Here is a 57671-nt window from a genome sequence, read left to right on the forward strand (position 1 = left end):
GCAAGTACGCGATGGAAGGCGAGGACGTCTACAACAAGTTCCTCACGCCGTCCGCGATGGCGCGCCTTGGAACCTGAGATTCAATAAGCGGTATGCGGTACCTGCAGCCCGGCCGAAACGCCGGGCTGTTTTTTTGGCCGTCGATCGATTGGCGCTGATTTTCGAAAGGCTCTTCTCGAACCCCGCCGGCGGTCGCATGGGTCTGGGAATCGTCCCATTCAGGGCGTCGTTATCCGACCCGGAGCTGACGATTCCGCGTCCGGATCGGGTACTCAGGCGTAGTAACGGGGTCGATTCGAGGGATCCGCGGGATGGCCCCAACGTCCGCGCTGCGAGAACGGGAGCCAATTCCTGCGGTTTTGTGCGAGCTTTCCGACTTGACCGGCGCCAGCAGCGCGCGTGCCCGACGCGAGCCGCAGGCCTCGGTCCGTGATTGCCCGCCTACGGTGCCGAGAGAGCCTGCAAGCCGCTTGCCCGGAGCGATCTGCCATGAAGGCGATCAGGCGAGCGAGGGGGGCTGTTCTACGTCGCCAGCATGTCTGTGTAAGCTGATAACCCTGCCGCGTTATATCCGGAGATCTGAGTCGGCATGCTGATCCTCATCGCCCTGGTCGCGCTCGTCTCGAGCGTGTGGCTGACACATGCAACGATCGCCGTCGCCCGACATCACGGGCTCGGGGTCGACGAGGGCGTCGGGGTCCAGAAAGTCCACTCGCATTGGGTGCCCCGCCTGGGCGGCGTGCCGATTTTCGTCGCGCTGACCACCAGCCTGCTCATCCTCGCGTGGCTGACCCAGACCGAGGTGAATACCAGCCTGGCGCTCGTCGTCTGTGTGCTGCCGGCGTTCGGCATCGGACTGATGGAAGACATCACACGGCGGGCGGGTGTCCTGACGCGCCTGGTCCTCACGATGGTCTCCGCGGCGCTCGGCTGGTGGTTGCTGGACGCCAAGCTCCTGCGGCTCGACATTCCGTACGTGGACAGCTTCCTGGTGACGTACTCCGCAGCCGCTTTCGTGCTCACCCTCATAGCGGCCGCCGGCATTGCCCACGCCGTGAACATCATCGACGGCTACAACGGGCTCAGCGGGTTCTTTGTCACCGTGGTGTTCCTTTCGCTGGCGCTGGTCGCCTGGCAGGTGGACGACGTTTTCGTTTGCAGGCTGGCGCTCCTGTCGGCCGCCTCGACCATCGGTTTTCTGGTGTGGAATTTCCCAAGCGGTCGCATATTTCTCGGAGACGCTGGCGCCTATCTTCTCGGGTACCTGATCGCGCTGTTGTCGATCCTGCTGGTGGCCCGGCATCCGGAGGTCTCGCCGTGGTTTCCGCTGCTTCTGGTGATGCATCCGGTATGGGAGACGCTGTTCTCGATGTACAGGCGGGCGCGGCATGGACTTTCGGAAATGGGCAGACCCGACGCGCTGCATCTGCACTCCCTGATTTTCAGGAGAGTGGTCAAGCATTACGGAGTGGCGCGCGGATGTGAGTACCGAACACGCCGCAACGCGACGACATCGCTCTATCTGTGGCTGGTCGCGCTTCTATGCGCGGTTCCAGCGCTTGTTTTCTGGGATCAGAGCCACATGCTGATCGTGTTCTGCGCTGCTTTCGCAGTCTCGTACGGTGTGATTTACCGCAAGCTGGTGCTCTTCAGAATTCCGCGTCTGATGACGAGATCGCCCCTCAAGCGAACCGAGAGGACGCTCCCTCCTTCGTAAGTTCGCGGTTACGATACTGCGATGAAAAAAGAGGCAGCAATCTTCGTGGCCGGCCATCGAGGGATGGTCGGTAGTGCGATTGTTCGTGCGTTGCAGAGCGACGGCTACAACAATTTGCTGACCAGGTCGCGGGAGCAGCTGGATCTGCTGGACCAGCAGGCCGTCGCAAAGTATTTGTCAGAGCAAAAGCCGGACTACATTTTCCTCGCGGCGGCCAAGGTCGGCGGCATTCAGGCGAACGACACTTATCGTGCAGAGTTTCTGCATCAGAACCTCGTCCTGCAAACCAACATCATTCACGGCGCGCACCTGGCCGGCGTGAATCGCCTCATGTTCCTGGGCTCGAGCTGCATATATCCGCGTGACTGCCCACAGCCGATCAAGGAAGAGTATCTGCTCACAGGTCCCTTGGAGCCCACCAACGAACCGTACGCGCTGGCCAAAATAAGCGGCTTGAAGATGTGCGAGAGCTATCAGAAGCAGTACGGTCGGCGGTACATCAGCGTAATGCCGACCAATCTTTACGGGCCCAACGACAATTACGATCTCGCGAATTCACATGTTTTGCCTGCTTTGATCCGGAAGGCGCATGAAGCGGGTCGGCGGGGCGATCGTGATCTGGTCGTGTGGGGTTCCGGGCGGCCGCGACGTGAGTTCCTGCACGTTGACGACCTGGCAGAGGCCTGCGTTTACCTGATGAAGAAAGATTATGACGGTCCTCCGTTGAACATCGGTTGCGGTCAAGACGTGACGATTCGGGAACTCGCCGAAATGGTCATGGAGGTAACGGGATTCAAGGGGAATATCGTTTTCGACAGCAGCAAGCCCGATGGCACGCCACGCAAGCTTCTGGACGTCAGCCGGCTCGCCGACTTGGGATGGACAGCGAAGACCTGTCTTCGCGACGGAATAAAGCAAGCCTATTTGGCCGCCCCTTTTTACAGCGCACCATGATCAACGATCGATCGATTCGGATGTCATCACGAGCTGGAGGCCAATGAGCTCCCGGAAAGTCGCGCTGGTTACCGGGATCACCGGGCAGGACGGCTCGTACCTGGCCGAGTTGCTGCTATCCAAAGGCTACGAGGTACACGGTGTAAAGCGGCGCAGCTCGCTGATAAACACCCAGCGTGTCGATCACCTCTATCAGGAGCCGCACGAACCGGATCGGAGATTCGTGCTGCACCACGGCGATCTCACCGACTCGTCAAGCTTGCTTCACATCATGGAGAAGGTGCAGCCCGACGAAGTCTACAATCTGGCGGCCCAGAGCCATGTAGCGGTGTCTTTCGAAGAGCCCGAGTACACGGCCAACTCCGATGCGATTGGTGTGCTGCGCCTGCTCGAGGCGATCCGCACCCTGAAACTCGTCGACAAGACGCGCTTCTACCAGGCTTCGACATCAGAGTTGTACGGACTGGTGCAAGAAACGCCGCAGAAGGAAACCACTCCCTTTTATCCCCGCTCTCCCTACGGAGTCGCGAAGCTTTACGGATATTGGATCACCGTAAATTACCGGGAGGCCTACGGCATCTATGCGTGCAACGGCATTCTGTTCAACCACGAGAGTCCTGTGCGCGGCGAAACATTCGTCACGCGCAAGATCACTCGGGCCATTGCACGTATCGCACTTGGAATGCAGAGCTGCCTGTATCTCGGCAATCTCTCGTCGCTGAGAGACTGGGGACATGCGAAGGACTACGTCGAGATGCAATGGATGATGCTCCAGCAGGACAAGCCGGAGGACTTCGTCATTGCAACCGGGGTGCAGTACAGCGTCCGTCAATTCGTCGAATTTTCTGCGAGAGAATTGGGAATCGAACTTCGCTTCGAAGGCGACGGAGATGCCGAGGTCGGTGTCGTGGTTGCTGTGCAGGGCGACAGGGCGAGCTGCAAAGTTGGAGACGTCATCGTCAAGGTCGATCCCCGTTACTACAGGCCGGCCGAGGTGGAGACCTTGCTGGGTGACGCAACCCGCGCAAGGGAAAGGCTCGGATGGACGCCAAAGATCACGCTGGCCGAGCTCGTCAAGGAGATGGTGGAAGCTGACTACCACGCCGCAAGGCGCGACGCGCTGGTCCTTTCAGCCGGATTCCGAATCTAGATTGCCAATGGATACGGATAGCGAAATGCTGCATGGCAGCTGCGTTTCCCGGTCTCGGGCCTCGTAGGCTCAAGCCGATTGCTTCTGTAGGTGGTTGGTTGGTGCCGCACCGTCGGTGCCCATCCTCCGAAGTTCCGGCGGTAGAAATAACTGAAGAACTAAAAATGGTGAATATCGGATTGCTTGGATGTGGCCGGATATCCAAACGTCACGCCGATCTGCTGGGCTCGAACATCATTCCGGGCGCTCGCCTGGTGGCAGCGTGCGATCGCCAGAAGGAGCGCGCCGAGGCGTATGCAACGCAGTTCGGCATCAGGCCCTACGAGAATCTGGAGGCATTCCTCGCGCATCCGGGAATGGATGCCGTCGCGGTACTTACACCCAGCGGCATGCATGCCGAGCACGCCATTGCGGTAGCGCGTGCGCGAAAGCATGTGATCGTCGAGAAGCCCATGGCTCTGCTGCTCGACGATGCAGACGCAATGATTCGTGCCTGCGATGCCGCCGGTGTACGTCTTTTCGTAGTCAAGCAAAACCGCTTCAACCTGCCTGTCGTGAAATTGCGCCAGGCACTCGATTCGGGTCGATTCGGGAAACTCGTGCTGGGTACCGTGCGCGTGCGCTGGGCTCGCAGCCAGAGTTATTACGACGGCGACAGCTGGCGAGGTACCTGGCGTTACGACGGCGGTGTGCTGGCGAACCAGGCGAGCCATCACGTCGACCTGCTCGAATGGTGCATGGGTGATGTCGAAAGCGTGCATGCAAGGGCAACGACGGCCTTGGCCCGGATCGAAGCGGAAGACACGGCAGTTGCGACGCTGAAATTTCGCAACGGTGCGCTCGGCATCATCGAGGCGACCACGGCGGCGAGACCCAAGGACATGGAAGGTTCGCTTTCCGTTCTCGGAGAAAAGGGCGCCGTCGAAATCGCAGGGTTTTCGGTGAACAAGATCCGGACATGGCAGTTCTCGGATCCGCTGCCTTCCGACGCTGAAGTAATGGAGCGATACTCGGTCAATCCTCCGAATGTTTACGGCTTCGGGCATCAGGCCTATTACGAGCACGTGATCGACTGCCTCTCCAAGCAACAGCCCGCGCTCGTCGACGGACTGGAAGGGAGAAAAAGCCTGGAATTGATCTCTGCCCTTTACGAATCAATAGAGACTGGCCAAGAGGTGCGCCTTCGATTCGAGCCCCAGCGGTGTCGACTCGGGCGCGCCCAGTGAATGCCCAGCGGCCACAACTATTGAGCGCCTCCGTGCGCGACGTTTCCTGCGGTGCCGGTGTGCGGATCGTCGAGCCGTCAAACGTCTACGAGTGCACTCTCGGCGAGAAAGTGTTCGTGGGTCCTTTCTGCGAGATTCAGAAAGGTGTCGTCATCGGTGCGAGAACGAAGGTGCAGTCGCACAGCTTCATCTGCGAACTGGTGGAGATCGGCGACGATTGCTTCATCGGGCACGGCGTCGTCTTCATCAACGATCTGTTCTCCGCCGGTGGCCCAGCCAACGGCGAGCGGGCCTTATGGAAGCGCACGATTGTGGGCAACCGGGTATCGATCGGCTCGAACTGTACGATTCTACCGGTGAGCATCTGCTCGGATACCGTTATTGGGGCCGGCGCCGTCGTGTCGCGAGACATCGATGTCCCCGGCGTCTACGCGGGAAATCCAGCACGCAGGCTGCGGTGTTTTGTACCAAAATCCTGAGATGGTGGGGCCCCGCCGCGGCTGCGCTTCATTACGACTGCAGCCCTTCTTTTCATGTTCAAGGCTCCATTGAAGCCCGTAAATCCCATGCGCGTACCGTTCGCTGACCTTCACGCACAGTACCTCACCATCAAGTCGGGCATCGACGCCGCGATAGCGGACGTCATCGCGACCTCGGCGTTCATTCGGGGACCGAAAGTTCAGGCTTTCGAAGATGCCTTCGCCAGGATGGTCGACGCCAAGTACTGCGTGTCGTGTGCAAATGGAACGGACTCCCTTTACATCGCGATGAGGGCATTAGGCGTGAGTCGGGGAGACGAGGTGATCGCGCCGGCGCACTCCTGGATATCGACGACCGAGACGATCACGCAAGCCGGTGGGAACGTCGTCTTCTGCGACACCGATGCCGATACGTTCACCATCGATCCTGCCCGGATCGAGGAGAAGATTACGCCGCGAACCGTCGGCATCATTCCTGTCCATCTGTACGGGCAGCCGGCGGACATGGAAAAGATCATGCAGATCGCGGCCAAGCATCGCTTGTGGGTGCTGGAAGACTGCGCGCAAGCGCATCTGGCCCGCTACAAGGGGCGCCTGGTCGGCAGTTTCGGTGCGGCCGCTTCCTACTCGTTCTATCCCGGCAAGAATCTCGGTGCGATGGGTGATGCAGGCGCGCTGACGACAAACGATGCCGGTCTGGCGGAACGAATGGCGATGCTCGCGCGGCATGGGGGCGTGACGAAGGGTGATCACCGCATAGAGGGTGTGAACAGCCGGCTCGATGGGCTTCAGGCCGCGATCCTGTCCGTGAAACTGCCGCATCTTCCGGCCTGGACGAGTGCGCGCCAACGCCTTGCGGCGCAATACGACCGGGCCCTGGCAGAACTACCCGGCATCACGAGACCGACCGTGGCTGCAGGCTGTGAGCACGTCTATCACTTGTACGTCGTGAGACACGAACGACGCGATGAATTAGCTGCACATCTTGCGGCGCGGGATGTCCAGACGGTCGTCAACTACCCCGTGGCGCTGCCCTTTGTCCCGGCGTACGCCCGTCTGGGTCATACGGGAGCAGACTTCCCCAATGCCTACGGTCACCAGAGCCGCGTCTTGTCGTTGCCGATCTTTCCCGAGATGACTGCGGAGCAGATCGACTGGGTCGTTGCCGCCATCGCCGAGTTCACCCAGGCCCGGCAGTGAGATGGAAGTTGCCCCCAAGAAATTCGAACTGGTCCTGCAATCGCGACTGAACTTCGCTGCGTTCGCGATTTCACTGGCGGTGAATTTTGTGTCGTTGCCGATCGCGATTACCGCGATCGGTCTGGAAAATTTTGGATCGGCGGGACTTGCGCTGGCCATTCTGGCGCCCCTGTCGCTTGTCGGTGTCGTCATCGGTCAAGCCATCGTTCGTGATCTTTCGTCGCCTGCTGAACAGGGTGATCACGAGGCCTGCGCGAGAATATTCACGGCAGCCACGGCCGGGGTGCTGATCGGCTGTCTCGCGGTAGGAGTGTTGACCGCGACGTTCGGCCCCCTGCTCATGCACAAGCTTGCGGCAGATCCCGGCCAGAGCCGCAGCTTCGGCGGCGTTCTCGAACTGGGCTTTGCAGCCTGGTTGTTCCAGCAAGGATGCTTCGTGCTGCAAGCGACTCTCGCAGCGTTGCGAAGCTGGGCCAAGCTTGCCGCCGCGAACGTCATCGGTGCTGTCGCCAGCGCGTGCTGCGTCGTTGCAGCGTCCCGCCATTTCGGAAATGACGCCGGCTTCCTGGGCGGGACCGCGACGGGCTTTGCTGTCCAGTTCGTGGTTCTCTGGGCGTTCGTGCGCAGCAAGGCTCCCTGGCTCATGAGAGCGAGGCGCTGGTTGCCTGCGGAGCGCGACTCGCTTTTTCATTTTGCGCGGTGGCAGGGCATCGCCGGTTTCTCCAGTGGCCTGGCGAACCAGGCGGACCGCTATGTGATCGGAGCGGTGGCGCCCCTCGGTATCGTCGGACAGTACAACGTGGCGATGCGACTGCAGGAAGTCGTGCATGCCGGTGTCCTGAAAATCGCAGAGGTCCTGTTTCCTCATTTCAGCATCACCTCCGCACATGAGCCCGCGTCTCGAGCTGCCTTCTATGTCCGGGCGAGCTGGGCGGTCAACCTCGTGAGCGTCGCGGCACTGGCGCCATTGATCCCCTGGGCGGGATCGCTCATTACCCTCTGGGTGGACGACGACGCGGCGCAAGTGGGTGCGCCGATCCTGCGGACTTTGGCCAGTGCTGGAATGATTGGTAGTGCGGCCACCGTATTCTCCTTCCTCGCCATGGCGACCGATCAGGCGCAGCGATTGGCGTATATCAATCTTTACCATTCCCTGATCTTGATCACGTTGACCATTCCGTTGATCGTATGGTTCGGCCCTCTGGCAGCAGGTGTCGCATACGTGGTGGGCAATACCTTTCGTCTCGCGGCGGCAGTTCACTCCGCCCTGGATCATTTCGAAGGACATCTGGAGCGCGGAAGCATTCTGATGGCCACGCTCGTGCCTTTGATTGCCGCGCTCACGCTCGCATGGGCGGTGCAGTCGTTCGCCCCCAGCGCTCATGGATGGGTCTCGCTGGTGCTGCTCTACTGCGCGACGGCCATTCTGGTGCTGGCAGCGAGCCTCGCGCTCGCGGCGTCTTCGTTCGAAGGCCGCTCCCTGATCAGAGAGGTCTTCTCGAAAAGGCATCAAGTCGACCGAGGGAGTAGCTGACCTTGTGTGGAATTGCAGGCATTGCGGTCCATCAAGGCCCTCCAGTGCGGCGCGAGGATCTGACAGTGCTGGCACGAGGCCTCGCTCATCGTGGCCCCGATGGCGAAGGGTTTTGGGTCAGTGCGGACGAGCGGGTTGGGCTGGTTCATCGGCGACTCGCCATCCTCGACACCAGTGAGGCGGGCCACCAGCCCATGCTCAGCGCCGACCGCACGACGACGATCGTGTACAACGGCGAAATCTTCAACTTTCTGGAATTGCGTGACGAGCTCGTCAAGCGCGGCCACACGTTCAGAGGGGACAGTGACACCGAGGTTGTTCTTGCCGCGTGGCGCGAATGGCGCGAGGACATGCTTCCGCGCTTCAACGGAATGTGGGCGCTGGCGATACATGATTCGACGACGGGCGAATTGTTTCTCGCCCGCGATCGCTTCGGGATCAAACCACTGCTCTACACCACCGGCGACAGGCGGATGGCGTTTGCCTCGGAACAGCGCGCGTTATTGCAGGTCGTGACGGAACGGCACCTCGACGCGCCCGTCGTGGAGCGCCTGCTGTTCGATCCGTTCGCTGTCGAGGGAAGCTCGCGAACGATCCATAAAGAGGTTCATCGTCTCCCTGCGGGGCACAGTGCGCTTTGGCGAAATGGGCGTCTGAGCGTGCGGCGCTGGTGGCGTACGACGGACCACTTGGTGGAGCCACCTCGGACCGCGCGTGCCCAGGCGGACCGCTTTCACGAACTCTTCACTGATTCGATCCGGCTGCGGATGCGCAGCGACGTGACCATCGGGACTTGCCTCAGCGGTGGATTCGACTCCAGCGCCATCGTGTGCGAGATGAAAGAGGTGGCACGTCAGGAAGGGCAGCGCCGCCGGGAGGCCGGGGATTGGCGTCACGCATTCATTGCCTCTTTCCCGGGGCGCGCTCATGACGAGACTCCGCAGGCGCTGGAAGCTGCACGGCATGCGGGGGTGACCCCACATGTGATCGATCTGAGCCAGACCGAAGATCCATCGATGATCGACTGCATCCTTCGCGATCTCGACGATATCTACATCAGCCTGCCCGCAGCTCCGTGGCAGATTTATCGGCGGCTTCGGGAGCGCGGCACACTGGTGTCGCTCGACGGGCATGGGGCCGACGAACTGATGGGAGGCTACCGTCAGGGAGGTGAGGGTGTGGGCTTCGCTGTACGCAATGCGCTCGCAAGAGCGGCGGGCGCATCCAAAGCTGCTTCGCACCGACTCGATGACGCCAAGCTGGCGTGGCTGTCTGCGCGTGGCCTCAGTTTCCTGAGGCGTTCTTCGATCCGCGCTCCTCGCGCACTGGAAATCCCGGCAGAGCTCGACGCGCTGCCGGCGGAATGGGGGATGTTCAATCGGCGGCTATACCGGATGTTTCACTCGACCGTCCTCCCGACGATTCTCCGTAACTTCGACCGGCTGTCCATGGCGCATGGCGTGGAGGTTCGAATGCCGTTCATGGACTGGCGACTGGTCTGCTACGTAATGTCCCTTCCCGACGCCGCGAAGATCGACCCGATCGGAAGCAAGGCGATCGCGCGTCACGCGATGCAAGGGCGCATGCCGGAAAGTATCCGCGTGTCTCAGCGAAAGGTCGGCTTCAACTCGCCGATGCCCGAATGGCTGAACGGATCGCTGGGTCAATGGATGAGCGCGCTGCTGGCCAAGCCTCATCCGCAGTTCGATGACATGGTTGATCGAGGTGCATTGCTCCGGCGAGTCAACTCCTTGAACGGGAATCGTGCGTGGAACTGGGAGCGGGCCAGTCGCCTGTGGCCGTACGCAAATTTGCGCTGGCTACTCGATCAATAATTGACCCCTTAAAAAGCGAAATCAGCGCGGCGGAGTCGAGTCGAAATCTGTTGGACAGAGCGTGACGGAATTCATAACTCGAAAGCTGAGATTCATCAAGGAGGAGCTCCGCATGAGGTTGTTTCAGAACGTGGGTCTTTATCCGTCGTACTTTCCGCGTCTAGCCATGTTGAGCAAGGGTAGCCGCGACTTTTCGAGCTACATCCAGACATTCCTGGATGATCGATTCGGAGCACCCCACTACCTGACACCTGTGCTCTCGCGAGATCCGGAGTCGTTCTTCACGATTGGCGACTATTCCGACATCCAGCGCATGTGGGCCAGAGAGCAAGGCATGCGATCAAAAGCCGACAATGAAGAAATCCTGTTAGCCCAGATCGAGCACCAAAGATCCGAGGTTTTCTACAACATGGACCCTATGCGCTTCGGAAGCCAATTCGTTCGGCGCCTTCCAGGTTGTGTAAAACGATCGATCGCCTGGCGCGCTGCGCCGTCGCCCGGCGCAGACTTCGGAGCGTACGACAGGATCGTCTGCAATTTTCCGACCATCCTTCAACACTACAAATCTTTGGGATGGAAAGCCGCTTACTTCTCCCCCGCGCACGATCCAGAACTCGACGCGTACGCTAGCAATACCGAAAGGCCGATTGATGTCTTGTTTGTTGGCGGATATAGCCGTCATCACAAGCGACGGGCTTCGATACTCGACGCGGTTTCCGAGCTTCGGGGTCAAGTACGCGTCGACTTCAGACTCGATCGTTCGCGATTGACTCGCCTAGCTGAGAGTGCGCTAGGGAAGATGCTGCCCTTAGCTGCACATCGACGACCTAAAGACATCTCTGCAGTATCTGGAGAGCCTGTGTTCGGTCGATCGCTTTACAAGCTTTTATCGCAATCCAAAATCGTATTGAACGGCGCGGTCGATATGGCTGGTGAGGATCGTGGGAATATGCGCTGCTTCGAAGCGATGGGCAGCGGAGCATTAATGATCTCCGACGACGGTCGCTATCCTGAGCACATGATTGACGGAACAAATTTCAGAGCCTACAAGAGCGCGAGTCAGGCGGTAGATCAGATACGACGGGCCATTGATTCGCCGGAAGAACGGCGCGTGATGGCAGCGCGCGGCCACGAAGCTTTAAGCCTGCACTACAGCAAGGCGATGCAATGGAAACGCTTTCAGCAATTGATTTCTGAAATATGATCAACGAAAAAATGGGGGCGCTCGGCCTTCCGATAATCGACGCAACTAAGTGAAGCCGAGCCATCCATTGTGGATGACGAGACGTGACATGAGCAGAAGCCTATCGAAATAGGGTGAGAGTTCCCGGCGATGACGGCGTACGAAGGCCGAAATTCCGTCTGCAAGGTTGAGAGGGTTATGGGGCGCGGCATGGCTTCACCTGGATCGATGATTGTCGATAGGAAAGAATCACATTTCGCGATGCCAAAAATTATCCCCAGTGATGTAAAAAGGCGCGCGCGTTTTGGTGCCTGGCTATTTGCACTTGCTCAATTTGGGTATCCCATTATCGGGAATATAGCCGCGCTAGCGCACTTGGAAAATAGGACGCTGTCGATTCTATTTCGAGTGGTGGTGGCACTTTATGCCGTGGCGGGGTTGTATCTGTTTCGTCGAATAAGGCTTGATCCTTGGAGGCTCGGGATGTTGTTCATCTGGGCTTGCTATCTCCTCAGGCTTTCCCACGATTACTTCGTGGACGGCATCGAAGGCGCCGACTATTCGATGCAATACTTCATCGCCGGATCGGTCCTTCCGGCACTCGCATTGTGGAAATCCGATACTTTCGACCAGAGCCGATATGCTTGGGCAGGATTCATGACCTGCTCTCTCGGGTGCGCAATGAGCCTGGTCGGCGACTGGCTCGGGGCTTTCGGATATTCCGAACTGACGTCGACTACGGGCCGGCTGTCAACCGAGTCACTGAACCCGATATCTCTTGGCCATCTTGCGGCGAGCGGGATTTTATGCGGAGCCGTTTTATGCGAAGCGAGCACGCGCAGGCTTCGCGCGCTACTGGTGTTCGTGATGGCCGGGCTGCTACTGGTTTTGCTTCAGACAGGGTCGAAGGGCCCTGCAGTAGCGCTAATTTTTGCCCTGGCAATTTGGGCCGTCCGCCGGGGGCATCTGATCAAGATTTTGTTGGTCTCTGTTCCGATTGCTCTCCTGCTTTCCACATTCAACGAACTCCCGCTATTAAGCCGAATCTCTGGTGCTGAAGAAGATTTATCGACGCTCGAACGGGTTGTTCTACTGAACGATAGTCTGCAGCAGATCGTCGCATCCCCGTGGGTCGGGAGTTCATCGGTTGAACTGAAGTCGGGCCACTATCCTCACAATGTATTTGTGGAAGCGGCGATGGCATTGGGGATTCCGTTGGCATCGATGTTCGTGCTGATCGTTAGTCGAGGCGCTATGGTTGGCTGGCATCTGATCGGAACACGAAGCAACTTGTTAGGAATGTTGTTCGTCCAGAGCCTTATTATTTCTGTCACTAGCGGGTCGCTGTACGGATCGACGCTGCTATGGTTGTGTTTAATACTAATGTTCGGAATGAGGACGTCCTTGAGCACGAAAAATGACCGCTCGCTCGGGGATGCGGCGTCGTAATGCCAGCAGTGCCGACGTTCCACGCTTCGCCAAAGATGCGGCTATCGTGTGCAGAGATTTCAACGGCGTCATCCGAATAGGGATGAACCCATCAGGTTGTGATATGCGATTTTTACGATATGAACGTTCATTATTGGCTTCAGAGATGCATTGGCCGTGCGACTTGCGTGATGGCGCCCTCTGCGCGGCTCGCAGCTGAAGCTCGCGTGGGAAATCTGCGCGGCGATAGCAATTTGATAACGATCGGCGGATCCACCGTTGTTCGCGGCGAATTGATGGTATTTGCGCACGGTGGAAGTATCAGCATCGGAGAATGGTGCTACGTCGGGCCGGGCACCCGAATCTGGTCGGGAGCGTCGATAAAGATCGGGAATCGAGTGTTGATCGCGCACAACGTCAATATCTTTGACAATCTCACCCATCCGATCGATCCCGAAGCGCGGCACCAGCAGTTCAGAGCAATCCTTACCCGGGGCCATCCCAAGGACATCACGTTGGACGACCGGCCGGTCGTGGTTGAGGACGACGCCTGGATAGGAGCGGGATCCATCGTCCTTCGTGGGGTCAGGATCGGTGCCAGGTCCATCGTGGGGGCAGGGTCCGTCGTGACGCGGGATGTGGCTGCCGACAGCGTCGTGGCAGGAAATCCGGCTCGCTTCGTTCGTTCCGTCTCATAGTTCGATCGTCGCAGCCGTAGGCCTAATTATTGAAGATGAGACAAATCATTCTAAGAACAAGAGATGTGCTGATGCGGCTGCTCACGCTGGATCGGCGCATCGACGAGATAAAAATCAATCAAGGCCTCGTGCTGTGCGAGTTGCAGCGCGGAAAGCCTGTAGCTTCACTCTCTGACGTGGAGTTCAAAGTCTTCTCGCAATGGGGAGAGGACGGCATCCTCCAGTTTTTGATACGTGAGCTATGCATCGAGAATCGAACATTCATTGAGTTTGGAGTCGAAGATTTCTTCGAGTCGAACTCGCGATTTCTCTTGATGAAGGACCTCTGGAAGGGGTATGTCATCGACGGGTCACAGCGCAACGTCGAACGTCTCCGCAGGAGCTATTTCTATTGGAAATACCCTTTGAAATCGCGCGCTGCGTTCATCACTCGCGAGAACGTGGCGGACTTGCTGGACGAGAGCGGGTTCGACAAGCGAGTGGGTGTCATGTCGGTGGATGTCGACGGCGTCGACTACTACCTTCTCGAGGCTCTCGCGGAATGGCGGGCTGAGGTCATCGTCGTGGAATACAACTCGATCTTTGGCGCTCGACATGCGGTATCGGTTCCCTACTCGCCGGGGTTCAGTCGCTCGTCGGCGCATCATTCAAATCTGTACTGGGGTGCCAGCTTGACTGCATTCGACTACTTGCTGAGCGGGCGTGGCTACTCGCTGGTAGGCGTCAACAGCGTGGGGAGCAATGCTTTCTTCGTTCGGCGCGAACTACTCAATGAACGAGTGAAGGCGGTTCCGGTTGCCGACTGCTTTCGCGAGTCGAGCTTTCGAGAAGCACGAGACGAACGTGGCGAGCTGAGAATGATCTCCGCGCGCGAAGGCCGGGATGTGATTGGCCATCTTCCTCTGGTCGATGTCAGCAGTGGCGCCGCTTTGCGGGTTGCCGAGACCTTCGATTCGATATCTGTCAGTTGATGAGCACTGCTCCGAATCGAGGACTTGATATGGCTGGCCCCGCGTATTTCGGGCTGGGCGGCAATTCCGTGTCAGGTCCTGGTTTCTGAAGAATGGGCCGCGTCCTCATCACCGGTGCCAGAGGTTTCATCGGCACTCACCTGGCGCGACGGCTCGCGGCCTGTGGACACGACGTGATCGGCGTCGGTCATGGGCAGTGGCCACCTGAATCGGCGCACCGCGACGGTGTCGTCAACTGGATCAACGGGGGCGTCAATGCCACCAACTTGCAGTTGGCGTGTGCGGGAGGTCCGCCCCCGGAGCGGGTATATCACTTGGCCGGCGGATCGTCGGTCGGGGTGGCCCTTGCCAACCCGCGTGAGGATTTCTTCAAGACCGTTGCATCGACGGCCGATCTGCTCGAGTGGTTGCGAACGGATGCGCCACGCGCGCGGTTGATCGCAATTTCGAGTGCGGCGGTGTACGGGGCGGGACACGATGGAGCCATCGGCGAAGACGTTCGGCTGAAGCCGTATTCCCCGTACGGGCACCACAAGGCCATGATGGAAGCGATGTGCGGCTCGTACGCGGACAGTTATGGATTGGAAGTGGTGATCGCGCGTCTTTTTTCCGTGTACGGCGACGGCCTGCGCAAGCAGTTGTTGTGGGATTTGTGCAACCGGCTTTCCACGGGTGTTCCGGTTCTTCAGATAGGAGGAACCGGTGGCGAGAGGCGTGACTGGACAGAGGTCGGCGATGTGGCCCGGGCGCTTGATCTGATCGGTGGCGCAGACGATGTCGTTGGAACCGCGATCAACGTGGGCCGAGGCGAGGGAGTCGAGGTGCGCGAGATCGCCGCGCACGTGATGGACATCTGGAAGAAGGAAAGCGATGGAGCGACGACATCGCTCGGACTTTCCGGCATTTCCCGGCCGGGCGATCCTTCCAACCTCGTAGCCGACAGCCGCCGTCTTTCGGCCCTGGGCTTTGAATGGCAGGTCGGTCTGTACGAGGGACTCACGTCGTACGTGCGGTGGTTCCGTCGAGAGCTCGGACGGAGTTCGACGTGATTCGCGTCGCGTTTTCGCTGATCGGCGGAAGGACATGGACCGGCGGCAACAACTACCTGCGGAATCTGCTCGAGGCGCTGACTCGCCACCGACGCGACGCTGTCCAGCCGGTCATTTTTTTGGGCACGGATATCGACGCGAAGGACCGCGCGCCTTTCGAACGCATTCCTGGTGTGGAGGTGGTCCATTCGGCGGTCATGAACGAGGCCCGCAAGACAGCCTCTCTGCTACGAGGATTGATCGCAGGTCGTGATACCGCCAGGCGCGATCTTTATCGCGGCGAACGGATCGGATGCGTGTTCGAATCGGCATCGTTTCTGGGGTGGCGCACTGGCATTCCCGCGATCGCGTGGGTGCCGGATCTTCAGCACCGTGAGCTCAGTCACCTGTTCACACGCTTCGGCTGGTGGAAGCGGGAATTGGGCTTTCGGGCGCAGATTGCTGCCGGATACACAGTGATGGTCAGCAGCGAGCACACGCGCATGGCATTCGAGCGCATCTATCGAACGAGCAGCGGTCGTGTGCACGCCGTCCGTTTTGCGGTACCCGCACCGGCGCCAGTCGATTTCGCGGCAGCGCGCGCCGTGGCCGATGCATACGGACTGCCGGAGCGATTCTTTTTTCTGCCCAATCAATTCTGGGCCCACAAGAACCACCGGTTGGTCATCGAGGCGCTTGCGCAGCTCAAACGGATGGGGCGTGAGGACGTGGTCGTGGCGGCAACCGGAATGCCGCTGGATCCGCGCAACCCCGGTCACTTCGGGGCGCTTCAACGATCCATCTCGGAATCGGGTGTGAGTGCGCAGATGCGCATCCTGGGTCTCGTGCCCTTTGAACATCTCTCGATGTTGATGGCCGCGGGCCAGGCGCTGCTCAACCCGTCGTTGATGGAGGGATGGAGCACCACTGTCGAAGAAGCGCGCGCCCAAGGCGCGCCGATGATCCTTTCGGACCTGCCGGTCCACCGTGAGCAGATGGGCACCGAGGCCGATTATTTCGATCCTCACGACGCGGCCTCGCTGGCTGCAGTACTCGACCGATGGCAGCCGCTGTCCACGCCGGAGCGATTGGCCCGGACGCAGGCTGCACATCGGGCTTCGGAAAGCCGCGTGATCGCCTATGCAGACGATTTTCTCCGCGTGCTGAGGGTTGCCTGCGAACCTGCCTCGGGCACGCCATGAAGATCTCCGTCGTTACCGCCAGCTATAACGCCGCTGCCACGTTGTCGGACACCCTGAAGTCGGTCGCGCGCCAGAGTCACGGAGACGTCGAGCACCTTCTCATCGACGGCGGATCGAAGGATGCGACTTCCCGGATCGTCGAGCAGCACGGCCAGCATCTCTCCCATTTCGTGAGCGAAAAGGATGGGGGAATCTACGATGCGATGAACAAGGGCATACGCCTTGCCACCGGAGACGTGTTGGGCTTCCTCAACGCAGACGATCTGCTCGCCGATGACGAGGTGCTATCCCGAATTGCACGATGCATGGAGGATCCCGAAGTCGACGCGGTCTATGGGGATCTGGTCTTCGTTTCGCAGCACGACACGAGCCGGGTCGTACGCTACTGGCGACCGGGAAAGCACCGCGCAGGATTGTGCGCGAGCGGCTGGATGGCTCCTCATCCCACCTTCTACGTGCGCCGCAAGCTGCTTCTGGAGAACGCGGGTTTCTGCCTGGATTACCGTCTGCAGGCCGATTTCGAGTTGATGCTGCGTCTGTTCGAAGTCGTGAAGATACGCTCGGCGTATCTGCCGTCGACGCTGGTGCGGATGCGAATGGGCGGAGCGACGACGGGCAGCCTGCGCAACATCATTCGCGGCAACCTGGAAGCCGCGCACGCATGTCGTCGGCACGGATACCCGGGCGGCATCGGGTTCATGTTGGCCAAGATGACGCGCAGGATCCCGCAGTTCTTTTCGCGTCCGAGCCAGGCTTCATGAGTCTCCAATCGTGGTCATGAGCAATCGTCGCCTCATCCTGGTGGAACTCAATGAGGTCAACCTCGACGTTGCGCGTTCGTACGTGCCGAAACTGGGTTTGAAGCATTTCGAACAATTGCTGTCCGCGGGTGTGCGCCGGACGAGTTCGGAATCCGAATACGAGCAGCTGGAGCCCTGGATCCAATGGGTGTCGGCGCACTCCGGACTGACGGCTGCGGAGCACGCGATCTTCCGGCTGGGAGACATCGTGGGCAGCGGCGTGCCGCAGATCTTCGAGCAGGTGGAAGCGGCCGGGCTGTCGGTGGGCGCGGTGTCGCCGATGAACACCGAAAATCGCCTGAGGTCGCCCGCCTATTTCATCCCCGACCCATGGACGCGCACGCCCACGGATGGTTCGGGCTGGAGTCGCCGGCTGTGGACGGCGATCTCGCAGGCGGTCAACGATAATTCCAGCGGCCGCATCACGGCCGGAAGTGCCTTCGCGCTTGCTTGCGGCCTGCTGCGATTCGCGCAGCCACGCCATTACGATCTCTATCTGTCGCTGTTGCGGCGCAGTCGCGGGGCGCCGTGGCGCAAGGCGCTATTCCTGGATCTGTTCCTGCACGACCTCCACGTTCGCTTGTACGGACGACACAGGCCGAACTTTTCCACGCTGTTTCTGAATGCCGGGGCCCATATCCAGCATCACTACTTCTTCAACGGGAAGCTGGATCGCCCGGTCGCACAGCGGAATCCCGCCTGGTACATCGACCCCTCGGCCGATCCGATCGCCGAGATGCTGCAGGTGTACGACGCCATTCTGGGGGACTACCTGCGCCTGCCGGACGCGAGCCTGCTGGTTGCGACGGGTCTTACGCAGGTCCCGTACGAACGCGTCACCTTCTATTACCGGCTGAAGGATCATGCGGCCTTCCTGCGGATGCTCGGCATACGGCACGTACGGGTGCTGCCGCGCATGACGCGCGACTTCGTGATCGAATTTGCAGATGCCGCGGACGCGGCAAGTGCGCAGAGATCATTGTCGGCGTTGAGATTCGCCCACGATGGCGAATTGCTTTTCGCCGAGATCGACAACCGGGGCGACAGCTTGTTCGTGACCCTCACATACCCGAACGAGATCGAGGCTTCGGCCCTCGTGGAGGGGGCGGCGGCTCCCTTCCTGCTCGCAGGGCACGTGGTCTTCGTGGCCATCAAGAACGGCATGCATGCCGCCCATGGATACGTGTGCGGAGTCGGCGAGGTGACACCGTATCTTCCCGCCGAGGGAGATCACGTGAAGGAGCTGAACCGCACGCTGCAGAGGTTCTTTGCGCTCGTACCCGGCGCCGCCGAGTGAGGGATGAATTCCTGCGAGCCATGGCTGCGGCCCCGTGGTTTCCAAGCCAGGGTCATTCCACTATCGTGGACGCTGCTGATGATCGTCGGACTGTTGGTATCGCCTCTGGCGTGGCGACGGTCGTCGGATAGCAGTCAAGACTGGATGTTTCCCGGGGGACGTTTGCTCAACAAGACTTTGCGCGGTGCATGGTTCGCGGTACTCGTCGGCATGCTCGGCGCAATTGCTCCTGAGGTGGCGTGGTCTGCCACGGTCGTCGATCCTCAGACGCTCGAGGCGCTTTCGAATCTGTCGGATGCCGAGCGCGAGGCCCTGATGCAGCGCTATCAGGGCGGGTCGGCAGCGCGCGAAGACGAGCAGGACGCCGACCGAATCCCTGGCCAGATGAGGATGTCGACGGGAATCGAATCGCTGCGGCAACAAGATCGTGGCAATCGCGCCGACCAGAAGCGCTCACACGCCGACTCGGACCCTCAGAAGGGCGCTCGACAGGGCAGCCGCTTCGACCAGCTCAACAGGGACGAGCAAGTCTCGATGAGCCGGGCATGCCTGGAGCGGAAGAAGCGGCGCGCGAATCGGGAAGGAAACGCCGGACAGCCAAAGACGACGGCAGATGCTCCAGCCTGCACGGCCGTCGAGCTCGACGACTACCTGGGCGCGGTCTATCCGTTCGGACGCTTCCTCGAACGCCCGCGGCCGTTCGGATACGAGTTGTTCGACCAGGACGCCGGTGAGCTGTCTTCGATCACGGACATTCCCGTCCCCACCGATTACATGCTCGGGCCGGGTGACAAGGTCGAAGTCCAGTTGTTCGGAAAGGAGAACCGCCGTTACGTGCTGACGGTGACGCGCGACGGAATCCTGCAATTCCCGCAGCTGGGACCGATCCCGGTGGCCGGGATGAGCTTCGACGAGGTGCAGGAACTGCTGCAGGCCCGGGTCGCCGACAGCATGATCGGCGTGGAAGCCAGCATCACGATGGGCGCCTTGCGCTCGATCCGGATCTTCGTGCTCGGTGACGTTCGCAAGCCCGGGTCCTACACGGTCAGTTCGCTGTCGACGGTGACGCACGCTTTGTTCGCCAGCGGCGGCATTCCGGAGACCGGCTCCTTGCGCGGTGTCCAGGTCAAGCGAGGTGGCGAGGTCGTCACGACGCTGGACTTGTACGACCTCCTGCTCAGGGGCGACACCGGCGACGACATGGTCCTCGAACCCGGCGACGTCGTGTTCATTCCGCCGGTGGGCAAGACGGCAAGCATCTCGGGCGAAGTCGTCAGACCTGCGACCTACGAGCTGCGTGGAAGCTCGACGGTTTCGGAGCTGATCGAACTCAGCGGCGGTTTGCTGCCGACGGCCTATCTGCAAAGCGCGAGTCTGGAGCGCGTCCGCCGCCAGACCGACCGTACGATCGCGACGCTGGACCTGACTGCGTCCAAGGGCAAGGACACCGCGCTGCAGTCCGGTGACCACCTGCAGGTCTACTCGGTCTTCGACCGTGCCGAGAACGTCGTGTTGCTGACCGGCGCGTTCGAGCGCCCCGGGCTGCTGCAATGGAAAGAAGGCATGCGGATCTCGGATGCGATTCCGGATCTGCGACGCCTTAAGGCACGTGCAGACGCCAACTATCTGCTGATCCGTCGCGAAGTGGGGCCGGAACGCCGGATCGAGACGATCTCGGCCAACCCGTCGGCCGCGCTGCGGGATCCCGGATCGCCGGAGAACCTGCTGTTGCAGAGCCGGGATCAGCTGGTGGTCTTCCCCAACCAGGGAACGCGCGAAGACCTGCTCGAGCCCATCCTCGACGATCTGCGGCAGCAGGCCGGCATGAACCAGGATGTGCAGATCGTCGACATCACCGGACGCGTGAAGGCGCCCGGCGAGTATCCGTTGACCGCTCCGATGACGGTATCCGAGCTGGTCCGTGCAGCGGGTGGCGGCGTGGACGATTCGTACCCGCGCGAGGTGGAAGTCATCCGGCGGACGATCGTCAATGGTCAGCGCCGCGAGATCACGCGCAACGTGATCGATCTTTCCGATCCCGAAGCCGCCCGGACGCTGCTGTCGCCATACGACACGGTCAACGTCAGACCGATCCAGGGTTGGTACAAGACCGAGAGGGTGCAGCTCCTGGGCGAGGTCAAGCTGCCGGGCGAGTACGTCATCCAGCCCAACGAGACCATCGAGTCGGTGATCCGGAGAGCGGGAGGATTCACGCAGGAGGCCTATCTTCCCGGGACGATCTTCTCGCGCGAAGAGATTCGTGCGAGGCAGCAGGCGGAGTTGGCCCGGCAGGGGCAGCGCCTGAAGTCGGAATTGTTGCAGGTGCAACTCGACTACCGGGGCAGCGAAAAGGCGGACGTCGATGTCGTGCGGGTTCGCCAGCTCGGCGCGCTGCTCGCCGAGGAACTGGAGAATGCCCAGGCGCTCGGCCGCATCGTCATCGACATGGAGGCGACGCTCTCGGGCAGAGCGCCCGTGGCACTTCGTGACGGTGACGCCATCACGATTCCCCGCAGGCCGGCCGAGGTCACCGTGCTGGGCGAGGTGAGCTATCCGACGACCCATCTGTACCAGGAAGGTTTCTCGTACAAGGATTACCTGCAGCAGAGCGGCGGGTTCAGCTCCCGCGCCGATCGCGGCTCGACCTTCGTCGTGCGCATCAACGGCGAGGTGTCCGCACTCGACCGTGCCGACGCGCCGATGCCGGGCGATGTCGTGATCGTTCCGTTCAAGGTCGACCGCGGTCGCGGATTGTTCATGACGGCGACGATCGCGCAGATCATCGGGCAACTCGCCATCACGGCGGCGAGCTTCAAGACCATCGGAATATTCTGATGACCGATCGGGCCGAGGGGAGCACCGCCTCGCGGGATGACGATGAACTCGATCTTCGGGAGCTCTTGCTCAAGCTGTGGGCGCGTCGAGGCCTGATTCTTCTCTGCACGGGGATCGGCGCGGTCGCTGCCATCATCTATGCCCTGCTGGCCACTCCCGTGTTCCGGGCGGAGGCGCTGCTGAGCATTCGCGAGGATGAACAGCGCAGTGTGCTCGCCAACGCGGCCGGACAGCTCGGAGGTCTGGCCGATCTGTCCGGGCTGTCGATCCCGGGCTCGAAGGACAAGGCCGTGGCGGTGGCCACGTTGAAGTCCCGTGCGCTGATCGAGCAGTTCATCACGGATCGAAAGCTGGTCGATGTGCTGCTCGACGGGGACGGCATCCTGGGGACGAAGAAGCCGCCGACGGTCTGGGAAGCCCATCGAAAGTTCGTGATGCGGATGTTCCAGGTCGGCGAGGACAGGAAAACCGGCCTGGTCACGGTGGCGATCGAGTGGAAGGATCCGCAACAGGCCACCGACTGGGTCACCGATATCGTGGCGCGCACCGATGCACACCTGCGTCGTACAGCCATCGAGGAGAGCGAGAAGAATCTTGCGTATCTCGAGGCGCAAGCCAAGGGCACGAACGTCATCGAGATCCGGCAGGCCCTGTTTCGTCTTGCCGAAACCGAGATCAAGAAGCTGATGCTGGCCAAGGGATCCGGCGAGTACGTGATCAAGACCGTGGATCCCGCACGAGTTCCCGAGCGAAAGATCCGGCCCAAGCGTGCCCTGATCGCCGCGGCCGGAACCTTGCTCGGCGGCATGCTGGGCGTGTTCCTGGTGCTGGTGCTGCCGCCGCGCCCCGCTCGCGCAGCGAGATCGATGCCGTCCTGAACGTGCCGTCCTGTCGCCGCAGAAACGGCGGCGGCGTGTCCTCATCGGACAGCTGAAGCGTCGCCCCGACATCCGGATCACCGCGCTGACGAAGACGCCGCGTAGCGGACCTGCCGATGACGGTGAACTAGAATTCGCGCCCCCGTCACCCTTCGCACGTGCCCGCCTTCGGGCCCGCTTCGTGCAGGAGCTGTCCCATGAGCGCGATCGACGTCCTGCGCGAACATTTTGGCCCTCGCTTGCTGGTGGAGGCCGAGCGGCGTGCGCCTTACGAAACCCCCGAGCGCGGCGCGCCCGGCCATGCCGAGGCCGTGCTCTTGCCGGATTCGGAAGCCGAGGTCGAGCGCGCGCTGAAGCTGGCCAACGAACATCGCCTGCACTTCGTGCTCAGCAGCGGACGCACCGGGCTGGTGGAGTCGCAGCGGCCGGAAGGCGAGGTGGTGCTGAGCCTGGAGAAGCTGCGCGGGTTTCTGGCGTTCACGCTGGCGGACGGACGCGAGTGCCGTTTCGAGCGCAGCGAGTCGCCGGATGCCGTGCGCAATCGTCTGTTCGCGTGGTGGAGCGATCTCGGCAAGCCGGAGCTCGCGGACTCGACGGTGACGATCGAGGCCGGTCTGGCCGTCGACACGCTCAACGAGATCCTCGCGCCGCTGGGCCGCATGTTCCCGATGGAGATGGGATCGACGGCATCCGCCAGCCTCGGCGCCTGCGTGGCCAACGCCTCGGCCGGCGCCAACGCGGTCTGCTACGGCACGGCGGCGCACATGGCGACGGCGGCCTGGGGCTTCTGGGGCGACGGCAGCGCGACCGGCCCGCAGGCGGCATCGAGCTGGGTTCGTCCGGCGACGGATCAGCTGGCCATCGATTCGACGCGCCTGCCGCCGGCCTGGGGCCTGGTTGGCTCGCAGGGCGTGTTCGGCGTCATCACGCGCGTGCAGCTGCGCACGCAGCCCATTCCGGCGACCCGTGAAGGTGCCTTGCTGGCGGTGGCGAGCATGCCCGAGGCGATGCGCGTGTTCTCGCTGGCGCGCGAGACCTTCGGCTCCAACATCGAGGAATTCGAGTTCCTGTCGCGCAGCGCGGTGGAGCTGGTGCTGCGCCGCAAGGGCGGCGATGTGCGCCTGCCGTTCGAACACACGCCTGATGCACCGTACCTCGTGCTGATGCAGGTCAAGTCGGATCTGCCGGACGAGGACCTCGCGCAGAAGCTTTACGCCTTCTGTTCGGAGACGGCGGGGGTGCCGGACGAGGCCATCGGCTATGCGCCGCTGCCGGCACTCAAGAAGATTCGTCATTCGGTGACGGAGGCGAGCAATCTCGAGATGCGCGCACTGGGCGGTGGCCGACTGTCGTTCGACACGGCGACGCCGGTGTCGGTGTTCGGTGATTACCTCGCGCAGCTCGCCGGCGAACTGCGCGCGGCGCGGCCCGACGTGCAACTCGTGGACTTCGGTCATGCGGGTGTCGGTGGCGCCCATCTGCACCTGATCGGCGGGCAGGGCGCGCCGGTGGCGCCGGATGCCGCGCGGCTGACGAAGATCGTGTTCGACGTCACGCAGGCTTTCGGCGGCACCTTCAGCGCAGAACATGGCGTCGGGCCGAAATGGGCGACCGAATTCCTGCAGCGAACGCCGCGCGCGCGCCTCGACGAGCTCGCCGCACGCAAGCGCCGGCACGATCCGCTCAACGTCCTGTCACCGCGCAGCTTCGGATTCGACCGCCTGCTCGCCGGGTAGCGTGCGGCCTTGAGCGCTTTCCTGCTCCTCGTCACCTGTCCCGCGCTGGGATGGCTGTTCGCGCGCCGCGGCTGGATGCCGGCGGGGACGCACGCCGTGATCAACGCCTGGCTGCTGCGCGTGGCGTTTCCGGCGCTGGTGCTCGAGCAGATTCCGCGGCTGCAATGGGATGCGACGTTGCTGTTCGCGGCGGCGACGCCGTGGATCGTGATCCTGGGCGCCGCGACGCTGATCCCGCTGGTCGGGCGGCGGCTGGGCTGGAGCCGCGCCAGCATCGGCGCGCTGGTGCTGACCTGCGGCCTGGGCAACACCGCGTTCATCGGCCTGCCGATGATCCAGGCACTGGCCGGTCCGCAGGCGCTGGGACCGGCGCTGCTGTCGGATCAGCTGGGCAGCTTCCTGGCGCTGTCGACGATGGGCGTGATCCTGGCCGGACTGTATGCCGGCGATCGCATCGAGCCGCGCGAGCTGTTGCGGCGCCTGATGCGTTTTCCTCCCTTCATCGCGCTGGCGCTGGCCCTGCTGGTGCGCCAGCTGTTCGGTGGATGGCCGGAGCCGGTTTCTTTCGTGCTGCACCGCCTCGGCGACACGCTGACACCGCTCGCGCTGTTCTCGGTGGGGCTGGTGTTCCGCTTCGGCGCGCTGCGCGGGCGCGTCCAGCTGGTCGCCGCGGGCCTGGTGTGGAAGCTCGTGCTGGCGCCGCTCGCCGCGGTGGCGCTGGCGCTCGTCGCCGGCGTCGGCGGCCTGCCGATGACGGTGGGCGTGCTGCAGGCTGCGCAGGGCCCGATGATCACGGCCGGCATCCTCGCGCAGGAGCACCGGCTCGACCCGGAACTCGTGACGCTGACGGTGGGCCTGGGCATCCTGTTCTCGTTCGTGACGGCGCCGCTCTGGTATCTCGCGATTCGCTAAGGTGGCGCCCTTGCCGCCGAGGAGACCGACGATGACCCGAGTCCTGCGCCTGTTGCCGCTGGCCGCGCTGCTGAGCGCCTGCGCGATGGCGCCTCCCGCGCCACCCGCACCGCCGCCGCCACCCCCGGCGCCGGTGCCGCAGTTCGTCGTGCCCGAGGGGACGGAGTTCGTCTCGGACCTGTTCGGCTACTCGCAGGCCGTGCGCGTCGGGCCCTGGGTGACCACATCCGCGATTCCGGGTTTCGACATCGAGAAGCGCGGCTTCCCCGAGTCCTACCCCGAGCAGGTCCAAGCCGGCTTCGCGAATCTGAAGCGCGTCCTCGAGGCCGCCGGGGCGAGCATGGACGAGGTCGTGGAGATCACCACCTACCAGCTCGACATGGAGAAATTCAACGACACCATCGACGGCAAGAACGAAGCCTTCGGTGAGCGTCGTCCCACCTGGACGTCGGTCGGTGCGAAGAGCCTGCCGTTGCCGAGCATGCAGTTCCAGGTGAGCGCGCGCGCGTGGTCGCCGAAGGGGAAAGTCGTCGTGATTCTGGGGGAGCAAGGGACGCCGGCTGCTGCTCCGGTTGCTCCGGCACCTGCGGCTGCAGCACCCGCACCCGCGGCTGCAGTGAAGCCCGAGGAGCCGAAGAAGAAGGACACCGCGCCGCCGCGATTCATGAATCGGCCGGGGTACTGATGTGACGTAGCCCGGACGAAGTCCGGGGTCGACGTTCGATCTGCGAGGGCGACCCCGGATTTCGTCCGGGCTACGGTTACGCCTTAACGCGCCTGCCAGCCACCTTCGGTGTTCTGCTCGAACGTCTTGAGCTCGTATCCGCGCTCGCGGTAGTAGCGAAACCGATCGCGGGACTTCGCTCGGCCGGCATCGCTGGCGGGCACCACTTCGAGCACGCGCTCGAACGTGGAGAACCAGGTGGGGATGTCGTCGCCCAGGTTGATCAGCACGCCGTGATGCGTCGGCGGCGGCTCGGCGCCGCCGATCAGCACCGGCGGCTGCGGATCCTCGATCGCGGCGCTGCCGATGCGCTCATGCGGGATGAAGCCGCCCTGCTTGAAGCTCCACAACGCGCCGTCCATCTCGTCGGCGAGGCCCGGATCGGGCGTCCGCACGTAGAGACGATGGCCCGCGTTGGCAGCCTTCTCGCACAGGCGGCAGACCGCCATGACCACGTTGCCGGAGGCCTCCGACAACAGGTAGAAATCGACCCGCGTCATGCCTCGCTTTTCTTTCCGGCGACGTTGAGCAGGTACTGCACCAGCAGCGGCACCGGGCGGCCACTGGATTTCTTGCCGACCCAGGCCGTGCCCGCGATGTCGAGGTGCGCCCACTTCATCTTGCGCGCGAAGCGCTGCAGGAACACCGCTCCGATCGTGGCGCCGGCCTGGCCGGCGCCCTTGGTGGCGATGTTCGCGATGTCCGCGCACTCGCTCTTGATGTGCTCGTCGTACTCCGACCACATCGGCAGCTCCCACACGCGATCGCCGATCTGCTCGCCGGCGCTGCTCAGCGCGCGCGTGAGCGCGGGCGTGTTGCAGAACAGGCCGCTCGGGTAGGCGCCCAGCGCCACGACGCAGGCGCCGGTGAGCGTGGCCATGTCGATGCAGATCGACGGATCGAACGTGCGCTCGGTGTAGGTCAGCGCGTCAGCCAGGATCAGGCGCCCTTCGGCGTCGGTGTTGAGCACCTCGATGGTGATGCCGGCCATGCTCGTCACGACGTCGCCGGGCTTGACCGCCGCACCGTCCGGAAGATTTTCCGAAGCCGCGATCACGCCGACAAGATTGATCGGCAGCTTGAGTTCCGACACGGCCTTGAACGTGCCGAGCACCGCGGCGCCACCGCACATGTCGAACTTCATCTCGTCCATGTTGGCGGACGGCTTGATGCTGATGCCGCCGGCGTCGAACGTCAGGCCCTTGCCGACCAGTGCGATCGGCTTGTCGCCCTTCTTGCCCTTCAGGTACTCGAGCACGATCAGCTTGGCCGGCTCGCGCGACCCGCGCGACACCGACAGCAGCGATCCCATGCCGAGCTTCTTCATGTCGGCTTCTTCGAGCACCTTGACCTTCACGGCGGCGCGCTCGCCGGTGCCGCCCAGCTTCTTCGCCGCTTCGGCGAGATAGGTGGGCGTGCAGAGATTGCCGGGCGAATTGCCCAGGTCCTTGGCGAGCTGCTGGCCGGAGCCGATGGCGAGCGCCTCGCGCAGGCCGGTTTCCCCGGCGCTCACGCCGCCCTTGTCGGCGACGTCGAAGAACAGGCGTTCGAGCTTGTACACCGGCAGGTCGGCCTTGGCCGCTTCGCCGCGGCATTCGTCGAAGCGGTAGTACTCGGCCTGCGTGACGAGCGCGGCCTGCTGCACGCTCCAATGGGCATCGCGGCCCTTGATCTCGAGCCGCGTCAGGTAGCTCACGGCTTCGACGGCGCCGGTGGCGCGCAGCGCGCGGGCGCTGGCGGCCACGGCCTTGCGGAACGCGGACTCGTCGAACCCGCTCGCGCGGCCCAGGCCCACGAGCATCACGCGGTCGGCGGCGGTTCCCGGCACGTCGTGCAGGATCACCGTCTGGCCGAGCTTGCCGTCCATGTCGCCGCGGCGCATGACGCCGGCGAGGCTGCCACCGGAGGCCTTCTCGATGATCCCGGCGTCGGCGCTGGGCGCACGACGATCGAAGATGCCGACGATGACGCAACCGGTGCGGCGCTTGTCGGGACTGCTGTTCTTGACGAGGTATTCCATGAGGGTCTTGGTTTTCCGTCTCGTTCGGGTCGAGGAGCCTGAGCTCCCGGGGCGGGCCCGCGGCCTCGCCGGGGCATTTTATCCAGCTTCACGGCCCGGCCTCGCTGCGTGTGTCGTGAAAGGTTCGTTCACGGGGCAGTCGGCGGGGTCCCGCATAATGAGCGACTTGCCTCTCGTCCTGGTCGCATGCTCCGCGGAACGCTCGATCGCTACCTGCTGCGTGAAACCGCTGCCGCCACGCTGGCGGTGACGCTGGTGCTGCTCGCGATCATGCTGTCCGCGCGCTTCGCCAAGTTTCTCGGGGCGGTGGCCACGGGCGATCTGCCAAGGAACCTGCTGGCGCAGGTGGTGGCGCTTTCCAGCATCCAGTACCTCGTGCTGCTGATCCCCGCGGCGCTGCTGCTGGCAGTGATGCTCACGCTCGGCCGCCTGTACAAGGACAGCGAGGTCGCCGCGATGATGGGCTGCGGAGTGAGCCTAGGCGGGTTGTATCGGCCGTTCCTGTGGTTGTCTGCCGTGATGGCCCTGATCACCGCCTGGCTCGCCTTCGACGCCGGTCCCTGGGCGGGGCGGCATGTCGACTACATCTCCAAGGATGCGCGTCGCCTGGTGCAGTACACGCCGTTCGAGCCGGGGCGCTTCAAGTCGGTGGCCGGCGGCCGCGCCATCTTCTACACCGAGCAGATCGACCCGACCGGCGAGAAGCTCACGACGGTCTTCGCGCGCGTCCAGGAGGAGAAGGGCGAAAGCATCCTGATCGCCTCCGAGGGCAGGCAGTCGATCGACCAGGCTACCGGCGAGCGGCACGTGACGCTGTACGGCGGCCTGCGGTACGCCGGCGAACCCGGCTCGGCCGATTTCGACGTCGTGCGTTTCGAGGAACTGGAAACGCGCATCACACCGCCGCAGTTCGCCTACACCAGCAGCAAGCGCAAGCTGTCGGCGACGTCCGACCTGATGATGTCCGACGACAACGAAGACAAGGCCGAGCTGGCCTGGCGCATCGCGGCGCCGGTGTCGGTGTTCGTGCTCGGCCTGCTCGCGGTGCCGCTGTCGTACCTGGCGCCGCGCCAGGGTCGCTACGGCAAGCTGGTGCTCGGGATCGTGCTGTACCTGGTGTATTCGAACCTGCTCGGCCTGGGACAGGCCTGGATCGCCAAGGGACGTGTGCCGTCGGTCGTCGGCCTATGGTGGGTGCATCTGCTGTTCGCGGGCGCGGCGCTGTGGATGATCGCGCGCCGTCAGGGCTGGACCTTGCGCAGGACGGGCGCATGAGGACGGCTCGCCGTAGCCCGGGTGGAACCCGGGTTTCACCCGGGCTACGGAGGCGGACGTGAGCGCTGTATTCGGGCGCCTCGACCGCTACATCGTCCTTGCCATCTTCGGCCTGAGCGCCGTCGTCGGCCTGGGCCTGGTGGCGCTCTACAGCTTCATCAACTTCATCACCGAAGTGGATTCGGGCAGCCGTTCGCTGGGCGTCACGCAGATCTTCACGATGACGCTGCTGCTGATGCCCTCGGGCCTGTACGTGCTGATGCCGCTGGTGGCGATGCTCGGCACCTTGCTCGGGGTGGGGCAGCTCGCCGCGCAGAGCGAGCTGACGGCGATGCGCGCTGCCGGATATTCGAATCTGCGCATCGGCCGCGCGGCGCTGATCGCGGGCCTGCTGCTGGGGGTACTGGCCGTCGTGCTGGGCGAAAGCCTGGCCCCGGCGGGGCAGCAAGCGGCGGAACGCGTGAAGTCGGTGGCGCGCGGCGGTATCGCGGCGGGGGTGAGCAGCAAGCCGGTGTGGCTGCGCGACGGCAACAACATCTTCCTGATCCGTCGTCTGCTGGCCGAAGACCATTTCGCAGATGCCGAGATCTTTCGATTCGACGACGCGCTGACGCTGCGCTCGGTGCTGAGCGTGGAAGATGCCGACTACTCGCAGGGCGTCTGGTTGCTGAACCGTGTCACCGAGACCGCGTTCGGAGGCGACCATACGCGGGTCGACAAGCACGAGACGCTCGAGTGGACCAGCGGCCTGAAGCCCGAGGTGCTGCGTTTCTACGTGCTCGAGTCGGAGAGCGTCTCGGCTTCGGGCCTGATGCGCCTGATCGAATATCTCGAGGCCAACGGGCTGGATGCGAGCGATCAGCGGCTGGAGCTATGGCGCAAGCTGATCGCACCGATCACCGTCACGGCGATGGTGCTGTTCGCCGTGCCCTTCGTGTTCGGTCCCACGCGCGGTGGCGGAGCGGGGCAGCGCCTGCTGCTGGGCGTGCTCGTCGGCGTGGGCTTCCATCTGCTCAACGAGGTGTCCGCCAACCTGGGCGCGCTGTATGGATGGTCGGCGCCGGTGTCCGCCGGAACGCCGACCGCGGTGCTGATGGTGCTGGCGCTGATACGGCTCGCAACGGCGCGCTGACGCGACCCTCCCCGTAGCCCGGACGAAGTCCGGGATTGCGCTCTGTATTCGAGAAAAACCCCCGGACTTCGTCCGGGCTACGGTACCGCTTTCGGGATCACGACCACTTCGGTGCCTGCCGCGAAGTCGCAGGGCGCGCGGCGGCGCGATTCCACCAGCATCAGGGCCGCGGCGGCGAGCGAGAGGAGCACGCAGGCCAGCGCCGCGGCGTCGATGCCCGGCATCGCGGCGTAACGCGGAATGCCGAGCAGGCTGGGCATCAGCACGGCGAGCCAGGTCACGAGCATCACGGTGTAACGCACCGCCGCGATCGGCCAGCGCAGCGGCGCGCCGTCGAGCCTTCGCACCTGCAGGCGCCAGGCGCGCATGCCCAGCGTCTGCCCGCCATGGACCCAGAACCAGCCGAAGAATCCGAGCCCGACGAAGAACAGCAGGCCCTGCAGCCACGTCATGTTCTTCGGCAGGCCCAGCAGGTTCTCGCGCACCAGCATCTCGATCAGCAGCGTGGCCATGCTCAGGCCCAGCAGGACCAGGCCGTCGTAGACGGAGGCGAAGAGGCGACGCCACAGCGGGGACGGCACGATCAGGTTCGACATCAGGGGGAAGGCTCGGGAAGATTCGCCAAGTTTGCGGCATCGCCCCGCATTGGAGAACGCACCCGTAGCCCGGACGAAGTCCGGGATGGCGCGTCGTATTCGAGGGGAACCCCGGACTTCGTCCGGGCTACGGTTACGGGAGTTCCAGGCCGGGTTCCAGCTGCGACGGCAGCTCGCACCGCGCCGCCTCCATCGTCGTCACCGGATATGCGCAGTAGTCGGCCGCGTAGAACGCGCTCGGCCGGTGGTTTCCCGACGCCCCGATGCCGCCGAACGGCGCGCCGCCGGAGGCGCCCGTCGTCGGGCGATTGCGATTGACGATGCCGGCGCGGATGCGCAGGCGGAAATGCTTCCACTCGGCGTCGTCTTCGGAAATCAGGCTGGCGGCAAGGCCGAAGCGCGTGTCGTTGGCCGTATCCACCACGTCCTCGAACGAGGCGTAGCGCACCAGCTTCAGCAGCGGGCCGAAATGCTCCTCGTCCGGCATGCGGTTGAGGCCGCTGCAGTCGAGCAGACCCGGCGACAGGAACGCGCGGCCGAGCTTGAGCCGCCTGGCCTCGACGAGCGCACGGGCGCCCAGCGCCAGCAGTCGCGTCTGCGCGGACAGGATGCCGTCCGCGGCCTTCACCGAAATCAGCGGACCCATGAACGGTTCCGGGCTGGAATCCCAGGGGCCGATCCTGAGCTTGGGCAAGGCCTCCACCAGCGCAGCGACGAGCGCATCGCCCGCAGCGCCGCGCGGCACGTAGAGTCGGCGCGCGCAGGTACAACGCTGGCCGGCGCTCAGATAGGCCGACAGCAGGATGTCGCGAACGGCGGCGGGAATGTCGCTGACCGCGCTGCCCACGACCAAGGCGTTGTTGCCGCCCATTTCCAGCGCCAGGATTTTCCCGGGCTGGGTCGCGAACTGTTTCGACAGGATCTCGCCGGTGCGCGCGGAGCCGGTGAAATACAGGCCATCGAGTTCCTCGTGTGCCGCGATCAGCTCGCCGGTCTCGCGCTCGCCCTGCAGCAGCTGGAGAACGCCCTTCGGAATGCCGGCCGCTTCCCAGAGTTTGACGACATGTTCGGCGACCAGCGGGGTCTGCTCGCTGGGCTTGAACAGCACGCAGTTGCCGGCGAGCAGGGCCGGCACGATGTGACCATTCGGAAGATGGCCCGGAAAATTGAAGGGCCCGAACACCGCGACGACGCCGTGGGGCTTGTGCCACACGGTCTGGCGCAGGCCGGCTTCCTCGCTTTCGCGCGTACCGGTGCGCTCGTGATAGGCGCGCACCGAGTGATCGATCTTGGCGATCATCAATCCGACTTCGGCCTTGCACTCCCACAGCGGCTTGCCCGTCTCGCGGGCGATGACTTCGCCGAGCGCGTGGCGGTTCTGTTCCAGCAGCGTGCCGAATTTGCGCACGATGGCTTCGCGCTGCGCGAACGGCGCATCGGCCCAGGCGTCGGCGGCGTCGAAGGCCGCGTCCATCGCGCAATCCAGGTCCGCCTTGCCGGCGGCGGGTCCCGCCCAGATCTCGTCGCCCTGCGTGGGCTCGATGCTGGCAAAGGGTTCGCCCACGCCTTCGACCCACGCGCCGTCGATGAACAGCTTGCCGGTGTGCGCGTCGGCGTCATTCAGGTCGGTCTGGCTCATGGGCCGAGGGTTCTCACGGAGTCTCCTGCCCGTATGTTTAACGCAGCCGCGGTGGCTTGATCCAGTACCACGTGGTCGCGCGCGGGTGCTAGATCGGCCATCACGCAGCGAAAACCGTCGAGCGCATCGTTGGAAACCAGGTGCGCGGTGCCGCGCGACACGGCGTGGCTCACGCGCGCTTCGAGGACCCGCGACTTGCGGATCGCGCGGATGTCCGCCACCGGTGCCTCGACGGTGGGGCCGCCATCGAAGATGTCGATGTAGCCGGTGTGGCGCAATCCCTCGCTCTGGAGGAGCCGCAGTGCAGGTGCCGTGTGTGCGTGCACCTGGCCCATCACCGCGCGTGCTTCCGCCGGCAGCAGCACCGCGTAGATCGGATGCGCCGGCATCAGCTCGGCGATGAAGCTCTTGTTGCCCATGCCCACGATGTGTTCGGCCTCGGCGTATTCGACGCTGAAGAAGTGACGGCCCAGGCCTTCCCAGAACGGCGAGCGGCCGCGTTCGTCCGATACGCCACGCATCTCGGCGATGACGCGATCCGCGAAACGCGCCGGATGGGCCGCCATGAACAGGAAGCGGCAACGCGACAGCAGGCGGCCCGCGCCGCCCTTGCCGCGAAACTCCGGCCGCAGGTACAGCGAGCACAGCACCGAGGCGCCCGTGTAGTCGTTGGTCAGGTACAGCGTCTGCGTGCGGTTGTAGACCTCGAATTTCTGCGAGGCCTGCACGGTCTCGCCGACGCGATAGCTGTAGAACGGCTCGTCGAGACCGCAGGCTGCTTCGATCGCGCAGCAACCGCCGATGAGCCCGCTGCTGCCGTCCTGCAGCACGAACAGGTAGCGCTCGTGTCCCGCCTGCGACACCGGTGCGGCGAAGGAACTCAGCGAGAGTTCGATGCGGTCGCGAAGGTAGTCGCGGTCCGGTGGCAGCGAGGTGAATCCCGCGCCGGCGCCGCGCGCGATTTCCAGCAGCGCGTCGAGATCGTCGAGACGGATCGGCCGGATCAGGTTCATCGGCACGCCCCGTAGCCCGGGTGAAACCCGGGGTTTCTCTTTTGGGACCGAGCGGGGATGCCGGGTTTCACCCGGGCTACGGGATGGGCTCTCAGCTCCATGCGAGTTCGCCGGAAGCCAGGCGCAGCAGCAGGAGTGCCGATAGCTTCGCGCGCTCGGTGAGGCTGGACACGCGCATCCACTCGCGCTCCGAATGGATGTCGCCGCCGACGACGCCGAGGTTGTCGATGTTCGGCAGTCCGGCCGCATGCAGGTTATTGCCGTCGCAGCATCCGCCGGTGGGCTTGAATTCGAGTGACAGGCCGAGCGTTCGGCCGCAATCGCCGATCAGCGCCGCGAGGCGTCGATTGCGCTCGTCGAAGGGCTTGGCGGGGCGCGTGAAGCCGCCGCGCAGTTCCACCGAGATGCCGTCGACGGCGTTGGCGCGCGTCAGCAAGAGGTCCAGTTGCTCGTGCAGCCAGCAGCCGTCGTCCGGCCCCGTCGCGCGCACGTTGAACTTGAACACCGCGAGGTCGGGCACGATGTTGAGCGCGCCGCCGCCATGCAGGTAACCGGGGTTGATCGTCACGCCCTCGCGCTGGCCGTTGAGCGCGTTGACGCCGTCGACGAGCCGCGCGCAGGCGGCCAGGGCATTGCGTCCGGCCGCGAAGTCGCGACCGGCGTGCGCCGCGCGACCGTGGACGACCACGTCGAAGTTGCCGCTGCCTTTTCGCGCGCCGACCAGATGTCCGTCCGGCAGCGCGGGTTCGTAGACCAGGCCGAGGTGATGACGCGCCGCAGCTTCGGCCAGCAGTGCGGCGGACGAGGCCGAACCGATCTCCTCGTCCGGGTTGAGCAGCACCTCCCAGCCGATGCGATCGCGATGCGGCGATTGTTCGAGCGCCGCGAGCGCCGCCCACATCGCCAGCAGGCCGCCCTTGAGATCCGCCACACCCGGTCCGCGCAGCACGTCGTCCGCCGGCGATATGACGCTCTGGAAAGCGGAATCGGCCGGGTAGACGGTGTCCAGGTGCCCGCACAGGAACACGCGCAGCGGCGCCTCGGGGCGCTTGCGCAGGCGCACCGCCCGTCCGACCGGGCGCGCATGCAGCAGGCCGTCGTCACCGGTCGACGCGAACGGCGCCAGATCGATGAACTCCGTGGTCGCACCCAGCGAAGCGAACCGGTCCGCCATGTCGCGACCGACTGCGTTCACGCCCGCGACGTTGAAGCTGCCGGAATTCTGGTCGGCGAGACGCACGAGGAACTCGCGCATCGCGGGAAGCTGCGCGTCGATCCAGTCCAGCGGGTTCGCCAGAGCGTTCACGGTGCGAGTGTAGAACGTTGCGACTCCGTAGCCCGGACGTTGAATTTCGCGAAGCGAAAGAGCCGGGAGGGCGACCGCCCGGGACTCCATCCGGGCTACCCTGTAGACGTCCCTGACGAGCGAGGCGCCGTGCAACGCCGACACTTTCTCGCGCTGCCGCTGCTGCTGGCTCCCGGGTTGCTGCGTGCGCGGGAACCCGGGCTGTGGGAGCAGTCGACGCTCAACCAGATCCTCAAGCGCGGCGAACTGCGCGTGGGACTGGAAGCGGGCTACATGCCGTTCGAGATGCTCGACCGCAACGGTAATCTCATCGGCTTCGACATCGACCTTGCGCGCAAGATGGCCTCGGTGATGAAGGTCAAGGTGCGCTTCGTCAACACGCAGTGGGACGGCATCATCCCGGCGCTGCTCACCGACAAGTTCGACCTGCTGATGGGCGGCATGACGATCACGCCCGAGCGCAACCTGCAGGTGAACTTCACGCGCCCGTACATCGTGATCGGACAGACCGCGCTGCTGGCCAAGAAGCTCGAGGGAAAGATCACGCAGCACACGCAGCTGGACGATCCGAAATACATCATCACCAGCAAGCTCGGGACCTCGGGCGATCTCGCGGCCCGGCGATTCTTCCCGCGTGCCCAGCTCAAGCGTTTCGAGAGCGAGGCCGACGCCTCGCTCGAAGTGCGCAACGGTCGCGCCGATGCGTTCATCTACGACTTCCCGTTCAACGCGATCTACGCGTTGCGCTATGCCGGCAACGTTGCGCATCTCGCCGAGCCGTTCACGAAGGAGAACCTGGGCTGGGCGATCCGCAAGGGCGATCCGGATTTCCTCAACTGGCTCGACAATTTTCTCGACGCGATCCGCAACGACGGCACCTACGACCTGCTCTACAAGCGCTGGTTCGACAGCACCGCGTGGATGAAGAATCTTGAGGGCTGAGGCTTCCGATTCGCGCGGCGGGTGGGTGGGACATCTCGCCGCGGCCATCGTGGTTCTCGCGGTGGGTCTGAGCCTGTATTACGCCAGCCGGCAGATCGACTACGAGTGGCGATGGGAGCGCGTTCCCCATTATCTGGTCGAGACCGGCGGCACTGAAATTCCGGCGCCGTTCGATGGCACGGTGAAGTTCGCGCCGGACGGGCAAAGCCTGACGCTGACGCCGCTGCTCGGTGGCGGCGAGCCCGTGACGGTGGCGGGTTTCGATCGCATCGAAGTGTCGGACGGCGACATCGTCTTTGCGGGCAACACGCTCGGTCGTGAACACGGCTGGTCTGCCGGACCGCTGGCGATCGGCCTGTGGATGACGCTGAAGATCTCGCTGGCGTCGCTGGTGTTCGCGCTGATCCTGGGCCTGGTCGTCGGACTGGGTCGCGTGTCCCGTCGTGTGGTGTCGCGCGACCTCGCCGCGCTCTATGTCGAAGTGATCCGCGGCACGCCGCTGCTCGTGCAGATCTTCATCTTCTACTTCTTCATCGGCACGGTGCTGTCGCTGTCCGCGTTCGCGGCAGGTGTTGCGGCCCTGTCCGTTTTCACGGCCGCCTACATCGCCGAGATCGTGCGCGGCGGCATCGAGGCCGTTCCGCGCGGGCAGACCGAAGCCGCGCGCTCGCTGGGCATGAGCGCGTTCCAGGCGATGCGCCACGTGGTCCTGCCGCAGGCGCTGCGCAGCACTTCGCCGGCGCTGGCGGGGCAGTTCATCAACCTGATCAAGGATTCTTCGTTGGTCTCGATCATGGCGCTGACGGATCTGACCAAGGCCGGGCGCGAGGTGGTGAGTTCCACGTTCAGTCCGTTCGAGGTGTGGTTCTGCGTGGCCTTGCTGTACCTGGCGCTGACCGGGACGTTGTCGTTCGCGGTGCGGCGGCTGGAACGAAGGCTGGATCGTCATGACTGACGCAAGGCTGCTGATCGAGGTGCGTCACGTCGACAAGTGTTTCGCCGGCACCGGCACGCAGGCGCTGAAGGACGTGTCGCTGTCGATCCACGCGGGCGAGGTCATCTGCATCGTCGGCCCGAGCGGCTGCGGGAAGTCGACGTTGCTGCGCACGCTCAACGTGCTCGAGCCGGTGAGCGCGGGCGAGGTCTGGATCGAGGGCGTCTCGGTGCATGCCCGCGGGGCGCGGCTGGATCGCCTGCGCACGAAGGTGGGCATGGTGTTCCAGCAGTTCAACCTGTTTCCGCACCTGGACGTGCTGGAGAACCTGATGCTCGCGCCGGTCAAGGTGCTGCGCCAGCCGGTGGCGACGGTGCGTGCCCGGGCGCTGGCGCTGCTCGAGCAGGTGGGCCTGGCCGACAAGGCGCGGTCGCGGCCGGGGCAGCTCTCGGGCGGCCAGCAGCAGCGCGTGGCCATTGCGCGGGCCCTGTGCATGCAGCCGGACGTCATGCTGTTCGATGAGCCCACCAGCGCGCTCGACCCCGAGATGGTGGGCGAGGTGCTCGACGTCATGCGGGACCTGGCGCTCAAGGGCATGACGATGTGCATCGTCACCCACGAGATGGTGTTCGCGCGGGCGGTGGGGACGCGTGCGGTGTTCATGGAGGCCGGCAGCATCGTCTGGCAGGACGCGCCGGAGCGATTCTTCTCGAACCCGGAAAATGCACGCCTGAGGGCGTTCCTGGGTCAGGCGGGCTGATGCGCCGCCGAGCAGCCCCGGGTGCGGGCGAATGCGGTCGAGGCATCCGCCGGCGAACCCGGGCTCCCCGCATGGCGTGCGAGACGGCCATCCCCCGACCTCTTAGAATTGCCGGACGTCTCCGTAGCTCAGCTGGATAGAGCGCGCCCCTCCTAAGGGCGAGGTCGCAGGTTCGACTCCCGCCGGGGACACCAATCGCTGCGCTTGAGGCGGTGTCGTGGCGACCCGGCATCTCGTGCGATCGCGCCGACGGCGCAAGCCCCTCGGCTCCTGACTGCGCGCGCTCGTCGCCTGCCTCTCCGCGGTTCGACCGAAAGCGGGGATCGTGGGACCGGGGCCCCGGTCTGCCGTTGCCGGGGACTCGAAAAACCAGACACCCGACTCGGGTTTGTCAGCCACTCGCAAACCTCGGCCAAACCTTCGAAAACACTTTCCTTTTGCCCGCGAGTCGGTTGTTTGGCCTGTACTTTCAAGATAGCATCCGGGCCATACAAAGCCGCGCCATGCTTGCGGCAGTCTGGGGGTTATATGGGTAGTCACCGTTTCCTGCGGGCTCTCTGCGCCGCCCTTTCCGCGTTGACGATCGCAGGTTGCGGAGGTGACAGGCCGACGTTCGACGGATCAGACGATGGTGGCGGGGGCACGGGAAGCCCCAAGGTTGCCGGAATCAACCTGATCGCCAGCAGCGCGACCCTTTCTTCAGATGCCGATTCGGCCGCAGAAGGCGTGCCGCTCACCGCCATCGCGGTGAATTCCGGCAACAGCGCGGTGGCCGGCGCCACCGTCAGCTTCACCGCCAGCTCGGGCGTCATCGTCGTTTCCAGTGCGACCACGGGAGCGGACGGCAGCGCCACGGCGACATTGCATACGGGCGGTGATCCGACGCCCAGAACCATCACGGTGACGGCGAAGGTCGGCGGCGCGACGCGTTCCGCGACGATCGAGGTCATTCCCGCCGGTGGTGGCGGACCCCAGTTCAGCACCATCACCCTGTCGCCAGGCTCCGCAAACCTTCCTTCGGATGCGGATACCTCGGGAGAAGGTCTGCCGCTGCAGGCCATCGTCAAGAATGCAGCGAACATCGGCGTCGCCGGTGTCCAGGTGGCCTTCGCCGCCACTTCCGGCCAGCTGGTGGGCGTGGTCGGTACGACGAATTCGGACGGTATCGCCACCGCGACGCTCACCACCGGAGGCGACCCCACGCTGCGCACCGTCACCGTCACGGCCAGCGCGGGCGGTCAGAGCGATTCCAGCACGATCAATGTCGTCAGCCCTCAAGCGGGCCAGGGTGTCTCGAAGGTCACGGTGATTTCCAGCAATCCGACGCTGGCCAATAACGCGGTCAATGCCGCCAACGGCGTGACCATCACCGCCATCATCACGGACGCCAACAACAACGCCGTGTCCGGCGTCAACGTCGGCTTCGCCGCGACGTCGGGCCAGCTGGTGAACATCGTCGGAACAACGGATGGCAGCGGCCGCGCGACGGCGGTACTCACCACCGGTGGCAATTCGACGCTGCGCACGATCAATATCACCGCGACGGTCGGCACGCTGAGCGCGAGCCTGTCGCCGCCTATCCAGGTGGTCAATTCGGCGGGCCAGGTCGGCAATCCCGCCGCCATCAATCTGTTCTCGAGCAGCGCGACCCTCGCTTCCACCGGCAATACCCAGGCTACCGGCGTCAACCTGACGGCGGTCATCACCGATCTGGGCAACCGCGTGGTGCCGGGCGTACCGGTGACCTTCACCGCGAATTCCGGCGCCATCATCGTCACGCAGGGCACCACCGACGCGAGCGGTGCGGCCCAGGCGGTGCTGACCACGGGCGGCGTGAGCACTCCGCGAAATATCCAGGTGACCGCTACCGCGGGTGGGTTCTCGTCCACCATCAACATTCAAGTGATCGCGCCCTCCGGCGGCCCCACGGTCGGAGCGATCAGCCTGATCGCCAGCAGCCTGCAGTTGCCGTCGGATGCCGACACCGCGGCCGCAGCAGGTGTGGTGACGCTGACCGCACTGGTTCGCGACGCCAACAACAACGCGGTCACCGGTGCGCCGGTGACGTTCAGCGCGACCTCCGGGCAGCTCGTCAGCATCAGCGCCACCAGCGATGCGAATGGCGTCGCCACGGCCAAGCTGACCACGGGCGGCAATCCTGCACTTCGCACCATCTCGGTGACGGCGAGTGCCGGTGGGCTCAGTTCCACGATTCAGGTGCAGGTCGTTGCCGGAGCCTCGGGTCGTTCCGTCGCCTTCGTCACGCTGAGCACGAGCAGCAGCACCTTGCTCTCGACGGCGAGCAGTCCCGCGCAGGGCGTCGCGCTGACGGCCACGGCGCTGGACTCCAGCCTCAATCCGATTCCCGGCGTGACTGTGGAGTTCGCGGCCAACGCGGGCGCCTTGGCGAACATCGTTGCCGTCACCAATGCCAACGGACAGGCGACCGCGGTGTTGACCACCGGTGGCAATACCAGCCTGCCGCCCTCCATCACGGTCAGCGCCAGGGTCGGCACGATCAGCGATTCGGAAGTGATCCAGGTGGTCAACCCGGTCAGCAACATCACGCTGATCAGTTCTTCGCCGCAGTTGCCGTCGGGCGCTGTCCTGCAGGCCAACGGCATCACGCTGACCGCCATCATCAAGGACTCGCAGGGCGTGGTGGTTGCCGGCATTCCGGTGACGTTCGCAGCGCCGGGCGCCGCGATCCAGGTCACGCGGGGCACCACGGATGCGTCGGGCACCGCCACCGCAGTGCTGACCACGGGCGGCAATCCGGCCAACCGCACGGTCAATGTGACCGCGTCGAGTTCGGGAGGGAGCAGCAATACGGTGCAGATCGCGGTGGTCGGTACGACCCTGCAGATCAATGGACCGATCACCGTGGGCGCTGGCCAGGTCCAGACCTATCAGGTGGTGTTGCGCGATTCCACGTTGGCAGGCATTCCCGGTCGCTCGGTGACCGTGACGTCCCTGCTGAACAACCTGCCGCCCGCGCCTTTGAATTCCGCTTCCGTCGTCACGGATTTCAACGGGACTGCGAGCTTCAGCTATACCGGCACCAATCCCGGCAGTGACACCTTGAGCGCTGATGCCGGAGTGCTCAACGCCACGGCCGCGCTCAATTTGACGGTCACGGCCAACCAGTTCACCTACCTGCTGCAGTGCCAGGACCTGATCGATAACGAACTCCCCGGCGACGCGGGCGTGGATTTCGGTGTCGGGGCTGGATTTGATGGCCAGTGCGCTTCAGCAACCGACGACAACGAATCCGCATTCATCGGCGACGGTCCGGTCGTGGCGATTGGTCCGCCGACGCAGGGCACGCGACTTCGGTTCGTGTACACCGAGGCCGGGGTGCCGATCGTAGGTCAGGTCGTCAGCTACAGCGTGACGCGTGGCTACCTGAACAACGTCCCGGGCATGAAGCAGGTTGTTGGGGCCATAACCGGTCCGGGCGGGGTCATCGATATCGACATCCGTTCGAATGGAAGTGACGGCGCTGGAGAAACCATCGTCTCGCTGCAGAGCGCGTCGGGAAGCTCGGTGACCAAGTCGGTGCAGATCCTGGCGAATGCTCCGGCCAACCTCGACCTTCAGGCGACCCCGGCCACCATTCCGGTATCGGGTTCGAGCACGTTGACGGCGGTCGTGCGTGACGCCAGCAACAATCTGGTGGCCAACCAGAGGGTCGACTTCCTGTTGACGGACGCCACCGGCGGAACGTTGTCGGCCGCGTCGGCAGTGACCAATTCGGGCGGCACGGCAACCGTGACGTACCGGGCTTCGACCGTTCCCAGCGCCACCAATGGCGTCGCCATCGCCGCGTCGATTCCTGCGACCGCCATCACGGATACGGCGAACATCACCGTGGGCGGGCAGGCCCTGTTCATTTCGCTGGGCACCGGCAACACCGTCGCCGAGCCTAGCCCCACGGTTTACAAGCTGCCGTATTCGGCGGTGGTGACGGATGCGGCAGGCAATCCGGCGCCTTCGAACACCACGTTCCGCTTGACCGTGATTTCCGTGGCCTACCAGAAGGGTGCGTTCGCAACTTGCGTGACGCCGCCTGGAATCTGGGTCCCCTCCTACACCGTACCCGGACCGTCCCTGAGCACCGGGTTCGGCAGCGGATGCCGGACGGAAGACGTTCCGGTCGGTTTGGGTAACGGCATTCTCGATGCGGGCGAAGACCTCAATACGAACGGCATTCTCGATCCGGGCAATGTCGTCACGGTCCCGAGCACTGTTCCGCTGGTGGACGGCGTTGCCGATTTCGATCTGACGTATCCGCAGGATCGTGCGTACTGGGTCGCGGTCACGCTCAAGGCGACGGCGTCGGTGGCGGGTTCCGAATCGGTGGCGATTACCAGCTTCGTTTTGCCGGGTGCTGCGCCCGACTATGCCGACTGCACCATCGCGCCGCCGGGACAGATCAGCCCTTACGGCACGGGTGCGAGCTGCGGCAGCACCGTCAACGCCCAGTGCTCCGATGGCGTCGACAATAGCGCCAACGGGTTGATCGATATTGCCGATCCCGGCTGTCACACCGACGGCAATGCCGCGAATCCGACGTCGTACAACCCGCTGGACAACTCCGAGGCCCTGCCGCAGTGTTCTGACGGTATCGACAATGACGCAGACACTTTTATCGATACTGCCGATCCTCAATGTCACACCGACGGCAACGCTGGGAATGCGCTGTCGTATAGCCCATTGGACAACAGCGAGGCGCCGTGATCGTCGGCGCCGATTAGAGAGGCCCGCCACCGGTTTGCGAAGACCGGTGGCGGGCCTCCGCACTTCGATGCCGAGGCAGTCGCCGGTTTGTCCGATTTGCCCGAAGCGGTTCCATGACGACCGCACGAACCATCTGATCGCGACGACCGTGCGAAATCCCGATTCGCCATCGACGACGCACGACGCAGCAACACGAAGGCTCCGTTTGATCAAACCGCGGAACTTTTGATCGGACTTTCCGATCGGACCTGATGCTGCGATGGGCCCGCAGCGTCGGCCAGCAGCACTCCTTCCCCAAAGAAAAATAATGATGAGAAAGACGCGATCAGTGAAATCGCCCAACAAGATCGCGTGCGCTCTCGTCCTGCTCGTGCAAGCGCTGTGGCCGACCCACGGCCTGGCGGCCAAGCCTCAGCCCCACGGCCCGGCAGCCAAGCCTCAGCAACCCGGCTGGACCGCCCTGCAAGGCCTCCAGCGCGACGGCGCCCGCGTCAGCGCCGTAGTGCAGAACCTCACTGGCGCCGAGCTCTACGAAACCCTCAACGCGAAGACGCGCCTGTCGCCCGCTTCGATCACCAAGCTCGTCGTCGCGGCGACCGCCTTGGAGGTCTGGCCGGCCGACAAGAGCTTCGAGACGCGCGTGATGCTCAATGGGCGCGTGCAAAGCGACGGCCGCGTGACGGGTGACCTGATCCTGAGCGGCGATGGCGATGCGACGCTCGATCATCGTGATCTGTGGACCTTGGCGGGGCAGGTGAGGGCGGCGGGCATCCGCTCGGTGAGCGGCAGCCTGGTCGCCAATCCCACGTACGGTCCGCTGGGTTGCGACAACGTGGACCGGTGCGAGGCGCTGGAGAGCAGCGACACTGCGTTCAATACGCCCTTGTCCGCACTGGCGGTCGACTTCGGCACCTGGTGCGTCGAAGTCATTCCCACGACTTCGGGCGAGCCCGCCCGGCTGCGCGCCTGTGGCGGTACGCCGTTGCCGGTGGCGGTCGAGGGCAGCATCAAGACCGGCGGGGCGCGCACCAAGGAAAACTTCTGGATCGGCCGCAGCACGGCCGACGGCGGCGACGTGCTCAAGGTCGGCGGCGTGATCGCACAGGGGGATTCCAAAGAGGTGTACCGCGCGATGTCCGACCCGGCGATGGGCGCGGCGCTGCTGCTGCGCCAGATGCTCGCGGAACTGGGCGTGACCATTGCGGGCAAGACGCGCGTGCAGTACGGGCCGCCAGCCCAGGCCGACAGCGTGCTCGCGCGCGTGCAGGGCGTGGCCCTGCGCGAGCAGCTCAGCCGGATGCTGCGATATTCGAACAACTACGTCGCCGATCTGCTGACGCTGAACATCGCGGCAGCGCGCACGCCCAAGCCGCCGTCGCAGCTATCCGAGGCATCGCTGACCTTGACCGGCGCGCTCACCCGCAATGCAACGAGCGGCAGTAGCAGTCCGCGGCTGTTCAGTGGCAGCGGCCTTACGCCGGAGAACGAGATCTCGGCCGCCGAAATGGTCTCGATGCTCGACTACCAGTACCGCAACACCGCGACCTTTCCGGCGTTCTACGGCGGGCTGGTGGTGCCGGCGCAGGCGCCGTTCGCGTTCCTGCGGGGTGGCAGCCGCGAGTGGCAGAACCGCGTGGCGCTCAAGACCGGGACGATGAACGATCCGGTCTCTGTTTGTGCCGTGGCGGGGTATCTGCGCCGCAAGGACGGGGGCTGGATGGCCTTCGCGATCCTGATCAACGGCAGCGATGCAAAACGCCACGTGCCGCTCTACAAGTCGATGGAAGCCATCCGCGCCGATATCGACGGACTGCTGGCCCGCTACTGAAGGCGCCGGCGCGGCGCGATTGTCAGGCCCCTGTCCGGGCAGTATGGTTCAGGCATACAGCGGCGATCCGGGGAGACAGCGACATGGCGAAACTCGATTCGGTGGTGGTGCGTGACTACATGACCCCGGTGGAGAAGCTCGTGAAGTTCGCTCCGCACACGGAAGTGATGGCGGCCATCAACCTGCTCGTGAAGCACCACATCAGCGGTTCGCCGGTGGTCGACGCGAATGGCCAGGTCGTCGGCATGCTCTCCGAGATGGATTGCATGCAGGTGGGCCTGATCGCGGCCGAGGACACCTGCGTCGCCGGACCCGTCAGCCAGTTCATGAAGGGCAACGTCATTTCGGTCTCCCCCGACGACAGCCTCACGCAGCTCGCGCAGATGTTCCTGAGCAAGCCTTTTCGCCGCTATCCGGTGATGGAAAACGGCAAGCTCGTCGGCCAGATCTCGCGTTCGGACGTGCTCAAGGCCATCAGCTCGCTCTGCTGATGCGGGACACGCGGTGAGAGGCACGCGCAAGGACGAGGACGACCACGACGAATCGTCGGTCCCGGTTCGACTCGACAAGTGGCTGTGGGCGGCGCGTTTCTATCGGACTCGCAGCATCGCCAAGGAGGCGATCGAATCCGGTCACGTGCGCTATGACGGCGAACGCGCCAAGGTCGGGCGTGCGGTGCGCGTGGGTGCGGTCGTCAACCTGCGCCAGGGCTTCGATGAACGCGAAGTGATCGTCAAGGGTCTGAGCGACCAGCGCCATGGCGCGCCCGAGGCGCAGCAACTCTACGAAGAAACTGCGGACAGCCTGCGCCGGAAGGAAGACGCGCGGCTGATGCGCAAGTCTGGTCCGATGTTCGACGTGGTGCGTCCCGAGCGTGACCAGCGTCGTGCTGGCACCCGTTTCAAGCGAGGAGAGTGATGACGATGGGCAGCAGCGGAAAGCTGATCGAGGACTCTGCCGGCATCGCCGCCGTGCTGGCGGCCACCCGCCGCATCGCCGTGCTCGGCATCAAGACCGAAGAGCATTCCAGTCAGCCGGCGTTCTACGTGCCGGCCTATCTTGTGCAGGCCGGCCTCGATGTCATCCCGGTGCCGGTGTACTACCCGCAGGTCACGCAGATCCTCGGGCGGCCGGTGTTTCGCAAGCTGGCGGACGTCCCCGGCGAGATCGATCTGCTCGACGTGTTCCGCCGTCCGCAGGACCTGGCGGGCCATCTCGACGAGATCCTGGCCAAGCGCCCGAAGGCGGTGTGGCTGCAGCAGGGCATTCGCGACGATGCGTTTGCCAGGAAGCTGGCCGACGCCGGTATTTCGGTCGTGCAGGATCGTTGCCTGATGGTCGAGCATCGCAACTGGGCAGGCTGACGCGCTTTTCTTCTTCAAACTTCCATCAGAAAAACCTGAGCCATGAAACGACGAGATCTCCTCGCTGCGGCCCCGGCCTTGCTCGCCGCCGGGTTCCCCTCCGCGCTGGCCTTGCTCGCCTCTCCTGCCAACGCGGCAGAACCCCTGCGCAAGCTCGGGGAAGCCGAGAAGTTCGACTACGCCACCCTCAAGGGTCGCGCGCGCACCTTGTCCGCGCAGCCGTGGAAGTCGCGCACCAGCGAACTGCCGGCCTCGGTCAGCGGCATGGACTGGGACCAGTACCAGTCGATCCGCTTCCGCGACGATCACCTGCTGTGGCGTGATTCCGATTCGTTTTTCCGCGCGGCCTTCTTCCACCTGGGCCTGTACTTCAAGTCGCCGGTCCACATGTACGAGCTGGTCGACGGCAAGGCGCAGGAATTTGCCTACGACTCCGGCATGTTCGACTACGGCAAGAGCGGCATCGATGGCAAGAAGCTGCCCAAGAACCTGGGCTTCGCAGGCTTTCGCGTGACGTATCACACCGATCGTTCGCGCGATGTCGCGGCGTTTCTCGGCGCCAGCTATTTCCGGGCAGTCGGTGGCGAGTGGCAGTACGGGCAGTCGGCGCGCGGCCTTGCCATCGATTCGGGTATGGAACGGCCCGAGGAATTTCCGGACTTCGTCGCCTACTGGCTCGAGCGGCCGGCGCCGAACTCCAACAAGCTGATCGTGTACGGCCTGCTCGATTCGCCGAGCACCACCGGCGCGTACCGTTTCGAGATCACGCCGGGACAGACGCTGACGATGGAGATCGACGCGGCGCTGTATCCGCGCAAGCCGATCGAGCGCCTGGGCATCGCGCCGCTGACCAGCATGTTCCAGACCGGCGAGAACGATCGCCGCAAGGCCAACGACTGGCGCCCGGAAATCCACGACACCGATGGTCTGGCGATCTGGAGCAGCAACGGCGAATGGGTCTGGCGTCCGCTGACCAATCCGCGCAATCGCCGTTTCAACGTCTACCAGGCCGAGAATCCGCGCGGGTTCGGATTGATGCAGCGGGACCGCGACTTCGATCACTACCAGGACGACGGCGTCTTCTACGATCGGCGCCCGAGCGTGTGGGTGGAACCGCGGGCAGGCTGGGGCAAGGGCTCGGTGCAGTTGCTGGAACTGCCGACCGTGGACGAGACCTTCGACAACATCGTCGCGTTCTGGGTGCCGGAAGCGCCGACCGCCGCGGGGCAGGAGTTGCTGTTCAGCTACCGGCTGCACTGGGGCGCCAAGCCGCCGGTGGAGCCGAATCTGGCGCAGGTCGTCGCCACGCGCACCGGCATCGGCGGCGTGATCGGCCGCAAGCGGGCGTACTACTCGGAACGTTTCGCGGTGGACTTCGCGCGCGGTGATCTGTCGCTGCTCGGACCCGACGTGAAGATCGAGCCGGTGATCAGCGTCAACCGCGGCAAGGTCGAGATCACCTCGGTGCGACCGCTGCACGCGGTGCAGGGCTATCGCGCGATGTTCGATCTGGTGCCGCCGGACGACACCGAAACGCCGATCGATATCCGGATGTACCTCAACGTCAACGGGCAGGCATTTTCCGAGACCTGGCTCTACCAGTGGTCGCCGCCGCCGGTGGCGGAGCGCAAGCTCGAATAAGAGGCCTGCGTCTGTCCGGATTCGCCTCGACTCGAATGTCGAGTGCGAATTTCGGAGGCGTCGAATTCGAGTCCGCTGCGGTCTCTCACCACAGAACCGCGCTCACTCCTTCGCGAGCCGCTCCTCGAATTTCTGCAGGTCGATCACACCGCGCACATGCGTGCCTTCGCCGATCACCCGAACGCCATCGTGGGCCTTGACGTTGAAGCGGACGAGCCGGCCCTCGATGCCGACGACGAACGCGGTCGCCGTCACCGTGCGACCGATCGGCGTCGCGGCGAGATGCTTGATGTTCACCTCGGCGCCCACTGACACCCAGCCCGCCGGCAACAGGGGATGGATCGCGTTGGCGGCAGCCACCTCCATCAGGTAGATCATCATCGGCGTGCCGTAGACCGCCGGCATCGTCGGCAGGTGATGACGCACCGTGAGTTCGTCACGCACGACGACGGACTCCTTGCCCTGCAGGCCGACATGGAGGGATTCGAGGGGGTTCATGGACAGGCTCCGGTCATGGTGTGGCGGTTGCCGCTGCGCTGTCGTCACGTTCGCGCGAGGGCGGCTGCGGGGATACGTGCAGGTTCGGATAGACGACGCCGGGTGTGGCATCAGGTGCCGCGGTCGCGCCCCTGTTCTTCGGCGCGCCGCTTGGCATCGATGCGAGAAACGCGGCGAGCAGCGCAGCGATGACGACGGCCCCCATCAGCATCCGCCGTCGACGCTGCCCGGGCCGATAAGGACGGTCCATCGCCTCGGCGCGCGCCAGCGGCGGCAGGTCGTTGAGATCCTTGCGGGTCATGACGCAGTGTAAAGCCGCGCCATCCACGAGAGCGGCTGCCCTCACTGCCCTCACGCCGATCCTGCGATCGGCGTCGCGTCGACGTCGACGTCGATTCGGACATGTCGAAACGGTAACGCTGCGTCACGGTGTACTGATTCACGTACGCAAACGATGGCGCGGCACTGCCCACATCGGACATCCGATTCGACTGTTGGCCGAGCGCGTGAGTTTCATCACGAGGTGTTCGTCGCGAGCTCTTGCCGCGTGGATCGGCGAGGCTTCAGAGTAGCGCCATGCTGTTTGCGCCTACCCAGCCGATCGCCAGGAACTCCTCGTCATGAAGACCGTCGCACTCACAAAATACCCGAAGGTCCGGATCAAAGGCGAAGACAAGTACGTCACCGACACGGCTGCAGTCCTGAGCAACCAGATCGACAAGGTCACCGTCGGCACCGCCTTGCTCGGCGCAATCAACGGCACGGCGTATACGGTCACCGTCGAGAACACGACGCCGGCGGAAGGGAATTATTGTTCGGCGACGTGGGCGGGTACCGCCAAGATGATCACGGCAATCGAGCAGAACGACGCCGCAACGTTTCAACGCGAAGTCGCGGCTTCGCTGGCCACGGCGAAGCGCCGCGGAATCACGCTGGAACATCTGGGTCGGCAGCTGGCCAACGGTCTGACTCCGGTGACCTACCAGGCCATGAACAACGCGGTCCGCAACACGTCGAACATCGTCATCGGACGCGGGCGATCAGGCGCGCAGGCCCAGGAAGACATCGGCGCCCGCATCATGAAGTGCATGGGCTGGCTGCAGGAATGCGCCGATGGACGCATTCCGTTGGCGAAACTGCCTGCGGGATGGAAGTGGGATCTACCGCGCCTGCTGCGCGACCACCTGACGCCGGGTACGGGGTGCCATACCACGGTCGGCTTCGATCCCTACAACGAGCTTCCCTGCTCCTTGGATCCTGCGATGCGCAAGCGTCCTCCGGCGTTCGGCCTGGCGCACGAACTGGTGCACGCCCTTCACAACATGAAGGGCGTGTCCATGGACATCAAGAACGCGAACAACGAAAGCCTGGAAGAAGTCATCACCACCGGGCTGCCGCCGTACAACTTCGAAGAGTTCTCGGACAACAAATTCCGCGCGCACTTCAGTTCCACGTCGCTGCTGCGCATGAAGTACTAGGGTCGCATCCTGCGGCGCGCGCTCGGATGCGAGGCGCGCCGCGCTCGAGGCGTCGCGGCCCTCTGGTTCGCAGACCCAGCGCTAGAGATAGTGCTGCCACCCGAGCCACAGGAACGCGAACGCGCCGATCAGCGTCGCCGGCACGCCGGTCATGTACGCGACGTACACGATCTTGTTCGGCAGCGATCCCTCGGCCACCAGTCCGCGTGAGCCGCTGGCGGCCGCGAGCGTCATCGCCAGCGCAATGCCGTAGCTGCCGATCACGATGCCCCACATGGCGACCTGCGCCGCCACGCCCGGCATCGCCCACATCCGCAAGGCCACGCCCATCGCGATGGTCATGACGCCGGTTGAGCAGAGGCCGGTATGTGCGGCCCGCCAGGCGTCGACCTTGCGCGCTTCTGCACCGCGCACGATGCCGAACAGGAAGGGAAAGCCCGACAGCAGGCCGATGATGAGGACGACGGCGCCGTGAAAGATCATGGGTCGGTTTCCGGGCTCTTTGCTTGCGCAGCGGCATTGCTGCTGCATCCAGATTCGCGAGCGGGCGCCGAGTGGGCAATTACCCATGACGTAATCGGCGCCGAACACCGCTAACCTTTCGGCCATCCCGGCATCCCTTCACGGAGAACCCCGACATGCTGCTGCTCGTCCTTGGTGTGCTGCTGTGGTCAGGCGTCCATCTGTCCGTTGCGATGGCCCCGGCGCAGCGCACGCGTCTCGTCGCGCGCATCGGGCTGCGTCCGTACAAGGGTCTCTTCGCGCTCACGATCGTCGCATCGCTCGTGCTGATCGTGATCGGCTGGCGCTCCACGCCGCCGACGTCCGCCTGGCTGCCGCCGGCCGGGATGCGTCATCTGACGATCTTGCTGATGCCGCTCGCGGTGATCCTGTTCACGAGTTCGCGCGCGCCCACCGACATCAAGCAGTTCATCCGCCATCCGCAGCTCACCGGCGTGAAGCTCTGGGCGGTGGCGCACCTGCTCACCAACGGCGAAGTGCGCTCGCTGGTGCTGTTCGGCGGACTGCTGGCCTGGGCCGTCGTCGAAGTCATCTTCATCAATCGCCGCGACGGTGCACGCGTCAAGCCGCCGCGGGTGGGCGGGTTGCGCACCACCATCAGCGCGCTGATCGGACTGCTCGTGACCGGCGTGCTGGTCTTCGCCCATCCGTGGTTCGCCGGCATGCCGGTGCTCGCGCTGCGCTAGGGTTACGGTTTCCCGATATTCCAGAGAGGAGAGGACTGTGTTCGAGATCACCCGCCAAGCCGACGTCGTCGTGTTGTCCATGCGTCACGGCAAGGCGAATACGATGGATGTGGAATTCTGCGAAGGGCTGGCCCGGCAGTTCCGCGAGCTGGACAAGGATCCTTGCCGCGCGATCGTGCTGGTGGGGCAGGGCCGCATCTTTTCGGCCGGTGTCGACCTGCTGCGCATCGTCGACGGCGGCCACGCTTACGTGCAGCGCTTCCTGCCGGCGCTCAGCGCCATGTTTGATGCGGTCTTCGAATGTTCCAAGCCGGTGATCGCGGCGGTCAACGGTGCATCAATCGCCGGCGGCTGCGTGCTGGCTTGTGCGGCGGATCATCGGATCATGGCCGAAGGCGCGCGCACCGGCGTGCCGGAGCTCAAGGTCGGCGTGCCGTTCCCGACCAGTGCGGCGGAGATCATGCGGTTCACCGTGACGCCGCAGTACCTGCAGAGCGTGCTGTACGGCGCAGGCACCTACGCCGGGGCCGATGCCCTGCAGCGCGGGCTCGCGGACGAGATCGTGGCGCCGGAAGCCGTTCTCGAGCGCGCGACGGCGCTGGCGGCGTCATATGCGGAGTTGCCGCCGAAGGCGTACGCGCTGACCAAGCGGCAGCTGCGCGAGGGCACGATCCGCCGGATCCGCCAGGACGGCCCCGCCTACGACAGCGAAGCGCTGGCGCAGTGGTCGAGCGCGGAAACCGGCGCCGGCATTCGCGCGTACATCGAGAAGACGTTCAAGCCGGCGAAGTAGACGTCGCTCGTAGCCCGGACGAAGTCCGGGGTTTTTCTCGCAAACGGGGACGACCCCGGACTTCGTCCGGGCTACGGGTTGCGCTACTCGTCTATCACTTCCGCATTCAGATCGTGCTCATCGGCGCCGATCACCTCGGCCTTGACGATCTGGCCCGGCTTCAGCGGGTCGATGCACGACAGATACACCTTGCCGTCGATTTCCGGTGCATCGGCCCAGGAGCGGCCGGTGACGACGTGGTCCTCGCCGATCTCGTCGACCATGACCTCGATCGTCTTGCCGATCTTGGCCTTGAGCTTCTTCTTGCTGATCTTTGCCTGCGCCTTCATGAAGCGCGCGAGGCGATCTTCCTGCACGTCGGGCGGCACGTGATCCGCCAGCTCGTTGGCACGCGCGCCTTCCACCGGCGAGTACGTGAAGCAGCCCACGCGATCGAGTTGCGCGGCCTGCTGCCAGTCCAGCAATTCCTGGAACTCGGCCTCGGTTTCACCCGGGAAGCCGACGATGAACGTGCTGCGCAACGTGATGTCCGGGCAGATGCGGCGCCACGCGGCGATGCGCTCGAGCGTGTTCTCGGCGAAGGCCGGGCGCTTCATGCGCTTCAACACGCTGGGGCTGCCGTGCTGGAACGGGATGTCGAGATACGGCAGGACCTTGCGCTCCGCCATCAGCGGAATGATCTCGTCGACGTGCGGGTAGGGATAGACGTAGTGCATGCGCACCCAGACGCCCAGCTCGCCGAGGCCCTTGCAGAGATCGAGCATCGAGGTGCGATATTCCTTCTCGCGCCAGGTGCCCTTCTCGTACTTGATGTCGACGCCGTACGCGCTGGTGTCCTGCGAGATCACCAGCAGTTCCTTGACGCCGGACTTCACCAGCTTCTCGGACTCGCGCAGCACGTCGTCGATGCGACGCGACACCAGCTTGCCGCGCATCGACGGGATGATGCAGAAGCTGCACTTGTGATTACAGCCCTCGGAAATCTTCACGTAGGCGTAGTGACGCGGCGTCAGCTTCACGCCGATGTCGTCGCCCAGCCCGCTGCCACGGCGGCGCGCGGCCGGCAGCAGATCCACGAACGGGTCGTACTTGGGCGGCACCGCGAGGTGCACGGCGTCCATCACGGCCTTGTAGTTCTGCGGGCCGCTGATCGACAGCAGGTCCGGGAACTTCTCTCTGACCACGTGGCTTTTCGGGCCGGTGCCCAGGCAGCCGGTGACGATGACCTTGCCGTTCTCCGCCATCGCTTCGCCGATGGCGTCGAGCGATTCGGCCACCGCGGAATCGATGAAGCCGCAGGTGTTCACGACCACCACGTCGGCTTTGTCGTAGCTGGGGACCGTCTCGTAACCCTCCGCGCGAAGCTGCGTCAGGATGCGTTCGGAATCGACGAGCGCCTTGGGGCAGCCGAGCGAGACGAAACCCACCTTGGGGGTCTTGGACCGGCGGCGCGGCGTGGCAACAACAGGGCTGGACATCAGGGGCAGGGGAAGCGGCGGCGCGGCATTGTACGGCCCCGGTCCCCGTCCCAGCCCGGAAAATCGCCTCACCGCGTTGCTGGCGCGGACGGGCGGCGACGCTTCCGGCCGCTTTTCAGGACGATCGGGATGCAGCCACGGACGGGAGCGGAGGGCGTCGCCGACAGGCTCCGGCGACGATGCCGCTCGACCTTCGAGGTGCCCGGCCATGGCCGTCTTCAAGCCGTTTCATGCGTTCCTGCTGGGCTCCGGCGTGCTGCTCGCAGCTCTGGGTCTGGCTGATCCGGAGGCGCACGCCGCGCTGCAACCGGGGTTCCCCGCGCCTGCGTTCACCCAGGTCGTACCGCAAGCCTGGCTCAATTCCAGGCCGCTGACCTGGGCGGACCTGCACGGCAAGGTCGTCGTCCTGGAGTTCTGGACCTTCGTCTGCTGGAACTGCTACCGCTCGATTCCCTGGTTGCAGACGCTGCACGGGAAATTCGGCAAGGACCTCGTGATCGTCGGCGTCCACACCCCGGAACTCGCGCAGGAGTACGAACTCGATCGCGTGAAGGCCAAGCTCCAGGAATTCGCGATCACCGATCCGCAGATGATCGACAACGATTACGGCTACTGGAAGGCGATGCAGAACCGCGCGGGGCCGGCTTTCTACCTGATCGATCGCAAAGGGCAGGTGCGCGCGCGGCACATCGGAGAGACGCATGCGGGCGACCGCAGTGCGAAGGCAATCGAGGCGGATATCCGGGCCCTGCTCGCAGAGCCCGCCGACTGACCCGTAGCCCGGGTGCAACCCGGGGATGGTCCCGCTCGGCGAGCGAGATCCCGGGTTGCACCCGGGCTACGGGGGGTCAGGCCTGCCGCAAGCCCGCCAGCTCGCGCACCGCCACCGACAACGCCGCATGGTCATGCGCGCCCGAGGTCTGCATCTCGGTGAGCCGGCCCAGCGCCGACTCCAGGCGTCCCGCGCGGGCCTTGGACCACACCTCGATCCCGCCCGCGGCCAGCGCTTCGCGGGCCAGATCCCGCAAGGCGCGGTAGGCGTCCTCGCGCAGCTTGCTGCGCGCCAGGGCCTGCCAGGGGCCGGTGACCTTCAGGTGGGCGATCGCCGGCAGCAGCCACGGCAGGCGCAGGCGGCCGCCGAGCTGGAAATAGGTGGCCGCGGCATCTTCCAGCGACACCTTGGCGTGCCCGGCCATGTCGGCGATGTCCGGCGCGCTGCCCAGCACCTTGGTCGCGGTCAGCCGCCGGGCCAGCGCGTTCGGCACCGCGTCGCCGATCAGGGCCGCCAGCTGGCGGTCGTACTCGTCCCGATAGGTGCGCGGCAGCACGTCGGGCAGCATCTTCTCGAGCCGTGTCAGCGCCGGTGCGTAGCGCGACACCAGGGCGCCGAGATCGAGCGGAGGCGCGTAGCGGGCCGACACGATCCAGGCGGCAACGTGGCGCACCAGATCGGCGGTCTGGTGAGCGCAGCGGATCGTCACGGCCGCGGGCAGGCGGTCTTCGTTTTCGTCGATCGCGCGCCAGTACTCGCCGGCGCCGACGATGTCGTGTGCCGCCGCGTAGGCGCCCAGCACCTCGCCGAGCGGGACGCCCTGATCCTCGGCCAGGCGATGCGCGAACGAGGCGCCCATGCGGTTGACGACGTCGTTCGACAGCATCGTGGCGACGATCTCGCGCCGCAGGCGATGGTGTTCGATCGTGGGCCCAAAGCGCTCGACCAGCGCATGCGGGAAGTTGTCGAGCAGCGCCTGGCCGAAGTAGGGGGCGTCCGGCAGCGCGCTGTCCAGCGCGGCCGCATTGAGCGACATCTTCGCGTACGCCATCAGCACCGCGATCTCCGGGCGCGTCAGGCCGCGTCCCGCGCTGCGGCGCTGCTGCAGCAGGTCGTCGTCCGGCAGGCCCTCCAGCGCGCGATCCAGCCTGCCCTCGCGCTCCAGGCGCCGGATCAGCGCGACGTGATCGTCCAGGTGCATCGCGGCCTGGGCCTCGATCAGGCTGATCGCGCCCGACTGCACCTCGCTGTCACGCAGCACGAACGCCGCCACCTCGTCGGTCATCGCGGCCAGCAGCCGGTCGCGATCGGGCCGCGACAAGCTGCCGCCAGTCAGCGCCTCGTTGAGCGCGATCTTGATGTTCACCTCGCGGTCGGAGCAATGGACGCCGCCGCTGTTGTCGATCGCGTCGGTGTTGATGCGCCCGCCCTGGCCCCCGGCGCCGCGCAGTGCGTACTCGATGCGTCCCGCCTGGGTGAATCCGAGGTTGCCGCCTTCGCCGACGACCCGCGCGCGCAGGTCGCGACCGTCGACGCGCACGCCGGCGTTGCCGCGGTCCTGCGCCTCCTCCTGGCCCTGGTGGCTGGCCTTCACGTAGGTTCCGATGCCGCCGTTCCAGAACAGGTCGACGGGTGCGCGCAGGCAGGCGCGGATCAGGTCGTTCGTCGGCATCGTGCCGGGCTCGATGCCGAGCGCACGCGCTGCCTCGGGCGAGACCTCGACGCGCTTCGCCGTGCGCGGGAATACACCACCGCCCTTCGAGATCAGGCTCGCGTCGTAGTCGGCCCACGACGATCGCGGCAGCGCGAACAGGCGCTTGCGCTCGTCGAAGCTGCGCTTCGCGTCCGGTTCGGGGTCGAGGAAGACATGACGATGGTCGAACGCCGCGACGAGGCGGATGTGCGGCGACAGCAGCATGCCGTTGCCGAACACGTCGCCGGACATGTCGCCGACGCCGGCCACCGTGAAATCTTCGCGCCCGATATCGGTGCCGAGTTCGCGGAAATGGCGCTTGACGCTCTCCCAGGCGCCGCGCGCGGTGATGCCCATCTTCTTGTGGTCGTAGCCGGCCGAACCACCGGAGGCGAAGGCATCGCCCAGCCAGTAGCCGTACTCGGCGGCCACGCCGTTGGCGATGTCGGAGAACGTCGCGGTGCCCTTGTCGGCGGCGACGACCAGATAGGGATCGTCGGCGTCGTGGCGCACCGTGTCCTTCGGCGGCTCGATGTGGTCGCCCACGCGGTTGTCGGTGAGATCCAGCAGTCCGCGCAGGAACGTGCGGTAGCACGCGACGCCATGGGCCATCCAGGCTTCACGATCGGACGGCGACGGTGCGCGTCGCGCCACGAATCCACCCTTGGCGCCCACCGGCACGATGACGACGTTCTTCACCTGCTGCGCCTTCATCAGGCCCAGCACCTCGGTGCGGAAATCCTCGCTGCGATCCGACCAGCGCAGGCCGCCGCGCGCCACCTTGCCGCCGCGCAGGTGCACGCCCTCGACATCGGGTGAACTCACCCAGATCTCGTACAGCGGCCGCGGATGCGGCAGCTCCGGCACCTTCGACGCGTCGATCTTCAGGCTCAGGCAGGCCTTCGGATGGCCTTGCGCATCGCGCTGCCAGAAATTGGTCCGCAGGCCGGCGCGCACCACGGATGCGAGCACGCGCAGCACGCGATCCGCATCCAGGCCGGCCACGGTATCGAGTGCCTTGTCGAGCGCTTCGGAGGCTTCGTTCTCGAGATCTGCCCGCTTCGCCGCTGCGAGAGCCGGATCGAAGCGGCGCTCGAACAGGCGCACCAGCGCGCACGCGACGTCCGGGCTCATCGAGACGATGCGCTCGATGTCTGCGCGGCCGTACGGCAGGCCGACCTGGTTCACGTAGCCGGCGAGCATTCTCAGGATGCCGACCTGCGATGCATCGAGCGCGGCTGCCAGTACCAAACGATTGAGGGCATCGTTCTGTTCGCGTCCCAGCAGGACCTGCGGCAACAGCCGCTCGGCTTCGTCTGCGGAGGCACGCGTCGCGCCCGCGGGGATCTCGACCTCGAAGTCCTGGATCCACGCGGTGTCCCCATCCCGGGACTTCACCGGCTCCGGGTCCTGGCGCAGCGTACGAATGCCGAAATGCTGCAGTACGGGCAGGACGTCCGACAGCGCGAGCGGCTCCCGCCACGCGAACAGCTTCATGCGCGCAGTGGTCCCGCCCGGCACGAGCGCGGCAACGACGGGGGTCTGACGGTCCAGGCCGGCCAGCCGCGCCGTATCCGCCGCGACATCCGCTATCGGCGTGCGTTCGAGGTAGGCGGGCGTGAACGCCTCGCCGAAGCGATCGACCAGTTTCGCGACGTCGACGACCTGCCGCTCCCCGAGTGCAGCCCGCAGTTGTTCGCGGAAAGGCCGCGTCATGCGCAGCAGGCGCTGCTCGATCTGCGCGGCGGGCGTCTTGAGCTGCGTGCCGGCCGGCGTGCGCACCTGATACTGGATGCGCGCGAAACCGCCGCGCAGGAAGTCGACACTGCGCTCCAGCGACTGCCCGCCGATGGCCTGCAGCAGCTCGTTGCCGATGCGGTCGCGCAGCTCGCGGGAGTAGCGTTCGCGCGGCACGTACACCAGTGCCGAAAAGAAGCGGCCGTAGCGATCGCGGCGCAGGAACAGCCGGAGATTCTGTTGTTCGCGCAACTCGTGGATGCCCATGCACGTGGCGAGCAATTCCGATTCGCTGGACTGGAACAGCTCGTCGCGTGGATAGCCGCCGAGGATGTCGCGCAACGCCTTGCCGCTGTACGCGTGCAGGTCCAGGTGCGATTCGCCGAGCACGCGTTCGCACTTGCGCCGGATCAGCGGAATAGCCCACGGAGCTTCCTGGTACGCGGCCGCGGCGAACAAGCCGACGAAGCGCGTGATGCCGGTGACGCGGCCATCCGCGTCGAAGTGCTTGACGCTCACCACGTCCAGCGGCTCTTCGTGACGGATCGGCGCGCGCTGCAGCGATTTGGTGACGACGATCACGCGCGCCGAGTCCGCGTAGCGATCGAGCTCTTCGCGCGGGGCGATCAGCGCATCGGTATCGGCGAGCGCGCAGCCTGGCCGCGCCAATCCGAGCCCCTGGTCGGGCAAGGGTTCGAACCGCGTGCGACCGTCGCCTTGCTGGACGGTGCGCGATTCGGACGAGGCCATGAACGTGAAGCGATTGGCGTCGATCCAGTTCAGGAACTCGCGCGCCTCCGAGTATTCCGCGGCATCGCCGCCCGCAGGAACCCGCGCGAGTTCGTCGACGTGGGCGCGCAGGCGAGCGCGCATCGAGGGGTAGTCGTCCACCGCGATGCGTAGCTGCGCATGGCGCGCTTCGAGCCGTTCGCGAAGTGAATCCAGGCTTGCCGCGTCCGGCGATCCGTCGAAGTCGACCAGCATCCACGACTCGAGAACGGCGCCCGCATCGGCGGCCGGTTCGCTGTTGCTGCGCG

47 protein-coding genes and 1 tRNA gene (1 of these 48 running past the window's edge) are annotated in these 57671 nt (G+C 64.6%); 37 read left to right on the forward strand and 11 right to left on the reverse strand.

What is annotated here, in order from left to right; translation table 11 throughout:
* The first annotated feature begins 589 nt into the window (after positions 1-589).
* The 21 genes from DFR24_RS21635 to DFR24_RS21735 all read left to right on the forward strand — a co-directional run bounded on the left by DFR24_RS21635 (position 590) and on the right by DFR24_RS21735 (position 25748).
* On the forward strand, positions 590-1717 hold the full coding sequence (locus tag DFR24_RS21635) for an MraY family glycosyltransferase (RefSeq protein WP_133883550.1): 1128 nt from the start codon (positions 590-592) through the stop codon (positions 1715-1717).
* A gap of 21 nt (positions 1718-1738) precedes the next feature.
* Positions 1739-2671 (forward strand): GDP-L-fucose synthase family protein, encoded by a 933-nt coding sequence (locus DFR24_RS21640; protein WP_133883551.1) that lies wholly within the window; start codon positions 1739-1741, stop codon positions 2669-2671.
* A 43-nt stretch (positions 2672-2714) separates the two neighbouring features.
* Positions 2715-3821, forward strand: a complete 1107-nt coding sequence (gmd, locus tag DFR24_RS21645; protein ID WP_133883552.1) for a GDP-mannose 4,6-dehydratase — start codon at positions 2715-2717, stop codon at positions 3819-3821.
* Positions 3822-3985: 164 nt separating this feature from the next.
* The gene (locus tag DFR24_RS21650; protein ID WP_133883553.1) at positions 3986-5047 is read left to right on the forward strand and encodes a Gfo/Idh/MocA family protein; all 1062 of its coding nucleotides are present in this window, start codon (positions 3986-3988) and stop codon (positions 5045-5047) included.
* Between the two features lie 32 nt (positions 5048-5079).
* Positions 5080-5526 (forward strand): acyltransferase, encoded by a 447-nt coding sequence (locus DFR24_RS21655; RefSeq protein ID WP_210772334.1) that lies wholly within the window; start codon positions 5080-5082, stop codon positions 5524-5526.
* Positions 5527-5613: 87 nt separating this feature from the next.
* Positions 5614-6726: a DegT/DnrJ/EryC1/StrS family aminotransferase gene (locus tag DFR24_RS21660; protein ID WP_133883555.1), complete on the forward strand. Its 1113-nt coding sequence runs from the start codon at positions 5614-5616 to the stop codon at positions 6724-6726.
* 1 nt (position 6727) lies between these two features.
* Complete coding sequence (locus DFR24_RS21665; protein WP_133883556.1) at positions 6728-8260, forward strand: lipopolysaccharide biosynthesis protein; 1533 nt, start codon at positions 6728-6730, stop codon at positions 8258-8260.
* Between the two features lie 2 nt (positions 8261-8262).
* Positions 8263-10095, forward strand: a complete 1833-nt coding sequence (gene asnB, locus DFR24_RS21670) for an asparagine synthase (glutamine-hydrolyzing) (RefSeq protein ID WP_133883557.1) — start codon at positions 8263-8265, stop codon at positions 10093-10095.
* Between the two features lie 112 nt (positions 10096-10207).
* Positions 10208-11299 (forward strand): glycosyltransferase family protein, encoded by a 1092-nt coding sequence (locus DFR24_RS21675; RefSeq protein WP_133883558.1) that lies wholly within the window; start codon positions 10208-10210, stop codon positions 11297-11299.
* Positions 11300-11428: 129 nt separating this feature from the next.
* Positions 11429-12727, forward strand: a complete 1299-nt coding sequence (locus DFR24_RS21680) for an O-antigen ligase family protein (RefSeq protein WP_133883559.1) — start codon at positions 11429-11431, stop codon at positions 12725-12727.
* Between the two features lie 206 nt (positions 12728-12933).
* Complete coding sequence (locus tag DFR24_RS25215; RefSeq protein ID WP_281280212.1) at positions 12934-13404, forward strand: acyltransferase; 471 nt, start codon at positions 12934-12936, stop codon at positions 13402-13404.
* 71 nt (positions 13405-13475) lie between these two features.
* A complete protein-coding gene (locus DFR24_RS21690) occupies positions 13476-14375 on the forward strand; it encodes a hypothetical protein (RefSeq protein WP_133883561.1) in 900 nt (299 codons plus the stop codon).
* A 92-nt stretch (positions 14376-14467) separates the two neighbouring features.
* A complete protein-coding gene (locus DFR24_RS21695) occupies positions 14468-15424 on the forward strand; it encodes an NAD-dependent epimerase/dehydratase family protein (protein ID WP_133883562.1) in 957 nt (318 codons plus the stop codon).
* Positions 15421-16605 carry a glycosyltransferase family 4 protein gene (locus DFR24_RS21700; protein WP_162851370.1) on the forward strand — a complete coding sequence of 395 codons (1185 nt, stop codon included), beginning with the start codon at positions 15421-15423 and terminating at the stop codon, positions 16603-16605. Before DFR24_RS21695 ends, DFR24_RS21700 begins: the two co-directional genes overlap by 4 nt.
* Entirely contained in the window at positions 16602-17366 is a 765-nt protein-coding gene (locus DFR24_RS21705) for a glycosyltransferase family 2 protein (RefSeq protein ID WP_133883564.1), read from the forward strand. The genes DFR24_RS21700 and DFR24_RS21705 overlap by 4 nt, the downstream gene beginning before the upstream one ends.
* 247 nt (positions 17367-17613) lie before the next feature.
* Positions 17614-18702, forward strand: coding sequence for a hypothetical protein (locus DFR24_RS21710; protein WP_133883565.1), 1089 nt, complete (start codon positions 17614-17616; stop codon positions 18700-18702).
* Between the two features lie 144 nt (positions 18703-18846).
* Positions 18847-21537 (forward strand): SLBB domain-containing protein, encoded by a 2691-nt coding sequence (locus tag DFR24_RS21715; RefSeq protein ID WP_162851371.1) that lies wholly within the window; start codon positions 18847-18849, stop codon positions 21535-21537.
* Positions 21537-22415, forward strand: coding sequence for a Wzz/FepE/Etk N-terminal domain-containing protein (locus DFR24_RS21720; RefSeq protein WP_133883567.1), 879 nt, complete (start codon positions 21537-21539; stop codon positions 22413-22415). The genes DFR24_RS21715 and DFR24_RS21720 overlap by 1 nt, the downstream gene beginning before the upstream one ends.
* 197 nt (positions 22416-22612) lie before the next feature.
* Positions 22613-24151 carry an FAD-binding oxidoreductase gene (locus tag DFR24_RS21725; protein ID WP_133883568.1) on the forward strand — a complete coding sequence of 513 codons (1539 nt, stop codon included), beginning with the start codon at positions 22613-22615 and terminating at the stop codon, positions 24149-24151.
* 9 nt (positions 24152-24160) lie between these two features.
* On the forward strand, positions 24161-25063 hold the full coding sequence (locus tag DFR24_RS21730; RefSeq protein WP_133883569.1) for an AEC family transporter: 903 nt from the start codon (positions 24161-24163) through the stop codon (positions 25061-25063).
* 31 nt (positions 25064-25094) lie between these two features.
* Complete coding sequence (locus DFR24_RS21735; protein ID WP_133883570.1) at positions 25095-25748, forward strand: Rid family hydrolase; 654 nt, start codon at positions 25095-25097, stop codon at positions 25746-25748.
* 83 nt (positions 25749-25831) lie between these two features.
* Here DFR24_RS21735 and DFR24_RS21740 read toward each other — a convergent pair whose 3' ends face one another.
* Together DFR24_RS21740 and DFR24_RS21745 are read right to left on the reverse strand one after the other, a co-directional pair.
* Positions 25832-26287: a DNA polymerase III subunit chi gene (locus DFR24_RS21740; RefSeq protein ID WP_133883571.1), complete on the reverse strand. Its 456-nt coding sequence runs from the start codon at positions 26285-26287 to the stop codon at positions 25832-25834.
* Positions 26284-27807 (reverse strand): leucyl aminopeptidase, encoded by a 1524-nt coding sequence (locus DFR24_RS21745; RefSeq protein ID WP_133883572.1) that lies wholly within the window; start codon positions 27805-27807, stop codon positions 26284-26286. Before DFR24_RS21745 ends, DFR24_RS21740 begins: the two co-directional genes overlap by 4 nt.
* A gap of 186 nt (positions 27808-27993) precedes the next feature.
* Between DFR24_RS21745 and lptF the strand changes: the two genes are divergently transcribed.
* Positions 27994-29082 carry an LPS export ABC transporter permease LptF gene (lptF, locus tag DFR24_RS21750; protein WP_133883573.1) on the forward strand — a complete coding sequence of 363 codons (1089 nt, stop codon included), beginning with the start codon at positions 27994-27996 and terminating at the stop codon, positions 29080-29082.
* Positions 29083-29140: 58 nt separating this feature from the next.
* Complete coding sequence (gene lptG, locus DFR24_RS21755; protein ID WP_133883574.1) at positions 29141-30214, forward strand: LPS export ABC transporter permease LptG; 1074 nt, start codon at positions 29141-29143, stop codon at positions 30212-30214.
* 77 nt (positions 30215-30291) lie between these two features.
* Here the strand turns inward: lptG and DFR24_RS21760 are convergent, their stop codons facing one another.
* From DFR24_RS21760 to DFR24_RS21775, 4 genes are all read right to left on the reverse strand, one after another.
* Positions 30292-30810 carry an RDD family protein gene (locus DFR24_RS21760; protein WP_133883575.1) on the reverse strand — a complete coding sequence of 173 codons (519 nt, stop codon included), beginning with the start codon at positions 30808-30810 and terminating at the stop codon, positions 30292-30294.
* 133 nt (positions 30811-30943) lie between these two features.
* Positions 30944-32449 (reverse strand): succinylglutamate-semialdehyde dehydrogenase, encoded by a 1506-nt coding sequence (gene astD / locus DFR24_RS21765; RefSeq protein WP_133883576.1) that lies wholly within the window; start codon positions 32447-32449, stop codon positions 30944-30946.
* Positions 32446-33462 (reverse strand): arginine N-succinyltransferase, encoded by a 1017-nt coding sequence (gene astA / locus DFR24_RS21770; RefSeq protein WP_133883577.1) that lies wholly within the window; start codon positions 33460-33462, stop codon positions 32446-32448. The genes astD and astA overlap by 4 nt, the downstream gene beginning before the upstream one ends.
* Positions 33463-33553: 91 nt before the next feature.
* On the reverse strand, positions 33554-34768 hold the full coding sequence (locus DFR24_RS21775) for a hydrolase (protein ID WP_246051752.1): 1215 nt from the start codon (positions 34766-34768) through the stop codon (positions 33554-33556).
* Positions 34769-34897: 129 nt separating this feature from the next.
* Between DFR24_RS21775 and DFR24_RS21780 the strand changes: the two genes are divergently transcribed.
* The 10 genes from DFR24_RS21780 to DFR24_RS21825 all read left to right on the forward strand — a co-directional run bounded on the left by DFR24_RS21780 (position 34898) and on the right by DFR24_RS21825 (position 46977).
* On the forward strand, positions 34898-35710 hold the full coding sequence (locus tag DFR24_RS21780; protein WP_246051753.1) for a transporter substrate-binding domain-containing protein: 813 nt from the start codon (positions 34898-34900) through the stop codon (positions 35708-35710).
* Complete coding sequence (locus DFR24_RS21785) at positions 35700-36665, forward strand: amino acid ABC transporter permease (RefSeq protein ID WP_246051754.1); 966 nt, start codon at positions 35700-35702, stop codon at positions 36663-36665. The genes DFR24_RS21780 and DFR24_RS21785 overlap by 11 nt, the downstream gene beginning before the upstream one ends.
* Positions 36658-37404, forward strand: a complete 747-nt coding sequence (locus DFR24_RS21790) for an amino acid ABC transporter ATP-binding protein (RefSeq protein ID WP_133883579.1) — start codon at positions 36658-36660, stop codon at positions 37402-37404. The genes DFR24_RS21785 and DFR24_RS21790 overlap by 8 nt, the downstream gene beginning before the upstream one ends.
* 117 nt (positions 37405-37521) lie before the next feature.
* A tRNA-Arg gene (locus tag DFR24_RS21795) sits at positions 37522-37598 on the forward strand.
* Between the two features lie 262 nt (positions 37599-37860).
* Complete coding sequence (locus tag DFR24_RS21800; protein ID WP_162851372.1) at positions 37861-42144, forward strand: Ig-like domain-containing protein; 4284 nt, start codon at positions 37861-37863, stop codon at positions 42142-42144.
* Positions 42145-42472: 328 nt separating this feature from the next.
* Entirely contained in the window at positions 42473-43972 is a 1500-nt protein-coding gene (gene dacB, locus DFR24_RS21805) for a D-alanyl-D-alanine carboxypeptidase/D-alanyl-D-alanine endopeptidase (RefSeq protein ID WP_162851373.1), read from the forward strand.
* 83 nt (positions 43973-44055) lie between these two features.
* Complete coding sequence (locus DFR24_RS21810) at positions 44056-44463, forward strand: CBS domain-containing protein (protein ID WP_133883582.1); 408 nt, start codon at positions 44056-44058, stop codon at positions 44461-44463.
* A 13-nt stretch (positions 44464-44476) separates the two neighbouring features.
* A complete protein-coding gene (locus DFR24_RS21815) occupies positions 44477-44890 on the forward strand; it encodes an RNA-binding S4 domain-containing protein (protein ID WP_133883583.1) in 414 nt (137 codons plus the stop codon).
* 5 nt (positions 44891-44895) lie between these two features.
* The gene (locus DFR24_RS21820) at positions 44896-45336 is read left to right on the forward strand and encodes a CoA-binding protein (protein ID WP_133883584.1); all 441 of its coding nucleotides are present in this window, start codon (positions 44896-44898) and stop codon (positions 45334-45336) included.
* A gap of 42 nt (positions 45337-45378) precedes the next feature.
* Complete coding sequence (locus tag DFR24_RS21825; protein ID WP_133883585.1) at positions 45379-46977, forward strand: glucan biosynthesis protein; 1599 nt, start codon at positions 45379-45381, stop codon at positions 46975-46977.
* A gap of 102 nt (positions 46978-47079) precedes the next feature.
* On the opposite strand, the gene DFR24_RS21830 is transcribed toward DFR24_RS21825, so the two are convergent.
* Positions 47080-47475 carry a thioesterase family protein gene (locus tag DFR24_RS21830; RefSeq protein WP_133883586.1) on the reverse strand — a complete coding sequence of 132 codons (396 nt, stop codon included), beginning with the start codon at positions 47473-47475 and terminating at the stop codon, positions 47080-47082.
* Between the two features lie 13 nt (positions 47476-47488).
* A complete protein-coding gene (locus tag DFR24_RS21835; protein ID WP_133883587.1) occupies positions 47489-47776 on the reverse strand; it encodes a hypothetical protein in 288 nt (95 codons plus the stop codon).
* A 319-nt stretch (positions 47777-48095) separates the two neighbouring features.
* Here DFR24_RS21835 and DFR24_RS21840 point away from each other — a divergent pair, with 319 nt between their 5' ends.
* The gene (locus DFR24_RS21840; RefSeq protein WP_133883588.1) at positions 48096-48953 is read left to right on the forward strand and encodes a M91 family zinc metallopeptidase; all 858 of its coding nucleotides are present in this window, start codon (positions 48096-48098) and stop codon (positions 48951-48953) included.
* An 81-nt stretch (positions 48954-49034) separates the two neighbouring features.
* On the opposite strand, the gene DFR24_RS21845 is transcribed toward DFR24_RS21840, so the two are convergent.
* Positions 49035-49436, reverse strand: coding sequence for a hypothetical protein (locus tag DFR24_RS21845; protein WP_133883589.1), 402 nt, complete (start codon positions 49434-49436; stop codon positions 49035-49037).
* Between the two features lie 155 nt (positions 49437-49591).
* Here DFR24_RS21845 and DFR24_RS21850 point away from each other — a divergent pair, with 155 nt between their 5' ends.
* Positions 49592-50161: an NnrU family protein gene (locus DFR24_RS21850; RefSeq protein WP_133883590.1), complete on the forward strand. Its 570-nt coding sequence runs from the start codon at positions 49592-49594 to the stop codon at positions 50159-50161.
* Positions 50162-50198: 37 nt separating this feature from the next.
* On the forward strand, positions 50199-50954 hold the full coding sequence (locus tag DFR24_RS21855; protein WP_133883591.1) for an enoyl-CoA hydratase/isomerase family protein: 756 nt from the start codon (positions 50199-50201) through the stop codon (positions 50952-50954).
* An 83-nt stretch (positions 50955-51037) separates the two neighbouring features.
* On the opposite strand, the gene rimO is transcribed toward DFR24_RS21855, so the two are convergent.
* A complete protein-coding gene (rimO, locus tag DFR24_RS21860; RefSeq protein WP_133883592.1) occupies positions 51038-52432 on the reverse strand; it encodes a 30S ribosomal protein S12 methylthiotransferase RimO in 1395 nt (464 codons plus the stop codon).
* A gap of 208 nt (positions 52433-52640) precedes the next feature.
* On the opposite strand from rimO, the gene DFR24_RS24575 reads away from it, so the two are divergent.
* A complete protein-coding gene (locus DFR24_RS24575) occupies positions 52641-53204 on the forward strand; it encodes a redoxin domain-containing protein (RefSeq protein ID WP_162851374.1) in 564 nt (187 codons plus the stop codon).
* A gap of 76 nt (positions 53205-53280) precedes the next feature.
* On the opposite strand, the gene DFR24_RS21870 is transcribed toward DFR24_RS24575, so the two are convergent.
* Positions 53281-57671, reverse strand: partial view of an NAD-glutamate dehydrogenase gene (locus tag DFR24_RS21870; RefSeq protein WP_133883594.1) — the 3' portion only. The gene runs 373 nt beyond the window's last position; the window shows 4391 of its 4764 coding nt (coding positions 374-4764); the start codon falls outside the window, past its right edge — the gene reads right to left on this strand; its stop codon occupies positions 53281-53283.

Origin of the sequence: Panacagrimonas perspica (assembly GCF_004364935.1) — a bacterium.
Classification (GTDB): Bacteria; Pseudomonadota; Gammaproteobacteria; order Nevskiales; family Nevskiaceae; genus Panacagrimonas; species Panacagrimonas perspica.

What these genes read in the sequence shown, in the direction of transcription:
- DFR24_RS21635 (WP_133883550.1), top strand. Translation starts at nt 590, where the DNA reads ATGCTGATCCTCATCGCCCTGGTCGCGCTCGTCTCGAGCGTGTGGCTG.
- DFR24_RS21640 (WP_133883551.1), top strand. Translation starts at nt 1,739, where the DNA reads ATGAAAAAAGAGGCAGCAATCTTCGTGGCCGGCCATCGAGGGATGGTC.
- gmd (WP_133883552.1), top strand. Translation starts at nt 2,715, where the DNA reads ATGAGCTCCCGGAAAGTCGCGCTGGTTACCGGGATCACCGGGCAGGAC.
- DFR24_RS21650 (WP_133883553.1), top strand. Translation starts at nt 3,986, where the DNA reads ATGGTGAATATCGGATTGCTTGGATGTGGCCGGATATCCAAACGTCAC.
- DFR24_RS21660 (WP_133883555.1), top strand. Translation starts at nt 5,614, where the DNA reads ATGCGCGTACCGTTCGCTGACCTTCACGCACAGTACCTCACCATCAAG.
- DFR24_RS21665 (WP_133883556.1), top strand. Translation starts at nt 6,728, where the DNA reads ATGGAAGTTGCCCCCAAGAAATTCGAACTGGTCCTGCAATCGCGACTG.
- DFR24_RS21675 (WP_133883558.1), top strand. Translation starts at nt 10,208, where the DNA reads ATGAGGTTGTTTCAGAACGTGGGTCTTTATCCGTCGTACTTTCCGCGT.
- DFR24_RS21680 (WP_133883559.1), top strand. Translation starts at nt 11,429, where the DNA reads ATGACGGCGTACGAAGGCCGAAATTCCGTCTGCAAGGTTGAGAGGGTT.
- DFR24_RS21690 (WP_133883561.1), top strand. Translation starts at nt 13,476, where the DNA reads ATGCGGCTGCTCACGCTGGATCGGCGCATCGACGAGATAAAAATCAAT.
- DFR24_RS21695 (WP_133883562.1), top strand. Translation starts at nt 14,468, where the DNA reads ATGGGCCGCGTCCTCATCACCGGTGCCAGAGGTTTCATCGGCACTCAC.
- DFR24_RS21705 (WP_133883564.1), top strand. Translation starts at nt 16,602, where the DNA reads ATGAAGATCTCCGTCGTTACCGCCAGCTATAACGCCGCTGCCACGTTG.
- DFR24_RS21715 (WP_162851371.1), top strand. Translation starts at nt 18,847, where the DNA reads ATGTTTCCCGGGGGACGTTTGCTCAACAAGACTTTGCGCGGTGCATGG.
- DFR24_RS21720 (WP_133883567.1), top strand. Translation starts at nt 21,537, where the DNA reads ATGACCGATCGGGCCGAGGGGAGCACCGCCTCGCGGGATGACGATGAA.
- DFR24_RS21725 (WP_133883568.1), top strand. Translation starts at nt 22,613, where the DNA reads ATGAGCGCGATCGACGTCCTGCGCGAACATTTTGGCCCTCGCTTGCTG.
- DFR24_RS21735 (WP_133883570.1), top strand. Translation starts at nt 25,095, where the DNA reads ATGACCCGAGTCCTGCGCCTGTTGCCGCTGGCCGCGCTGCTGAGCGCC.
- DFR24_RS21740 (WP_133883571.1), bottom strand. Translation starts at nt 26,287, where the DNA reads ATGACGCGGGTCGATTTCTACCTGTTGTCGGAGGCCTCCGGCAACGTG.
- DFR24_RS21745 (WP_133883572.1), bottom strand. Translation starts at nt 27,807, where the DNA reads ATGGAATACCTCGTCAAGAACAGCAGTCCCGACAAGCGCCGCACCGGT.
- lptF (WP_133883573.1), top strand. Translation starts at nt 27,994, where the DNA reads ATGCTCCGCGGAACGCTCGATCGCTACCTGCTGCGTGAAACCGCTGCC.
- DFR24_RS21760 (WP_133883575.1), bottom strand. Translation starts at nt 30,810, where the DNA reads ATGTCGAACCTGATCGTGCCGTCCCCGCTGTGGCGTCGCCTCTTCGCC.
- astD (WP_133883576.1), bottom strand. Translation starts at nt 32,449, where the DNA reads ATGAGCCAGACCGACCTGAATGACGCCGACGCGCACACCGGCAAGCTG.
- astA (WP_133883577.1), bottom strand. Translation starts at nt 33,462, where the DNA reads ATGAACCTGATCCGGCCGATCCGTCTCGACGATCTCGACGCGCTGCTG.
- DFR24_RS21790 (WP_133883579.1), top strand. Translation starts at nt 36,658, where the DNA reads ATGACTGACGCAAGGCTGCTGATCGAGGTGCGTCACGTCGACAAGTGT.
- DFR24_RS21810 (WP_133883582.1), top strand. Translation starts at nt 44,056, where the DNA reads ATGGCGAAACTCGATTCGGTGGTGGTGCGTGACTACATGACCCCGGTG.
- DFR24_RS21820 (WP_133883584.1), top strand. Translation starts at nt 44,896, where the DNA reads ATGGGCAGCAGCGGAAAGCTGATCGAGGACTCTGCCGGCATCGCCGCC.
- DFR24_RS21825 (WP_133883585.1), top strand. Translation starts at nt 45,379, where the DNA reads ATGAAACGACGAGATCTCCTCGCTGCGGCCCCGGCCTTGCTCGCCGCC.
- DFR24_RS21830 (WP_133883586.1), bottom strand. Translation starts at nt 47,475, where the DNA reads ATGAACCCCCTCGAATCCCTCCATGTCGGCCTGCAGGGCAAGGAGTCC.
- DFR24_RS21835 (WP_133883587.1), bottom strand. Translation starts at nt 47,776, where the DNA reads ATGACCCGCAAGGATCTCAACGACCTGCCGCCGCTGGCGCGCGCCGAG.
- DFR24_RS21840 (WP_133883588.1), top strand. Translation starts at nt 48,096, where the DNA reads ATGAAGACCGTCGCACTCACAAAATACCCGAAGGTCCGGATCAAAGGC.
- DFR24_RS21845 (WP_133883589.1), bottom strand. Translation starts at nt 49,436, where the DNA reads ATGATCTTTCACGGCGCCGTCGTCCTCATCATCGGCCTGCTGTCGGGC.
- DFR24_RS21850 (WP_133883590.1), top strand. Translation starts at nt 49,592, where the DNA reads ATGCTGCTGCTCGTCCTTGGTGTGCTGCTGTGGTCAGGCGTCCATCTG.
- rimO (WP_133883592.1), bottom strand. Translation starts at nt 52,432, where the DNA reads ATGTCCAGCCCTGTTGTTGCCACGCCGCGCCGCCGGTCCAAGACCCCC.
- DFR24_RS24575 (WP_162851374.1), top strand. Translation starts at nt 52,641, where the DNA reads ATGGCCGTCTTCAAGCCGTTTCATGCGTTCCTGCTGGGCTCCGGCGTG.